This is a genomic window from Butyricimonas hominis, from assembly GCF_014287455.1.
Classification (GTDB): domain Bacteria; phylum Bacteroidota; class Bacteroidia; order Bacteroidales; family Marinifilaceae; genus Butyricimonas; species Butyricimonas muris.
Map to the genome: position 1 here is coordinate 1 of NZ_JACOOH010000010.1, position 57164 is coordinate 57164.

Consider the following 57164-nt stretch of genomic DNA (forward strand, 5'->3'; position numbering starts at 1 on the left):
AGAAAATTGACATTACCAACGGAAAGCCGAATACATGGAGACATGTACGTTCGGTTTGGAGGCAGGTATGGGGAAACCTATCGCCGAAAGACGACAAGGCGTCCCATACCGAGCCTACTGTTGCTGCACTGTGAGAATGAGGGATATAAGATTCCACGTTTCTGCACGTTCGACTGTGTGCAACGGCTCAATAATCCCGGCAAGGACGGAAAGGAACTGCCTCGTGTCTCCGTGTTGCGCGGCGAGAAGTCCTTTCCGGTCATGCTGACCACGTTTACGTGTATCCACAAAGAGACAAAAGAGAAAATCAAGTATGAGGATTACAAGAAACTCTCCGATGATGAAAAAAAGGAGTACAATGTCTATCCGAATATGAAGGTGTTCCGGGTCTTCAATGTGGCGCAGACCAATTTGCAGGAAGCACGTCCGGAGCTGTGGAAAAAGTTGGAGGAGGAAAATGTGCGTCCGGCAATCGAGAGTGGCGAGCATTTCTGTTTCGCACCCGTCGATACGATGATAAAGGATAATCTTTGGATTTGTCCGATTACGCCGAAACATCAGGACAGTGCCTACTACTCAATCACGAAGAATGAAATCATCGTTCCAGAAAAGGATCAGTTCAAATCGGGGGAATCGTTCTATGGAACGCTTTTCCACGAGATGACGCACTCGACCGGTACGGAAAGTGTGCTCGACCGGTTCAAGCCGACTTCATTCGGTTCTCCGGAATATGCACGCGAGGAACTGGTAGCCGAACTCGGCAGTGCATTGGTAGCCCAACGTTATGGTATGACCAAGCATATCAAGGAAGACAGTTGCGCGTATCTCAAAGGGTGGCTCGATGAGTTGAAGGAATCGCCTCAATTCATCAAGACCACGCTGCTCGATGTGAAAAAAGCGGCCTCGCTTATTACGCAAAGAGTGGATAAGATTGCGCAGGAATTGGAGCAGCACATCGGCAAGGAACAAGAGGTTGCCACGAAAGAAAAGGTGTACTATTCATCGGTGGCTTATCTCCAGTCCACCGATGACACGAAACAACTTGACGAACTCAAGGACAAAGGGGACTATAAGGGATTGCTGACGCTCGCCAAGGAGTATTACGACGGCAACGGCATCAACGAGCAATACACGTATTCATCGCCTACGAACAACAAGGGTGACGACCTTCTTGTCGAGGATAAGAATTTTGCCGTAGTGTACAATGGAAGTGTCGGAGGGACATACGAAGTGATGTTGAAATTCACGGAGCAGGAAGTCCGTGATCATATCCGGCGTTACGGTGTCGATCTTGCCGGAGAGGCAATCAAAGAGGTTGCCAAGGATATGGTCGCAGAGCAGTTCTCCGCTATGGCACAGCAAAAGACACCGGCATTCGAGATGCCGAACGGTGACGTGCTGTATGTCGCATATAACCGGGAATCGGACACGCTGGATGTAGGACAGGCTGCCAATGCAGGTATTATTGTTCAACATCGGTTTCCGTATGACCACAATATCGAATTGGACACCAACCTGCAAAATGCAAATGAAAAGCTGAACGAGATGGAAGAATATCGGGAAGAGCTACAAGAGGCAGAATACAGCGGCGGAATGCGGCGTTAGAAGGCGATGTATAAGCGATGTGGAGCGGACTGTAAAAGTCTGCTCCACGTTTTTATGGCCTGCACCGATGCCATAGATACGATGCAGGCTGTTCATATTATTGGTTCAATAAGTAGTCAATCATTGACTGTAGGTCTGACAGGTCACAATATTGATTCCGTCCTGCCATTTGGTATAAAAATTCTGTGCCATATTGATTTTTATTGTTGATTATGTAAGTAATTTTTCCACTTTTCACCGTCAATAGTCAGCTTTTTCAATTCCCAATCGTATTCCACTTCCGGCATATTGGTATAAGGGAAATGAACAGTATAACCTATCTGTCCATAAGAGCAATGCAATGGTGTCACACATATTTCATAGCCGAAATAAGGTTGTGGGCTGCAGTATTTCCGCCAATTGAAACGACCAGCGGCAATATTGCCGCAAAGTCGTTTGAGAGTGCCGTTTATTGTCATTTCATACCTCCTTTACTTATAATTGTGAGTTGGTTCGGACGGTCTGGAAACCAATAGGCATCACTGTCTATATACACGCATCTGTCGCCATTCCAAGGCTTTCTGAAAGCCAATACCTCTTTGGGGCCGAATACCACTCCGTAATCATTCGTGAACGCCACCATATCGCCAACTGCCAAATCTTTGTCTGTTTCCATCACCTCTGAAAGCCGATTGAAAAACTCCATGCCTTCTGCCTCCCGTTCCGCTCTCCATTTCTGGAACTCCTCTTTGTGACTTCTCGGTGTGGGTATCGGTGATAATTCCGACGCAAAAACTTCTGCTTCCGAAGCACCGCTTGAAATCAGAATAATGCTGTCACTATCCACTTCTTCAGGTGCGGAAATCACTTTATACTCTCCGTCAGACTTGCCATTGTCGGGGTCATTCCAATAAAGGAGATTGCCGTTCTTGATGTAATCGTATTTACCCATTGTCTTTTGATTTATTGATTTTTTATTTTCCCTTTTATCGAAGCTATTTCGGCTTCCTTGTCGGGATTGATTTTTATGCTGAATCAACAGTGGAAAAAGGGCGAATAAGACAAATAAACAGCGGACTGATTCTACGGAATACCCAAATCTGCGATTTGCGGAAGGCTGTCGGAGAATCCGGATGCCGTTAGCGATAGCGGTACTTGGCAATTGACCGAACACTGTACCTTTGCATACAAAATCTCACCGAACAAGAATAGCCGATACTGCGATTGGAGGAATAGTGAATTACATAAAAAAGAGTGTCATTCCGCAGAACGACACTCTGGCTATTTATAACAGTTAATACAAAAGGGCTATTATCCCTCGGTGAAAAACAGCTCCACTTTCGTGTGTCGGTTGGCTTCAGCTGGTACATGGTCGGCTATTCCGCCTCTGCTCACCTTGATGATTCTTTCAACCGGGATACCGCGTCGTCCTAATTCCGCAACGATATAGTCTGCCCTCGATGTACTTAAAGAATTATTGAGAACCGGAGTTCCCGTTGAACTGTCTGCCGCACCTGTTACTCTTACGGACAATCCGTATTTGTTCGCCACACGAGCCAGTTCATCGAGATTAAGCATCTGCGAGGCATCCGTCAAATGAACCGTATTCAGGTTGAAAAAGAAATAAACAGGCGAGCCGATACATTCTCCGACTTGCATGAGTTTTATATCTTCTGAACCGTTTATAGCCAATTCTTCGGGTAAGCGGTCATTATTGACATATCGGGTATTTGTCGAATCAAGTGGGGAAATACCGTTCCAGTGTCGATTCCTCAATCTTGCCATAAGTGAGTTCAGCCCGCTGTAATTATTCGTGGGATAGCCTTGATACTTGCCAATGCTGTCTTCCGTTATAAGACTGCCGTATTTGTCGAGCAGCCCCTCAATCTCTAAAATCTTCTTCAATTCAATAAATGTCTGACGATTCCTGTCGTTCAAGTCTGCATAACGTTTGTTTTCTTTTGATAGGAAGTTGGCGTAATCCACGAGCCATTCGTTCTGACGGACATAAGGCGTTGCATCCACTGCACGTTTCCAGCCAATTTTTCCGAGGTGAAATGTGAAGCCGGCCGTCAGCGACAGCATGTGATCACCGAGACGGTTCGGGTGTCCGTAGCCGTCGAAGTTCTGAAAGGTGGTAGTGCCGGAGAGTTCCAACAGGGCACTTACCCGTCTGGAGATACGGTATTGTCCTTGCACCCCGTATGAGATAGCCAATGGGTTATGCCCATTCGTGGCATTATGCAGGAGTCCGATTCCGGCAAAAGGTGCGAGATTCCAATGCACTTGATCTTGCCGGGCATACCTGCGACCGAGTACATTCCATAGCAAATCCGCATGGATATGATGGTAGTCCTGAGTGGACAATGCACCATCCTTGAACTGTAAACCGCTGTAGTTGATACGCGCACCGACCGATGGCGTGAACCATTTGCCGACGGCAAGGCTGTACGAGGGTTTCAGGCGTCCGAAAAGATCTTCACAACCGAGTGGCGTGCCGAGAAATGCGGTCGCACCTCCGGCAATGCTGACAAACCAGTTGCCGGTACGGGACATCGGAAGAACCACTCCGTCGAGATAGACGGGTTGCATCGGTTGAAGTTCCTCCGTGATATTATAGAATGACGGAGGTTGGACAGTATCTCCCTGTATGGAGTGTACACCTGCGCGTGCCTGAAACGAGCAGAGCACAGCGAAAATAAGAATGAGTTGTTTCGTCATATTCCAATGATTTTATTCGTTATACTTTTGATTTATCGTAAGATGTGTGCCACTTACCGTTTGGGCTTTTTGCCGATGGCCGGACGCATCATACGGCTTGCCATCCTCATGCAGCGGAGTGCCCATGCACGGTTGTCCTCGTCCTCGTCACGCCCCCATTTCAGGTCGCTTTTACTACCTCCGCCGCCACGAGTTTCGGCAAACGTGGTGGCATCATCGACCATTCCGAGGAACAACATCGTTGCACAGTGCATTATGTCTGCGCCCTGTTCCGCGATGGATTGAACGAGTGAGCCGTCGAATAGCTGCCGTTCCGACACGTCCATTTGTGCCGATACATTCCGGTATTCACCGACCACACTTTCCAGCAATACGTCTTTGAGCAGGGTGTCCACTTTGGAGTGAACATCACGTGAATACTTGTAGGCTTCTTCCTTGAGTTCTTCGGTACGATCCTTAATGGCATCCATGTCCTCCTTGAGGTCGGTCAGTTGCCGGTCAGCGGCCTGTAACTTCTGTTGCTTGTCTGCCAGTTGTTTGTTGATGCCTACCAACTCTTTTTCCAATGTTTGAATCCGGATTGCCAACTCTGCCGCATTACCGCTATTCGCTTTCAAATCCAATTCGGCTGCCGACAGTAGAGCCTCTTTTTCCGCTTTTGACTTTTCAAGGTTATCGACCATTGTCGTAAGTCCTTTGACCCTGCGCTCTGCCAGACGGATGTCCGATTGAAGTTCGGAGAGAGCCTTCCGATGCCGATCGATATTTTCCTCGATGGTTGTACACTCCTCGGAGAGCATACGGCGATACTCTTCGGTTGTCCTGTGGCGTGCGCCCGTTTCGGATATGCTCGTTCCTCTCGACATTCCCCATTTCGTATTGACTTCAGCGAAAAAGTCGGTATGGAGCTGTTTCATCCTCGCACTATATTCAAACTTGTCCTTTCCGGCGAAAATCTCCTTGTACGCAAACCGTCCGTCTTTGATTGGCAGAAGCGTACAATGCACGTGTGGATTTAACTCGTCCAGATGTACAATGAATGCGGCGATATTCTGCTCGCCGTACTTGCCACTAACGAATGAGTACACGTCCTTTGCCCAACGTTCGATGTCGCCCTCCCTCCTGATGCGTGTATTGTCCGCACCGTTTTCAAAGTCCACCTGTTGTGTACCGAATGCGAGTTCGTGCATCCGTTCCCTTGAACCTCCGAAGATAATATTTACAACAGTGCGGAACTTCGGTTCAACCAGCCCCTCATTGGGGTCTTTGATTCCGCGATCACTTAATATGTCCGCAATCCGTTCCGGAATGCTACGGCTTTTGTCAATAGTGCGTATTTTCCCACCAGGTGCAATCTCGAAGTTCAGGTGTTCACGAGTCGGGTCGTAATTGCCTATCTCGACCGCTCTATTCCAGCCTTTCTCTGTCCATCTGCGCATATGCTCGTTGCTCTGAGCGGTTGTTACACCTTTCGATACTCGTACATCGAGTACCTGTTTAGCATTTGCCATACTCTTTTCATGTTAATATGTACAATCCGTCATGTCCCAGCTTGCTGCTTGTATGGACACCGCTCCCGCCGATGAATGTCGGTCGGGGTATTAGGCTACCCCTTCCCTTTGTTTCGTGGCATACGGGCAAGCCCGTGTGTCTCCTATAACCGGCAGGATACCTGTGACGGGACAGAGGCGGATTGTTCAAGGTTATACAATCTGTTTCCGGTTCCCGATTTAATCCGCTGGTTCCTGTGTCCTTGCCAAAAGCGATAAAAAGGGTTTGCGAAGCGATTTGAGGCGTTCTTTGTCATCGTCTGTGTCGAAGGTCGTTTCACACGCTTCGGTATAGAGAATCAGCTCCGCAAGCTCTTTGGATGCCTCGATGAAGGATACCCATTCTTCATCGAGGTCATGACGAAAGAACTCAATGAGCGGCGAGCTGTCATCGAATCTCGATTTGCGCAATACTCGTTGCAAGGCGGCGTGGGCAATACATCCCAAGGCGGTCTTACGAATCTCCTCTTCCTGTTTACTGGCGTGTGCCGATGCTGTGTCGATATGACTGTCCAGACAGTGACGGCTCTCGTATCCGGTCATTCCAGCCATCGCCTGACGGACGGCCTGACCGCAGATATTGCCGACATCCGCAGAGGTCATTTTGCCAACTATCCAATCGGATAATACCTCTTGCAGTTGTATGGCAAAGTCCGGCTGTCGCTGTACAACGGATGCAGCCGAAGACTGACCGGATTGCACTGGCATGGTGACGACTATGCTCTTTGCGAGCTTGGTGCGTTTCAATTGTCCGAACGCCTCCAACGTTTCCAAAAACGAGCGGACAGTGGCACGATGCCAATGCCACTCCGTCGCAAGGTCGGAAATGGTCACATGACACTGGCAAGGCTGAAGGTCGTAGTCCTGTTTCCTTAGAAAAGGGGAAATAAAACCTGCCAGCGATTTGTCCAGCAGGTCACTATAGGCTTCCGTCCGCGTCTTTCGTTCGCCGACTTTTTCTTTAAGGTAGTCGAACACCTTTACATCCGCCACTATGACGGCAGGGATTTCTTGCTTATTTTTCATTATCGTCCTGTTTTTGATGATTATTATTTTGCGGATGAACCGAGTTGCCGTTATCCGCATTATGCGGCAACCCTGCGTGATGATTATCGTAATACGATTCGGACAGTGTTTGAGAAGACTTCACCCATTCGGTACGTTTTTCCGCATCCTTGCATTCGGACATGACCCGAACAGAGGGATAGAACAGGGCAGCCAAAAGAAGAAAGGTAATAGTTACCGACAGCGTGTACAAATGCGGTACGAATCCGATGACCACTGTGACCACTGCAAGGATGACAAATGCACGAGGGCAATCCAGCAACTTGCGGAACCAGTTATCCGTTCGCTTAAACGAGAACATGGCGGCACAGACTCCGGTAGATAACAGGATGCCAAATTCGCCTATATGACCGCACGCATATACATAGTGAAAAAGTAACAGGCATATCAGCCAAATTTGCGCATAGAGTTTGCGAGCCTTGTCACTTCGTGCCATTGCCATGTAAAAGACTGCCATGCACCGTTTGTTGCTCTTGTACAATGTCAGCGACACCGCAAAGGGTATAGCATAGAAAATGAGTTGCAGAATATTCAATAACATAGGTAGTATGGTTTTTCGGGTATGTGAATGGGACGCACCATGAGCTCCAATTGTACAGTGCCATAAGTCGCCAACCGGATAATGGTTTCGGCATCTGCTGCAGAAAGGTACATCGCCGCCTTTTTGATGCGTTGTTTGAATTGGGGGTTCTGCTTGCGATAAGTTGCCAACGCTTTGTCCAGTTCATGCTCCGGAATATGCCATACTGTCCCTTCAGCATATTCACCTTGCGTTTTGAATGCACGCAACACCAGCGTGCGGGAAACGAGATAGTCAGTCCTGTCGGTTCTCGAAATGATATTCTCCTTGTAAAGATTGTCATCGGCAACCTCTATCCACGTCCGGTAGGCGTTGATGCAATAGACCATTTGTCTGTACAGCGTGTTCCTCATATAAAATTCATCAGCACATCGGCCTTGTCTTTTTTATACTTCAAGAATCCGCCTTTGGAATGGAGTTCCAAATCGAGACACAAATCTCCGTACATCTGTTCCAAAGAATCATAGATTGTGACGATGATGCTGTTTACCTTGCCCTCAGTATCCGTCTTGGCGTTCATCTTGAACATCTGCCCGAAAGCCGGATTCGAGTACGCGCAGGTGCTATGCCCGAATTTCTCGGAGCGCATAGGGATGTGGTGATAGAGCGTTATCAGCTCCATATCGTCCTCGAACATATCCATCACCTCGTCCAAATCATAAGGATTGTGCAACGGAAACGTAAGCAGTACATAGTCACCGTAGAACTGCGGTTCCTCCATAGTCGTCACATCGAGCAACTGGGGCAGTTGCAAGGGAACGAACGTCATAAAGTCATCATAGAAGTGTCGTAGCATAATCATATTGTTTTCGTGTTATATCGTTACAGGGTGTGTATGAATGCCTCCAACAGCATTCCTGGCAACTCGTCCAGTCGATTGTTTCCAGATTGCAGGATTTTACCTAAAACCTCGAAAGCGTCGGAGGTCTGCATAGCAAGCGTGTCAAGACGCCGTCTCTCCTCGGATGAAAGCAATGAAATACAAAAGCCGTCCATTGAAGAATAAGGCTGGAGGAGCATCCAGATATAGGCTTGCGCCTGTGCCGGTGTCCTGACTTTTTTATCGCGGATGTTGTCGATACAGGTCTGAACATTCTGAATCAACCTGCGGTTGGTGCGCATGGCCAAATAGACCATTGCGTCCTGATAGGTGATGTCGTTCCGCTCGGCAGCAAGGAATACCTGTGAGCAGCATCGCTCCGTATTATGTGTGATATCGGAAAGATCCACACCATCGAAATCGGGCAGACGTGAGAGGAAAGCACGGAATGCCGCATCCTCTTTTTCGATATAAATTGTCAGGTCGGCTATACAGTGGATGCCGTAATCAATTGTTTGTGTCAGTACGTCCCTATAGGTAGCAAGAACACGTTGCCGATTCCCCGGACAGACGGGGCGGCTGTCCAACGAGGTAAAGAACGGGCGGATTGCTTCAGCCTCACGATGCAGTTCTGCATCTTTCAGATGTAGTGAGACCTGTTCCTTGACCAGCAGCACATCCTTATAAGTACGGGACTTCGACAAAGCCAGTCGGGAAAATTCCATTCGGATGGAATCATGCGTCCGTTTGCAATCTTCAATATGGACTGAATGAAGCCGGGCGAGCGTGTCTCGTTCGAGATACCGGAAAACGGAATCCCTTATGGTTTGCCATTGCTTGAGGTGTTCGGCCAAGTCTTTAATGGAAAGGTTGTCCAGCTTACGTACATCGGACAGATATTCCCTGTATGTTCCGGCAGGGTTGGTTTTGACATTCGCCATACGTTTGCCATTTCCGCTATCGCACGATGTACACGTGAGTATGGCAATAGAAACGGCAATTGTTTTGGCTATAATCATGTGTAGTTTTAAGTTCGATTTTAATGTTTTCATACTATATTATTTCGTACTATTTTGCGCAAAACTATATATAATTTTCGATACTTCGTATCATTCAAATCGTATTTTGCGCATTTTTCAATATCGTACTTAATAGTATGATTTCCAATGAAAACAAGTGAAAGAAAAAGAATGATTCGAGGTCTGTTCTTGTTTTTTAATATAGTATGATTTGAACACTCAAATAAAACTCGTATCTTTGCACTTATTATCATCGGAATTGTATATTGACATGGCAAAAGTTGGTTATATATTCAAGGCAAACTCCTATGATGCGTTTGACGCAGACAAGGAATGGATGCTCCAGTACGGTTGTGTACAAGTGATAGAGGAATCGGTCAAACACGAGACGCTTAGACCGAAGTGGAAACAACTCATGTCGAATCTTGAAAGAGGGGACGAACTGGTGGTATCGAAATTCAGCAATGCCGTGCGCGGCTTGCGGGAACTGGCGGCCTTGATCGAGTTATGCCGGATTAAAGTGGTGCGCATCATCTCCATACATGATAAGATTGACACATGTAACGAACTGTTTGCCGATACGACACCTGCAGAAGTGTTGATGATGTTCGGGGCACTTCCAGAGGAAGTGGCCGTACTGCGAAAATCATCTGATAAGATTATGCGCCTGCAACAAAGTATCAATACGTCCATACTTACCAAAAAGAGTTTGAGTAAAGCGGAACGGGATAAGAAGATTGTGGACATGTATAACGATGGTTATTCAATCCGGGACATATGGAAAGAGAGCGGTGTCCGGAGCAAAAGTACAGTGTATGGCATACTCAATAAATACAGGGTACAACTTAACAGAAAACCCGGACGTGTACCGGGACTACGGAAATAGACAGGAGCAATGCAATATCTGAACGAAATAATACACATTGAAAATCAGTTGATTATTTGCATTATCCGCAGTTTTTTCGTACCTTTATATTGAGATGTATTAACTAAAATGAAAGAGTTATGGGAGATATTATAATTGTATTGTTAGTATTCTTTGTTGTTGGGAAACTCCTGAAAGGAGTGTTTGGTGGTTTCAGCAAGAGCAGCTTCCGGGATGACAAATAAGGCGGATAGTTGTATCAAGCCGATATTTTGTAATTTTGCAGGGTATTCATTAAAATCAAGAAGAAAATGACAAAAGCAGAAATTGTCGCTCAGATTTCACGGCAGAGCGGAATAGAGAAAGCGGTAGTACAGACTGTGGTAGAGGCATTCATGGAAAATGTAAAAGAGTCGATGATCGCAGGCAACGATGTATTCCTGCGCGGATTCGGCAGCTTTATCATAAAGCGTAGAGCTGAAAAAACGGCTCGGAATATTTCTAAGAACACAACAATCAAAATTCCCGCCCATAATATCCCTGCATTCAAGCCAGCCAAATCATTCGTGAATGCAGTAGAAGAGAACAAGTAATCGTGTTTACAAGAGAATTGCTATAATAGATAGATTGGCAATGAGTAAAACAAAAGCGGCTATTACGCCGCTTTATTCATGTAAGGCAGGAGATTATTTCTTGCCTTTTTTCTTCCCCTTCTTAACAGGTTCCTTGGGGGCTTCTTCCTTCTCGACGGTCGGATAGAACTTGACTGCCACCATCACGATGCGGTTGTGCTTCACACCGGCATTGTCGCTCCATTCTTCGGGTTTGAAATACCCCTCGACGGTAAGCATCGTGCCCTTGGTCAGTTGGTCGAACGACCCGGCGTTCTCGTTCTTGCGCCATGCCTCAAAGTTCATAAAGGCGGAAACGCGGTTGGATTCCTCGCCGTTCTTCTCCAGTCGGCTTACTGCCAAAGAAAAACGGGCTACACTGGCGTTGGCGAACTGACGGATTTCTGCATCTTTACCTACGAATCCCGTTACTGCGAAATTGTTTTCAATCTTTTTCATAATGAATTGCTTTTAGAAGTTTTTAATCAATTTTACGCTGCCTCAAAAAGTAGGTGCAGAAAAGGGATGCACCAAGGATAGCGTATCAATACTCTTTATTTTTACCGCAGGTAAAACCGCAAGGCTCGATAAAGGAAGATTGATGCGGCTACGCCATTGGTCAAGACTTCCGGAAGTCGTTCCCGGCTGCATACTATCTTTGCAACGGAAAAATGATGATGACTTCGCCGGAAAGCCATTCCGAAAAAGATCAGAGGACAGCAGCTTCGGGTTCTGTTACATGAAAGAGCATATCCGTCCGTTGACATCATGTAGTCTGTTTCGGCGGTAAGTCCGCAAGAAACGGCAGGATTGGAACTGTGGGCAGTTCGACTTGATTTGAGGCAGCAAAAAGAGGAACACCAACTCTCCAAAACGTTGCATGACTATGAGGGAATATCAACGAAGTCGCGACAAAAAGGCGTGGCAGCATATCGAGGTGGTTATCATGTCCCGACTGGATGAGATGAAAGGAGCAGAGGGGAAGAAAAAGGCAACACCTGTCTTATCGGCAAAGCGGCAGTCCGCTTTTCACGAATGACCGGTTTTACAAAAGGATATGGCGCAGCCAAAAAAGAAAGATAGGATTATACAAAAGGAAATGGCGGGGGGCTGAAATTGTCCGTTATCCATTTCAGCCTGTTCCCACCGTCATCAAAATTCAGCCATGATTACCCGGTTCTCAAAAATTTTAGCCTGATCGCTGGGACGTCTTTGGCAGACCCACAGATGATGTGCCCCGTAGCCGAATACGAAATAATCGTCAAGATGTGTTTCCGTTTTCAGACGTTCCATGCTGGCACGCAATTCCGCTTCGTCGATTGAAAAAAGGATTGTGTTGATGATGCGGAAGTAAATGTCCGTTGCTTCATCGCTGTAACGACAGAAGACATGTTCGATTGTAACTTTCATGTTCTTGGTTATTTAACTTCAACAATATTCTCAATTCTCCCGTAAAGTGAGGAACGCAAGGCTGTTTTGTCGATTGCGTAATATTCAGCAATATGTCCGTACTGTTTGATGTAATATCGCTTGAGAACATCCGAGAAATCGAAGTAATAGCCCATCAATGCGATGCCTTTCTGAAAACGGCAGCATCCTCTTACTTGTTCCGTTATCCAATTTTTGTCATCACGGGTCAATTTGCCTCCATTATTGAGGCACTCTCGTAACCTGTAAACCTTGCAGTCTTTCAGTGTCGCCAATTCCGGCACATCCCATTTGACGAATTTGAATGCTATTTGTCCCATAACTTCTCCCTTTTTAATCATAGATAATTACTTCATCACGGTATTCCGCTATCTCCTTACCATTGTTGAGACGGACGACTATTTTGTTGCCGTAATCTCCCACAACCGTTCCCTCTGTGTATCCTTTGTATGGAACGAGTAGGCTGCAATGTGCGCCAATAATTTCGGTTACTTCTTCTGATTCGTACATACGATTGCTGTTTTCTGTTGTCATTTGATTTTCTTTTTTATCCCTCATGTAGTATTTACTACTTTCGGGATTGATTGAAATTATGTCGCCTCATAAGGTGTCTTGGCTCTTTATGCAGGGTTTCACAAGCAAATACTACCTCTGATTGCAGAGTGTGGAGATTTGGTCGTGAACCGTCAGGCTCCGACCTTGCACAAAAGAAAGACAGGACATATACCTTTGCGACACAATTCTCATCAGACAGACCGAAAGTCGGTACGCAATGGTGCAACTCCCACAACGGGAGATCCGATAAAAGGGAATAAATAAAATAGGATTGCAGCGAAAAGAGAAAATACAGGCTGTGGGATTTTCTTCTCTTTTGGCTGCATAAAATATACCACTAAAAGAACTGAAGAAATAGTTTAGTTTAGGATATTAGTCATATATATGCTAAACTAAATAAAACTAAATATAGGCAGGTACATTTACCTGTCCGTATGTTTATGTCTTTATAAAAAAGCGTATCTTTGTAAAACGGATGTTCCTTGAAAGAAAATCGAGGTTTGCACTTTGAGGTTTGCGATGCTTGTCTGAAGACAAAGATTATGCAAGAAGGTTGGAAAAAGGACTTCGAGTGTGAACAACTGAAAGGAATGAAAAGTAGTGCAAGCAAAAAAAACGGGAAATCGTAAAAAATATGTTTTTGTTCCTATTTTGTTTCTTTGTTTTGAGAAACATCTATATAAGATGCTTGTTTATAGGGTATTATTGCGAATTAAAATAACATTTACCAGATTTCTAAAAACGGGATAAAGCTAAACGCTTTCTATAACCAGTATGTCACCGATAAATTACTTTATCAGCACGACAAATATAGTTAATTTTCAACGTTTCACAAACGTTTTTGGGGTGTCGTGGAACAAATTTATATAAAACTTGACACTCAACAAGATTTTAGGCAAAATACTCCGATGAGGCTATCAAATTTTTTCTCACTTACAATTTATCTACCAAAATTATCCTTTAAGCCAATAAATTTTGCTCCAAATTTGAAAAACTTCAGATTTATTCGTAGTATTACAAAAAATCAAGTTTATGAACTCTTGTGACTTAGAAAAATTAGTAAAGGAATTTAATAAAGCCAGTCAAGACTGCCTTAATAAAAATCATGACGACCTTGTCGTAAATTATTGCCTGTGTCAAGATTCTTTAGATGAAGCCATTAAAATTGCAGTATTATCCAGAGGGGAAAAAGGCAAAATGCATTCTCATCAACGTAGAATAGGATATGCTCGCCTTTATGAATATTATGAACATCTGTTACCCTATGCCAAAGAAATTCAAACATGTAACAGCTTTGATGAACTTTACAAAATATTAGATAGCTGTAAATTTGATGGAATAGGTTTACTTGCATTGTATGACATTGCTTTTCGTATAGCTGCCTTTATGGAAAAAGTTTCTTGTACAACAAATAGTATGTTACCGGACAGAGTTTACCTTCATGCCGGTAGTAAAAAAGGAGCAGAAATACTATTAGGTCGAAACGTGGAAAGAACTGAGCCTAAAAGCGCATTTCCACCTGCCCTCCAATCGTTAACTTGTGATGATATTGAATCTTTTTTATGTCGTAAGGGGAAAAAACTTTCATTATACAAGGAAGATTAACCATTAAAAATTATGGACACTGTGGTAGTGTAAATTGGCAGTGTCTATAATTTTTTATATAGTGTCTGAGGCTATCAAATTATTTACTTTCCCTTTTACCTACTACCCCGTTATCACCATACCCCCACCCACATAACCGCTATCAATAAACACGTTAATCTCCCGTATACCATACACTTGAAACTCTTACTACTCCTTATTATACCAACAACAAGACACACATTACCCGCCTCATCACCCTATTATACCATTCATTGACTTGTATCCCTATTACTCTTTCTTTTTTAGACACCCTCTATAAAAGTATCCACCCCCTTTATTTTCTTGTTACTATAATTCTTCTATTAGGCTCTATTAGACAAGCATTTTATTAGGGAATAACAATATCGTTGTAATACCTGTTATTCCCTGTACGGCTCTATTTGACATCTTATTTTGCTTAAAAATTTAATATAAAGCTACAAGTACAAATTTCATCCTCATTCTTAACGATTAAAATGGTAAAAAATCACTGTCATCATCTCTTGTTGGGAACGTAATAAACTTATTTTCAAAATATTTAATCAAAAACAAACCAATTGTTGCGATAGAATTTATTACAAAACACGCATAAAGAGGCTCTTTTACTATATAATCTTCTTTAGTTTTACCATGAAATTCTGTTTTTTCACTTCTTAATTCTTCTATGCTTTTGGAACATGTTAAAAGAGAACTACCAATAACCTTTATCTCATTTGGCATGTCAGATTTAGGAAATAATTGAAATGTTTTTAAAACTTTCTCTGCAAGAACGTATAAAGTTTCACTTCCCTTTAAAGAAGTCTTTACTCTTTCGTCTTTTAGTATTTCTTTAATAATACTTTCTAATGCAGAATTTGCCAACCCTATCGCAATATCAGGATGTTGTTCAACTTGTTTAAATGCTTTTTCAAAAATAGAACTAGCTGTTTTATAACTTGCCTTTATTTCATTTCTAAAAGTAGGAATAGCAGGTATATAATCAGGAGTTTCAATACCCAAGTCCATAGCTATTTTTAGCAATGTTTCCCCATCTATTTTATGTAGAGTTGCCCACAAATCAATATCATTACTATTATCTTTAGCCACAATAGAAAAATTTTCCCAACTACTATTCCAACTTTCCTCTACTTCATGCCACTTTTCTATATAAGCTCTTACTTCTTTATAAGTTTTATACTCTGCCCAAAGTACTTTTTCTATCTTTTTTACTAAAGACATCAAATATTTAGGTGATATATTTTCCATAAACCAATAAAATATTGCAATTAATATACTTTACAAATACACACTAACAATATCAGCCAAAGATATTCATAGTATTTGAATTATCCTAAACTTGCGGGCTCTCGTTTTAAACGATTCTAGCCACCCAATCACGCTACCGAATACTTTACACGCTTTTAGTTTTACACGAGCCGTACCGCTCTATTAGACGACTATTTTATACAATTCAACCTAATAATAATTGAAGGGGTAAAACAAGCGTGCAGTGTCACACGTTTTTCAATCATTATTAGGTTGACTCCTCAAACAGGGCATTATAGGGATTGTTATCCCCGGGGCGTCCAATTACATTACCCACCCCAATTTCTTCCCCGTGCGCTTCCAATAGAGGAGTTAATACGCCTCCAAAGCATCCCACACCTTCCTGTTTAGTTCACCCACCATGTCCTCGTCCTCGTGGTCACACTTTTTTAGCATAGCCAATACCTCCCGTTTTAGGCGTGCGGCTTTTCTGTCACCTTTAACACTGCACGAGTCTATCAATTTAATGATGTCATTTTTACGGCTATAATTCCTTAATAGCCAATCGAACAAGCCCATTTTTGTCATCTCGAACGCTGGCTTTTCCATACCAACTTTCATGATAGCCTCGTACCTTTGAAACCATTCCACCACTAACTCGCAGCACACGTCACTAGCCGAACCGTATAATTCTATGGCTTTAATTTTATGATCGAAATGGTGTTGTAACCACTGCCGCTTGAACCTCATCTCGTAGCGTAGAATATGTTTTCCCCGCAAATTGGGGGTTAGGAGCGGGTCATTATGCTTTTGGGCTTCCATAACCTTGTCATAGAAGTATAATTCACGATACGTTTGCTTGTAATACAATGACCCCCTAATGATGTTACGGTCAAAATTATTTAAAGAAGAAAGGTAAGGGAAATAATTTTTAGGCAAATTATTCATCACAAGGTTTGCAGCTATATCCACACGTGTAACAAAGGCATCCCTTAAAGGTAAACCAAGGGCTGCACCTATTTCATCTATGATGCTACCGGGTTCTTCACGTTCTAGTGTTACCAGATTACTTCCATAACGATATTTAGGAAGGCTACCTTCAATATGCACGAGAGAAGGGGTTATCGTGACCTGCAAATTCTTGTAAGTACCCACTACACGATACTCGTTACTACGCTTGATATCCACGTTTATTCTAGCCCCTACCTCTGCCATGAAGTCTACGCTATTATTTACTGCTGTTTGCTCTATTGTTAGACCTACTGTATCAATCATTATATTGAACTATTTTTAGTTGTTATAGAAATATATTATTTTCGAGCCGCCAATTGCCCGCCCATTTGCTTTATAAACTCGTCATTGGTTTCTTGCCGCCGGGTTGTCATCCATGCCAATATATCCTCACGCCGAAACACAAGTTTGCGTCCATTATTACCAGAACGGCAACACGGCATATCACCCCTAGCGGTTAATTTATAAACCGTGTTCTTTTTGTAGCCTGTAATTTCACAACACACGTCCACCCCAAACACCTCGGGGCATTCTATTACCCCTTTTTGAAGTCTATTAGCGCCCTGTACCTCGTTACACCGTTTAGGTGATACCACCTTAAGGGCATCTCTAATTGCTTCCCGTAACGCTCTAATTTGACCTAGTGCCAAATCTTCCCATTGAGTTTTTAAAAACTCGAAATCATCTAACGCCCAAGCGCTAGTTATTGCGTCTTGATGATTCCCGTCAATAAAACCGAGTCTTTCTATCGCCTTGTACAAGTAATCCACAGTCAACCCTGTTTTACCCTCTTTTATTAATAATTCTTCCTTGAAAAACAGGTCATCCAAGTACCCGGGGTCACGATTCAATTTGCCCCGGTTAAATTCATCCACCCGTTTTTCATAGGTTGAAATAAAGTAGGAGTCATTCCACCCTGTAATGGCTGTTTCAACCTCTTTCAACGCTTGTTGAAGCGCTTCTTTACCTCCACGTGCCAGATTTTCTACGTAACCTAGTAAATCTCTCTCGCGTAATTCTCGTTCTTCCCCCTTGAGCAATATTTTGATAACATCGCTCAAGGGCATACTAAAATCAGTATCCATTTATTTATGTTATTACAATAATTCTGCTACTTTATCAACCACACTTGTTTCAAAACTATCAAGATACACGTTTGTTGTTTCAAGATTAGTGTGCCCCAATACTTGACTAATTACTTCCCGGGATACACTCTGGTTTTGTAGTGTCATAGCCATAGTATGCCTACTCACGTAACTGGTTAAAGGAAGACGTTCAATACCCAATGTTTTACCTAACTTTTTCAAATTCTTATTATAGCGAACGTATCTTGAACGTATATGGTTATATAACTGTTCTCCACGATAATTTTTTGTTATCACGGGTACAAGATAATTTCCCACAAGAGGCGTGTTTGCTTTAAACCAATCTAAAATCTCTCTTAGTGTTTCCGTTACAGGAATCTTTATTGTCTTTACACCTCTTTGATTTTTTATTTTCTGCCGTTTATAAACAATATGTTCCCCTGTTTCCAATTTTTCTATATTCTGGGTTGTCAATGTTGCCATATCTATAAAACTAATACCAAAGCAATAATAGGAGAACAAAAACAATCGTCGGGTGTATTCCATCGTGTAGTCATCTTGGTAAGAATTTTTTGCAAGCGTCAAATCTTCCGACAATAAATACCTCTTGCGTGTTTCTTCCTCCAAACTACTTATTTCAAATCCCCCGTTACCAAAAGGATAGGTTATTCGAGAAGCTTCATTATCCTTTATTGCCTTGTTCAGTAAGGCTCGTAGGGTTTTCAAGTAATATTTTCGTGTATTACCACAACATCTATCTTTTTCCAAGGCAACATTGAAAGCGTTTACATACTTTAAATCAATTTCTTGAAACAATCGCTCGTTAATTTTTTTATCATATTTCCCCAACACGTGGAGAGTTCGTTCATAAGCTTTTGCGTTACCTATATGATTCGTTTCTTTCAAAATCCCGATATGCTTTAGGAAATAATCATACACTTTACCTCTTTTGGATACACCTAAAAATTGTTCTTCAAACTGGTTTAAAGTCCAATCAACCCGACCTTCCGTAAATTTTCGTAACAAGCTATCTTTCCTTTCCTCGTAGTGAGTAAGTAAAGCGTTATATTTTTCATAATTAGGAGTTGCACGTTTATCCTTTTTATAGCGTGCAGCTTCCTCGTTCCATTGGTCTTCCCTTGCATACATATCCAACGATATATATTTCAATTTTCTATTTTTTGTAATCCGTAGACAAACAGGATACAAACCATCACGCTTCACGTTACTCTTGTAGAGCAAAAATTTAAATGTTGCCATATTATTTATTGTATTAGCATTCGCACTATTTATTTTCTTTACGACAAAAGTTACAAATAAGTTGTTACACCTGTAAAAGTATTTGTTTGCAAACAAACAACAATGAAAAACCTAGACTTTTCTCCATAAAAATATAGATTAAAACATCTAATAATCAATTCAATAACACACAAACATCTCTTTACACAAAGAATTATACCCTATTTTACACACTTCAAAAAAGTCAAAATTTATTTACTTTTTCCATGTTACAAAATTTTGTCTTTTTACAGCGATGCCAATATTCCCAAACAATAAAAGTTCGATTAAACATTCATTAAACATTTCATCCAACTTAATACTACCAAAGGTCTTATTAAAGCGAATCAACACAAACACAAAATACAGATTTACAACTAAATACGACTTAATACAATTCATCTTTCTACAGCTGGGGGGCGTGTTGTCGCAGGTTCAAATCCTGTCATCCCGACAGAAAGCGGTTTAGTAAATTGAAAAACAATTTATTAAACCGCTTCCCCATTTTACAGCCGGGACAAGAACGGGACAAGATAATATTACATATATTTCTTTGCATACTTACAACTGATGCGAGAGAGCAAAAAAAAATGACAAATAACGAAAAAACACGAATTGACGAGATCGTTTCCTCCCCCCCCACAACTTTACACGGGGTCAGGCCTGAAGAGTTGGGATTTCCGCCACTGTAGACGCAGATTCGACTTTCGTTGTTGGCATAACTAAAAGTTTTAAGAATTAAAAAAAAGAGAGGCAGTCGCTACCAGCAACATCAACCAAAATTGATAAGTCTCGCGGTTTGCACCCGTACGCTGCCTCTATATTATAAGAATACTTCTTTGCATGAATACTTTGATTTAATGTTGTTGGTAGTGCATAGATAAGAAAAGAACCGGAACCTATTGCAATTTGTCTCTAAATTTACTCCATTTTTTACACAAAAATCCCGCCATTCTCATGGCGGGTTTCCCTCTAAAGTTGTAAAAGTTTCAGAGATGCTCTATGACCAGAGCCGTACGTTTAATATTATTACTCAAATCGAGTAACGCATTCAATAATATCTTTTTTTCATCTGCAGTAAACTGCACTTCTTTATTCCTAATCTTCAGACCATTTATACGCTGACTTAACCACGAGCGACTTTTACCAAAATAATGTCGGGCAACATAAGACCATGAAATAGATTCATATATCCCATCCAAATAGGCACGTAACGTGTCGTCATACACTTTCTCTGCCTGCTCACAGGCTTTAGCAGCACCATCAATAAATGCTTTGGCGAGAACCTTACGATCTTCTGTTGACTTCGAAGCAACAAATGCCTCCATCTCTTCACGAAACTCACGTTCCTCTTCCCCGGAAGAAAGAACCATAAACTTCGCTTTCATCTGCTCCAATTCATTGTTCAATTTTTCGTAATTTGCCATATCTTAAACATTTTAAATTGTAAAGTTTCTTTGGGACACCCCAAAAGGGTGTCCTGTTTTTAACCTTTCAACCGAAGTAAAACAATCAAACGATCTAAATGAAAGTCAATCGCTCTCTCCAGTTCTCCTTCTGACATATCTTTCAACAAGATATCCCAGTAAAGAGCATAGAACTTGAGATTTCTCATCTCATGTTCTATTCGAGCCTTTAGCTCTTGGTCTGAAAACATTCAAAGAAACTTTTACACTACAAATGTAGATAAACATTTGTTTATCACAAAACATTTGTCGAATTATTTTTATGAATTTGCTATTTTTTCTATCATAGCCAATAATACCGCACACCTCGAAAGCGTAAGATTATCAATCAATTCATTTCACTCCGCGCACTTTTAATAGCCCTTTTCAACGAAGACCGGACGACGAGTCCGTGAAAAGGACGAATCACAAAGAAATAGACTTTCCCCAACCGGTTATTATACTTCACGAGAGTATTCACGTAAACGCTCTTGCTGTCACCTACCCGAACCGAGATATACGCGTCCAGATGCTTATCTTTCATCAACATCACGGTTTCCCGTTCATCCTTTGCCAACATTTCAATAAAATGATACTTTCCACCATTACGTATACAATGTTTGAACTCTTCAAGACTATCTCCTTCCGCCCCTTTCAACCCGACAAATCTCACGAGGAAATTACGCAACTTGAAAAGAACATTCACCCACCCCGGCATATCCGTCCAAAAACGAACCATCAAATCATCGGGTGCAATTGAAATGTTTTCACTCGATATCACACGGAACGAGTCTTTATAATCCGCCGGAAAATATTTCACGGTAAGACTATCGGCTGGGATTTCACTCTTTTTTACTTTCATCATGTCATAATCATTTCACGAAAATACACATTCCCTCTCACAAAAATCACTCCTTATGAATAAATTCACGACTAAAAAATTGATTTTGTACCATTTTTCTCAAACCTTTACACTATTCAACTAAAAATGGTACCATGAAAAAGATCATATTCCTGATTGTTGTTCTATTCAACATCGAAAAGCTAGAGAAAAACAGCTGACATTGACAGATATCAGCTGTTCTAAATTCATCAACGCACCCTTATTCCACCGGGATATAAACCTCTGTCACCAAATCCTCCGGTTTCACGTGATCCGGATGATTCAAATACTTCTCGAAACCGGGAGTATTCCCCAGTTTGTATCCCCTTTCGGGTATCCATTTCAGATAGATAGTGTCATAAACAGCATGAAGATTCGAGTACGGTCCCCGGTAACGGAATATGGCATACTTTCCACCGGCGACCTCTTTCACCCCGACTTCTCCTTTCGGTTTCCCGACACGAGGCAACGCCAAGCATACATCCGTACGTAACTTATCCGGTTCCGTCACTTTCGGATCATCGTGATATATACAAAGATGCCCGACTTCCGGTGCGAAAAGATTCTCCTCCCGCACGTGATTCCACAAACGTTGCCACGCGGCGCTATAATCCAGATTAACATACGCTCCCGCCAGTCGCACGTAAATCACTTGCTGGGGTGCCAGTACTTTTTCCTCTATTTCCAACGGTAAATCCGGTCTTAATTCAATAGGTTTCATAATCGTGTAATTTTTATTTTTACGGTATTGATTCGGTGAAATACCATAAAACAGTCTGAAACTCTTTGATAACGACGAGGGAACGTCATACCCCACCCGGAAAGCAATATCCTGTACGGGTAATTCGGAATAGCGCAATAATCGAGCTGCAGTCTCGACACGCATCCTCGTGATGAAAGCCCCGATCGGTTCACCCAAAAAAGCCCGCACGATCCGGTGGAAATGCCAAGGTGAAAAACCGGACATCTCAGACAAGATTCCCAAGTCGATATTCTCACCCAAATGATTGTTGATATACTCCACGATCACGTTGATCCGTTTCACGTATTCCTCCTTTGTCGATAACTTTTGTTCCATAGTTTTTTGTATTTCAACGCAAAAATAACCACCAAAAACAAGACGGACTTTTCCCGGATTGCTAAATTACAAACGATAGCCGGATTCTTTAGAAATAAATAGGAAAACCCTCACCATTCATACTACAAGCTAAAAGGAACTTTCACTCATACAAGAAGTTGGTTGGGTGATACTTCTATCATACACCCATCACACTTCCATAAAACTCCTATCAGCATAGTCAAAGCATTGATTATAAACAGATTTTCCAAAAATTCTATTCTCAATCAAATGTATTTTATACCTTTTATAAATAAAAGGCACCCGTGGGAAATGATGCCTTTTACCCTCCAATTCGTTTAGTTTGTCTACAGTTCAGCGTGTTCGAACTTAAAATCAAGCCAATAAGTAGCCCGCTTTGCCGTAAACTTCAACACGCAATAAGTGGGGTCATCCTTTCCGCCGGGGAAATGCTGGATAAACCAATCCTGCCATAACGCGTCTTTCTCTGCCTTGTCGGTAACAACCTCGATATCTCCGGTCAGCACGACACTATTGATTTCCTTCTGGAAACATACTCCCGCTTTCGGGTTCACCTCAAAATGTTTTGTTTTCTCGGAATAGGTTCCCGTCGAGAACCAGATCGTGGTAATTCCCTCGTTTTTCACCTTGGACATGGGTACCGGACGGGGATAACCATTCTCGTCCACGGATGCCAGCACCACGCTATCACACTGTTCCAACAATAATTCCGCCTTACGTTTAAATTCTTCCATTTTCAATACATTTAAAAATTATACTTGCAAATATAAGAGAGGGAACACTCTAAGCTCTTGTAAAAAATCGACTTTTACCCGTCTAAATATGTAATCGGAATACCTTTCGGCAAAGAGGCAAACACGGAAGGCGGACTTCCGGACAATCGCTTGAATTCTTTTACCAGATGCGACTGATCATAATAACCACAATCTATCGCCACGGAGAAAAGATTGTCACGAGTTACTTGACGCAACACATCCATGGTGCGGCGAAATCTCACGATACGGGTATATTCTTTCGGGGTATACCCGGTCGCGTGCTTAAAACGACGTTCAAAATGCCGTTGACACAAACAAACTTGCTCCATGAGTTCCCGCACGGGAATTTTTCCATCCGCTTGATGCATCAACCCGACCGCCCGCGCCACCTGCTTATCCACCTCCCCGGAATAACGTAAACAAAACAACAAATATCTCTCGATTATCAGCAAACGTTCCTTCAAGGTGTTCTTCTCCCTCAAAATTGCAGCAAAACCAGCGTTAAACAAAACATCCAAATCCGGTAGAAACACCCGCTGATCGGTAAACTCACTCATGGGAATCTTCGTGAAAACGGTCAACCCACAGGGAGTAAACCTCACCCCGATCAAGTGTATCATCTCGGAACAAACCTGCAATTCGGAATACGCCCGCATGGGACCGACAAAATAAGCCTGCATACCTCCTATCTTCATCCCGTTTTGATCTGCCAAGTTAGCCGACTCATCCAGATTAAATATAAAATCAGTACACCCGTCCGGCAAAATTTTAATGCGCTCCTCCGGCTCTAACGTACCCTCCATCACCCAATACTTATCTATATAGGGTGCCAATATTTCATGAGGCTGATATTCTTTATACATCGGTTGGTCTATATATCGGTTTCTCCAAAAACAAATCTACACAAAAAAATCCGGACTATCCACATGATTCCACGCCAATACTGGGGAGAAATTCCACACGTGAGGCAATTAATTCCCCATATTCCACAATATCACGAATCGACACATTCGCTGTATATCAGCCATTTAAATATAATAAAATACAATGGCATACCAGTTGTTTTATTTAAGACATAGAATAAAACATCAAAAACAAAAAAACTATGAGAACGTTTATCTTTTTAACGATTAGTCTGTTTTCTATCGCTTTTCTGGGCAGTTGCGTGGAAAGTTCACAAAAATATAAATCAGCGTTAGCGAAAATTGATTCACTACAAGCCATCAGCAACACTCAAGGCGATGAAATGGAGAAATTACTGACCGATCTGAATGACATTTCAGCCGGAATGCAATCTATCCGGGAAGCGGAACATATTCTTGCTGTTGAAGCACAAAGCGACAGCAAGAGTAACAAGAGCAAAGCACAAATCACCGCTTTAAAGAACGACGTGCAAGCCTTGGCGGATGCTATTGAAGGTTACAAGACTCAAATAGCCAAGTTGGAAAAATCCAACAAAAGCCAATCGGCACAATTCAAGAAATTGATCGCCGGACTGAACGAAGAATTGGCTATCCGCGACCAAAAACTCAACGAACTCAACCAAGTTCTCGCCGCAAGAGAGAAAGAACTGGGTATCAAAACGAAACAAATTGCAGAATTGAATCAAAACGTGGAGAACCTGCAACAAGAATCAACCTCACAAAAAGAAACGATCTCTCAACAGGATCAAACGATGAACACCGTTCACTACTTGTTAGGTTCCAGAAAAAACCTGAGAGATGCCAACGTGATCACACGGCAAGGAATCTTTTGCCCGCCAATCGTATCCACCCAAGCACAAAACGCTGCATTCGTGGACGGTGATATGCGCGAGTTGACCACGATAGCGTTGAACTCCAAGAAAGCAAAAATCCTTTCCGTTCACCCAAGCGATTCATACGCCGTGGAAGAGGGAAACGACGGTATGCAAACCTTGAAAATCAGCAACCCGAGTGCATTCTGGAAACAAACCAAATACTTGGTAGTGATGATTAACGAGTAACTTCAAATTCACACACTCATATACACACAACACACACAGGCAAGGTGCTCCGGATTCTCCGGGGCATCTTTTTTTTATTTGCATCTTCTCGTATTTTTTCAGAACTTTGTACACGACACGAAAAGAAAAGACTATGAAAATGCTCCTTCTCATCTCATTATGCTTGTTTATGGAAAACGAACCAGATTTCGTGAAGCAACAAAAAAAATATCCCCGCGTGCGGAATGCTTACCAAGAAAAAGAAACTTTGTTAAGACAACGATTACAAGATGCAGGGTTATCGTTTGACAATATACATATCCTTATCACGGCTTATAAACAGGAAGAGAGCTTGACGGTCTACGCTAAAGCACCTAAAGACTCCGTGTACAAGAAAATCACGACCTATCGCATCTGCGCCCGCTCCGGTCGCTTAGGCCCTAAACGCCGCCAAGGTGATCTCCAAGTACCGGAAGGCTTCTATCACATCAGCCATTTCAACCCTGCCAGCAATTACCACCTTTCACTGATGATAAACTACCCGAACCGGTCGGACAGACTGAAGAGCAAAGCATCAAACCTCGGGGGAAGTATTTGCATTCACGGCAATTGTGTCACGATCGGATGTCTCCCGATGACCGATAATCATATTAAAGAGATATACCTGTACGCCGTGCAGGCACGTCAGAACGGGCAAAAGAATATCCCCGTCTATATATTCCCTTTCAAATTCTCGGACAAGAACGTGGTGCGATACAGGGAAACCTACAAAGCGTATCCCGACTTGCTTGACTTCTGGGACAATCTGCGTTCCGGACACGATCTGTTTATCAAAGACTTAAAAGAATTGAATGTTTCCGTCGACCGCCTTGGTAATTATCTATTCGCGAAATAGAATAACCTATCCTTAAAATCACTACCTTAGCGTGCAATTACAAAAAGGAGAAAGCAATATGCTATTTAACAAGAACGAACAAAAACTTTCCCCGGAAATCGAGGAAAAACTGAAATACTATCGTCGTCAGGGACACGTCATTCCTCCCCGGAAAATCATTAAAAATGCAGAACAGATAGAAGGTATCCGGGAGAGTGCCAAGATCAATACCGCCGTGCTTGACCACGTGGCGGCACATATCCACGAGGGAATGTCCACCGAAGACATCAACACGCTGGTCTACGATTTCACCGTGGCACACGGGGCTATCCCGGCACCGTTGAATTACGAGGGATTTCCCAAAAGCGTGTGCACCTCGATCAACGAGGAAGTTTGCCACGGCATCCCGAGCAAAGACGTAATTCTGCGCGACGGGGATATTATCAACGTCGATGTTTCCACCATCTATAACGGTTACTTTTCCGACGCCTCCCGTATGTTCATGATTGGCAACGTTTCGGAAGCCAAACAGCGCCTAGTGCAAGTCACGAAAGAATGTCTTGAAAGAGGAATCGAGGCTACCAAACCATGGGGATTCCTCGGTGACATCGGTGCCGTCATCCAAGCCCACGCCGAAAACAACGGTTATACCGTGGTACGGGAATTTTGCGGGCACGGGGTAGGACTGAAATTCCACGAGATACCCGAAGTGGAACACGTGGGACGCAAAGGCACGGGAATGCTCCTCGTACCCGGCATGATTTTTACCATTGAACCCATGATTAACATGGGAAAAGCGGATATATTCATAGACGAGGAGAACGATTGGACAGTCATTACCGAAGACGAACAACCGTCCGCCCAATGGGAAAATACCGTCTTGATCACCGAAACGGGAATAGAAATATTAACATGGTAAGCTCCTACACATGGCTTCCGAACAGATAGACTCCCCGCTCGTCGACTTACTCCGGCAATACAAGTTATTGCAACAGGAATACGAATGCGAGAAGGAGATGTTTTATCAACAAACCCAACGAGCCGGAATACCGAAACGTATCCGGCAAGGTGTGTGTTGGTACCCGGTAGCCCCCAGACGAAGCTACTACAACTCGTTAAACCAGTTGGTCGTTGAGATCAATCGTGACGAGAATGACGAAACGGAACACAATTTCGAATACGGTCGTCCGGTTTGCTTTTTCAAGTTTGACGATGCCGGGCAATTACGCTATTTCAATTTCTCGGCAACTATCAGCTACGTGCACGAGAACACGATGCTGGTCGCGTTGCCTCATCCCGATGCCTTGCTGGACGTACAAAACGCCCGCGAATTGGGCGTTCAATTGTATTTCGACGGTACTTCATACAAGACCATGTTTGCCGCGTTGACCGAAGTCATGGAAGCAAAGAACAACCGTTTGGCACACTTGCGGGAAGTACTTCTCGGCGGCATCACCCCGCAACAACGGGAAATTCTCCCGACACGCCTCATGTGGCTGAACCCTTCGCAGGAAAAAGCGGTCAATCGGGTACTCCGTGCCAAGGAAGTTGCAGTCGTACACGGTCCCCCCGGAACGGGCAAAACGACAACCCTAGTAGAAGCCGTGTACGAAACACTGCGTCGGGAAAACCAAGTACTGGTATGCGCCCAAAGCAACACGGCAGTAGACTGGATAGCCGAGAAGTTAGTAGACCGGGGGGTAAACGTCATGCGAATCGGTAACCCGACACGGGTAAACGACAAAATGCTCGCGTTCACGTACGAACGCCGGTTCGAATCACACCCCTCCTACCCGACGTTACGCTCCGTCCGAAGTGCCATACGGGAAGCAATAGCTCGAGTCAAACGCTTGAAAGGAAACAAAAAAGAATCGGAACGCTCCCGCTTAAATCGCCTGCGTGATCAAGCCATTGAACTGGAAATCAAAATCGACGCCCAACTCTTCGGGGAAGCCCGCGTGATAGCCTGCACTCTGGTAGGTTCCGCAAACAAGATATTGAACGGGAAAACATTTTCCACCCTTTTTATCGACGAGGCGGCACAAGCCCTCGAAGCCGCTTGCTGGATAGCTATCACCAAAGCCAACCGGGTCGTATTTGCCGGAGATCATTACCAACTCCCGCCCACGATCAAATGTATCGAGGCGGCACGAGGCGGATTAGACCGGACTTTGATACAAAAAATTTCCCGACGGAAACCGGAAACTGTTTCCATGCTCGAAATCCAATACCGGATGCACGAGGACATCATGCATTTCCCGTCAAAATGGTTCTACCGGGGACGCCTGCAAGCCGCTCCCGAGGTGAGCCACCGCAATATCCTCGAGTTCGACACCCCCGTCGAGTGGTTCGACACGGCACGACTCGAACTTTCGGAAGACCGTGTAAACGAAACCTTCGGGCGCATCAACAAGCCGGAGGCAGAATTATTGGTACAACAATTACAAGAGTATATCGAGAAAATCGGGATAGAACGAGTTTTAGACGAAAGAATTGACTTCGGACTAATCTCTCCATACCGGGTGCAAGTGCAATACATCCGCCAACTCATCAAGCACAACCGTTTCTTTCATCCCTTGAAAAGCCTTATTACCATTCACACCGTCGACGGTTTCCAAGGTCAAGAACGGGATGTCATTCTCATCAGCCTCGTCCGTGCCAACGAAGACGGCAATATCGGATTTCTCAATGACCTGCGTCGCATGAATGTCGCTATCACCCGGGCCCGCGTGAAACTTATCATACTCGGCGATGCCCCAACCCTCACCCGCCACGCTTTCTACAAAGCATTGTATGAATATATCGGGGAGAGAGGGAAAATAATCAATCTATAAATTGACACCCCAACTTCAATAATTCCAAACAAAAAGAGGGCCGTGGAAATCAGCCCTCTAATTCAACAACAACAACTAGACTCAACAAATCACTTGTTTTAAATTACTAACCCAAGTATCTATTCTTTTATCTGTCAACTCGGACTCGTTCGCCTCGTCCAACGGTAATCCCACGAAACGACCGTCCACGCACGCGCCAGAATCATCATAACTATACCCGTCAGCATCCACGCTACCGATAAACTCACATCCTGTCCCTTGAAGTTCATTGTAAATGATTCCGATTGCATCACAGAAAGAACCACCAAACGACATACCGTCCCCGCAACCGAATATCGCAACCATCTTGCCGGACAAATTCTTACCTTTCAACTTATCGAGAAAAACACCCCAATCATCCTGCAACTCACCGATTCCCCAAGTTGAACTACCCAACAACAAAACATCATATTTATCCACTTCGTCCACTTTCGTGTTACCCACGTTAAACACATTTGTTGTACCCAAGCGAGAAGCAATCGCTTTCGCAACTCCTTCTGTTGCCCCGGTCGTGGAGCCATAAAATATTCCTATCGTTTTCATCTTCATCTTTCTTTTTTGTTCATGACAAAGATACCCCCTTCCACAACCCCGTGAAATCCCTATAAATAGCTAAATTTTACCGGCACTATCCCTACATAGCGGTAGTTATCCGTTTTAAAGCAAAAGCAACCCGTATTCCCGAAGCACTTGCATTTCCTTACCATACCAAAACGGCAGGAAATCCTCGTGAATAGCCGTTTCGTAATCCCAACAAAAATCTTTCAGCAAATAAGGCTCTCCAACATCCGCACTTATCCGGGAAAAGATATCATGCAGAAAAACGGCAGTTTCTTTTTTTATCTTCAAATGAATATCCCGCGTAGTGTCATGGAGCGTCAACACGATTTTCCCCTTTTTCACGATCTCCGCACCGAACTCGACCTCTCCCCCGATCCAATACAAACGCCGAGGATATAAATTCTCCACAGATTCGCTCGCCTCCATTTGCTGTTCCACGAAACGAGGCGATACACTTGAAACAGGAATTTTAAAATCAAACCATTTCTGCAAGGGTAAATCAAACCCCACGCCTCGCATATAATTATATAAAGAACGACTCAAACCGTCACCCAACCGTTCATGATCACCTCCCTCCAAATCCTCGAAAGCCACATCATTGCGGGCAAACCCACCGAAAGGCGGTTCCGTCACCCGTGTACCGAAAAGCCCCGGTGCCTGTCCGACCGGGCTATGCGCCGTCATGGCAAAACGATGCCAGAAACCGGATTGAATCAACCCACGCTCAAACATCTGCCGCACGACTTCCAGCGAATCGACCGTTTCTCTCGCGGTCTCCGAGGGGAAACCGTACATCAAATAAGTATGCACCATAATTCCGGCTCGTGTAAAATGATCCGTCGTCCGTATCAATTGAGGCAATGTCACACCTTTATTGATCAATGCCAACACCCGTTCGGATGCCACTTCAACCCCGCCCGACACGGCGATACAGCCCGATGCCTTCAATAACCTGCATAAATCCGCCGTGAAAGCCCGCTCGAAACGGATATTCCCCCACCACACGACAGTCAAACGCCGCCTCAATATCTCCAATGCCATTTCCCGCAACAACATAGGAGGTGCCGCCTCGTCCACGAAATGAAAACCGCCCTCCCCCGTCTGTTCCGTCATTCTCTCCATCCTGTCCACGATAGTTTTCACCTCGTTCGGTTCGTAGCGTCGGATATAGTCCAACGTACCGTCGCAAAAGCTACACTTTCCCCAATAACACCCGTGAGCCAATGTCAATTTATTCCATCTCCCGTCACTCCATAACTTATGCATCGGGTTAATTATCTCGATCACGGAAATATACCGATCGAGCAACAACCCCGAATAATCGGGAATCCCGACTTCCCTTTGAGGAATAATCGCCGCCGCAACATCGTCGTGATACACCACACTCCCGTCCTGTAACATAAACGTACGCACCAACCCGCTCTCGTCCAACCCTCCCCGCACGTGTTCAATCAAACGTGAAATCGGCAACTCCCCGTCATCCAACAATAAATAATCGGTATACGCGAAGAAACGGGCATCTGTCAGCGAACGCAATTCCGTGTTGGCAAAACCGCCTCCCATGGCAACCGTCACCCCGGGATAATGCTTTTTAATCCATTCCCCGCATCGCAAAGCACTGTACAAATTCCCCGGAAAAGGAATAGTCACCGCCACGATATCCGGGTGATAAGCCTCCATTTTCTCGGTCAGCAATCCCGTGAGATATCTATCCGTGAAACTCAACGGCTTTGCCAGCTCGGCAGCCAACTCATCAAACGATGAAGCCGAACGTCCCAAATGCTCGGCATAACGGCTGAATCCGAAATTTCCGTCCACGGATTCTTTCAAGAAATCCGACAAGTCTTCCAGATATAGCGTCGCCAGATAGCGGGCTTTATCTTCCATCCCCATCATCCCGAATGCCCATTCCATATCCTCCGTCTGCCCGAATCTCCCCGCTCTCGGCAAAAAACTTTCTTCACATATCGAATAAGCCAACGTGCGGTTCTTCCCTTGTAAAAAAGCAATCACCGCATCAATCGTGCGGGTATACTCTTTCCTCAAAGCATAAATCCGCTTTCCATTGTTTGATAAAGACTGTTCCCCCGCCTTCTCGAAAAGTTCCGTCAATCCCCGGGAAGAAAATATACCCAAAATAACCTCCAGACTCAAATCAACCTGTGCGGTCGGGATTCCCCTCGTGTTCAGGAAACCTTTCAAGTACATCATCGAGGGATATGGCGTGTTCAATTGCGTGAACGGAGGTGTCACTAACAACACCGGGGAAGAATTATTCATAATCATCATTTTATACTTAAACAAATGTACGCTTTTTTTATTCTAAGCCAAAATTTAGGATGTATCACATTTTTTTTATAATTTGGCAAACAATAAAAATAACTAACAATTTTGACTATCATGAGTAAAAAAGAAAAAAGTATCGAACTACTAAACAGGGCGGTAGGCGATGAATTGCTTGCTGTACACCAGTACATGTATTTCCATTTCCGTTGCGATGATATGGGGTATGACTTATTATCCGGTCTTTTCAAACGTACCGCCATTCAAGAAATGATGCACGTGGAGCAACTTGCCGAGCGTATCCTGTTCTTGAAAGGGGAAGTTGAAATGAAAGTTTCCGGCGACGTGAAGAAAATCCACGAACCCAAAGAGATGCTGGAACTCGCTACCGCCATGGAAGTCGGCAGCGTGAACGATTATAACGCTTGGGCAAAAGAATGCGCTGAAAACGCTGATGCCGTATCAAAGAAATTATTTGAAGCTTTGGTAGCCGAGGAAGAAGTTCATCAAGACCAATACGAAACAGAATTGGACAACCTTGAGAAATTCGGGGCTAACTATTTGGCTTTACAATCCGTTGAACGCAGTAAAAGTGTGGCTACTGGGACTGCTCCCAAGGGAGAATAACTTATAAGAAAAAGCGACTCAGAACGGGTCGCTTTTCTTTATCTCCGGTTTTATCAGAATCCTCAAAGACTGATCGTAAGTAACGTAACTCCACATCCAGTTGATCAGAATAAAAAGACGGTTCTTCACCCCGACGATACTCATCAAGTGAACCAACAACCACAACAGCCAAGCGAAGAATCCCCGGAAACGCACCTTGGATAATTCCGCCACGGCATCGTTTCTCCCGATTGTAGCCATAGAACCTTTATTCTTGTATTTAAAAGGACGAAGAGGTTTGCCCTTGATCATACTTCGTAAATTATTTGCCAGCAAACCGGCTTGCTGTATCGAGGGTTGCACCACTTGAGGGTGTCCGTTGGGATAATCCGTGGTAACCATCAATGCCGTATCGCCCAACGCAAACACATCTGCCATTCCCTTTACCCGATTAAACTCATCCACTAGCAATCGATTTCCCCGCCCGTAAACTTCTCGCGGCAGTCCCAGCAAACTATTCGCCTTTACTCCGGCTACCCAAAAGACATTATTTGTCACGATCTGCTGCCCGTCAACAAAGGTCAACTTCTCCCCGTCATACTCCTTTACCAACTTTTTCAACAAAATCTCCACGTGCATACTTGACAGACTACGGGCAACCTCCAACGAGGACTTTTCCGAAAAAGCGTTCAACAAACGCTCACCCCCGTCTACCAAAAGAATCCTCATCTCATCCCAATTCAATTCCGGATAGTCTTTCGGGAGCATAAACTTCTTCATCTCCGCCAACGCCCCGGCAAGCTCGATACCGGTAGCCCCACCCCCAACAATAACGAATGTCAACCACCGTTTACGAGTATCATCATCCGCACTATTCAACGCTTTCTCGAAACTCTCGATCACCCGGTTACGATTGAACAAAGCATCCGACGTTGTTTTCAACTGCATCGTCCGATCCGCCAAAGTCGAGTCTCCAAAGAAATTTGTACCTGCACCCGTGGCTATCACCAGATAATCATAAGAAATCTTACCTATTGATGTTTCTATACAATTCTTTTCCGAAACCACTTTCTCTACCGTGCACATCCGAATGTGGAAATCATGACGATACTTGAATATCTTCCGGAAAGGAAAAGAAATCGCACTGGGCTCAATCCCCGAAGTAGCCACTTGGTACAATAAAGGCTGAAAAAGATGATAATTGTTTTTATCCAACAACACCACTTGAAAATCACGATCATTCAATTTACGAGCCAATTTCAACCCTCCGAAACCTCCACCCACGATCACAACCCGTTTCTTTGTTCCCTGATCCGGGATATTACTAATTGCATCCATAATTACAACTTATTTTCACAGTTGTACGAATAGATGCGAAGAAACGTTGCGTTATATTTTGGTTTATAAAGTTCATAAGATTTATAAACCTTATGAACTTTATAACTTATTAAAACCGGTAAGCCAATCCAATGGAAGGAGTAAATGCCGTGGATTTATACTTTCCACCAAACGTATCTATTACCCCCGGCGTAACCACATTTTCATAGGAATATTTCGCGTTCTTACTGAAACCTTGTATATACAAAAATGCCAAATCTATTTGCAAATTCTTATATGGTTCAAAAGTCAACCCGGCGGAAAAACCCAATTTATTCATTCCGGGAGTTTCCGGATTGTAAAAGTTTTTACGAATCGGACTTTGGTCATAATAAATTCCTGCTCGAAGATCCAATCGCTCTGTTGCTTTATAGCTCGCTCCAATTCGATAGGTCATCGTCGTTTTGTAATTTTTTTCCGCCTTGATCGGTTTAATTCCTAATTCAGCCTCGTTAAAATAAACATTTAAAGAATCATACGCGTTCCAACCTACCAATTGCAGATCCAACGCTAACTCCCAACGATCCGTGGGACGATAACTTACACCGAGTGTAGTGTTGGAAGGTAAAGGCAATTCCGCGTGAAAAGAACCTTGATCATATTTCGGGATCGAAATATTGGGTATATCAACACCCGCTCCTGCCAACATCTCACCATACTTGGAAAGTAACAACTCCATCTGTCCGAACATATTTTCAATATTCCGGTTGGAATAGGTTAATTCAGCATCTCCCTCTTTTACCCGCATCTTAATCTTTGAACGATAAGACAACCCTACCGTCACCTTATCACAAATATCATACATGATACCCACGTTAAAGCCTACCCTCATATGGGCGTTCCCCTCTAAACGAGCATAAGCCGGCGGTACAGTCGTATTTTTCATTAAACCTATCATATTTTGTATAGCCTCCTTTTCTGTTTCGGAAATAGGAAGATGAGGCAAAAGCGAACCTAATTTTTCTTCCATCGTATTCCCCAAGCCTTGAAAATCCTTCACACTCATTAATCCGCGGGAAAGATTCACGTTACCCCAAGCCAATTGCAAACCGACACCGACACTCAACTTATCCGTGATCTTATATGAAAGCGTGGGTTGTATTACATAGGACTTTAAACTAATATCCTGAATCAACGACGCACCTTCCCAATGCTTCGGCCATTTCAAGGAACTCCCGTAAGGAGTCGTCAAACTGATACCCGCTGCCAGATTATCATATATCTTAAATCCCGCGTAAGCGTATAATGGCGTACTCACCGGGTTATCCGTTTTAGCGGAATATCCCGCATTACTATATTTCGCTTTTGCCATCACGGCTGAAATTCCAAGTGAAAAATCCATATTTGTTTTCAAGAACACCAGCCCTGCCGGATTGAAATGCATACTCTCTGCCCCCAACTTCATCCCGACGCCCACGTGTCCCATTCCGGTCTGTTTCGTGCTCAACAAATTTACTTGATATCCCTCGGCAAAAACCGACAGGCTCAACATACAAGTCATTACCAATACGACTAATTTCTTCATACAATCTACTTTACATTATTACTCTACTATTCTTCTATAAAATAAAAGATAGTTATTTTTAAAATTAAAGGCACAAAAATAACATTCGCCTCCTCAAGTTGTTTCTACTTTACGGTATGCAATAAAAATTGGTTACCTTTGTACCCAAAATCTATATGCCATGATAACCTTTGAAATAGACACCGAATACATTGAATTAATAAAATTACTGAAAGCCACCCGCGTAGCCGAAAGCGGCGCGATGGCAAAGATTCTTGTCGAAAACGGAGAAGTCACTCGCAACGGTGAACCGGAATCCCGTAAACGGGCAAAAATAACGAAAGGCGAAATCATCACCGCCCTCGGACAAAGCATTAAAGTGATATAACAAAGAAGCCGACTGTAAAAACAGTCGACTCCCTCGATATACTCAAAACAATCATTTTTTATGTTTGTACCACTCTTTATTTTCTTCCCCGAACGATGACGCCCATTTCGAAAATTGCGGGTAAATCACATCAATTCTCTTTCCCTCGTCTTTACTCTTCAAATCTAACGATTCGTTAATAATATGTATCGCGAAAGGGAAATTATTATCCGAAACAAAATAAATTCCTTTCTCCGGATCAGACAAATCATGCCCGTAATGCAACAATTTCGTGTCCATCAAATCGGTCGGTTTGTAATTCGGCAAATGCACTTCGTGCCCCCGTCCCTCGTTCGTATTCACGATAATAAAAGGATTATAAGGAGGTAACTCCAGTTCATTCGTCTTCGTGGGCACATTCAATGTCATCTTTACCGTGAACGTTCTCTGATCCTCCGGGGCATTTATCACATCCAAAGCACTGTCAAATAAAATAATCGTGGCATCATTCGGTTGTGCACTCTCAAGTCCTTTCGCGTCCTTAGCGAAATGAGATTGCCCCGGGTAAGTGGTTTCAACACTCATACTACCAACTTTATACTTTCTAAACCCGTACTGATACCCGAAACCACTCTGCAATTGTGCCCCGACATTTTTCACTGTCCACGAGTCCTCTACCCGAACCAACAAATTACCTTTATTCAAAAAATGCTTTATACGATATTCAACCACCATATCATTCATATCATAATCGCCTTGATACGGCCAAATATCTTCATAAGCCAAAGTTCCCTCGTAAGTCATGGAATATACCACGCTCCCGTCATTCGGGAATTCATCATCCACATCCGGGACTCCATCATTATCTGTATCCGTCATATCCTTACCGTCCGGCATACTTCCGTCATTATATTCCACGTGGTCATCATCCGCGTCAATGGAAAAAATAAAATCACGATACACGGGTGATGAATTAAAATTCTGATCCTCAAGTCCCACGTAACGCACTTTTGTATTGGGATCACGCACGATAATCGTGTGGCTGCGTTGTTCTGTATTCAAACTTGTATTCGAGAACCCGATAGAACGTCCGCGTGCAACATCCACTACCGTATGATTATTAGCGTCGTATCCTCCCGCCAGAATAAACCACCCGATCGTCACTCCCGCCGGGAAAGTTTCACTCCACTCCTGCTTTACCTCATCCCAATATTTAAGCCGCACGTTATCTCCCAACTGCAAACCACCTTTTTCGGGGAATGTTGCATTCGGGAAAAGGATAATTCTCTGCACTTCTTCCGCTGTCTGTGGCGGGTTATTTGTCGGGTAATAATAATATCCGACCGTATTCGTACGGGTATTCCCGGAATTATTGATAACCACGATATCCACCGTTGCCCCATCCTTTATCACGTTCAAGTTCGCCTCACTATTTTTCACGATATAATCACTCACGTTTGAATCATCCATCTTCAACGTCGCATTCAACATGATTAAACCGTCTGCCGAAATATCCTTTTTTCCGCCCAGATTGGAAGGAACACCTTTATCATTCCAAGTCATACCATCTATCACTTTCATGCCTGCCGGATAAGTCGAATGCACGTACCCGTCCTCTCCCGCCCGGGATACCATACTTTTTCCTCTTGAAACCTCCAACGTCTTCACCATAGGCACGGCTATACTCGCCGAATATAAATAAATCTCATTCACGTAAGTTGGTACTTGAACCGTCTCCGAATACTCGCCATTTTCATCCGTGAACCCTCTGAATAACGGTTTCAGATTTTCTTTTTTCACCGTCCTCCCATTTATCGTATCCACGGGATACTCCGCATAGGCCTCAAAAAACACCTCGTACCCTTTCGGTATATCATACTTCACCCCTGCCGTCAATTTATTTGCCGTACGGAAATCAAAATAATCACCGGAACCTTCAGGAGCCTCTTTTTTCGACAAATCCTTATCAACGCATCCCGCCAATAAAAACAACGAGGCAATAATTCCCCAAACAAACGCCATTCTAAAATTCATAATCAATCCTATTTAGTCATATTTCAATACAAATATACGACATATTTCTCATTTTATATTTATCGCGACAAAGTATTTTTATTCAAACCATTAGACGTACACGATACACAACCAACACGACAGCTATCACGACGCCACCCCACACGATCCACACCCAACTCCCGATTCCACTCTTTTTGACCTCATCGACACTTGTATTTTGCTCCAGACCTCTTTTTTCACCGGTAGTCAACTTAACCTTCGTCGTATCCTGATCAGTGACTTTCTCTTTTAGACGGATTCTAGTGTCTATTTCTACAAATCTATCAGACGCTAAAGAACATGAGCCCGATGACCGAGGCGGAGATCATAGCCGCCCGAAAAAACATGGAAAGCTGGATAAACCCGTGAGCAGCTTCATGTTTCTGGTAAACGTGAAAGAAGCCCTCGGCTACACGCACGAGCAAACTCTCGACAGCAGCTATGCGCTGATCACCGGAATGTTGCAGGAATACGCCTACATGTGCAACGAACGCAACAAACTCCTGTACGGCGACGAGGAGGATGAAGACGAACCCTTCGAGTGGGTGGAACTCGTCGATTTCACCACAGGTAAGACAAAACGCTACAAGAAATACAAGGACGCGGGAAGCCGCATATAAAAAAAGTGACTGTTAAAAAAACTTGTTTTCAAACAGTCACTTTTTAAAGTCATGGAATAACGCCGTCTATTCTTTCGCCATATAAATAATCATATACCCGGATGTTTTCACAGCCAAGCCGAGCATAACCTTATCATTCCCCCAGTAAAATATTCCCTCACTTTCACCTATCTTTTTATACTTGCCACTCAAAAAACTCTCGACGTCTTCCACCGGAGTCGAAAGTTTCAAATTTACCGCGGCACTTTCCAGCTTTCCATTCTCAAACATATAGCCCATATAATCCTCGGCGTAATTTGAACCCTCGTAGAGCAAAGTTCCACCGGACTCCCTCTTAAAGTCCCTTCTTTCCTTTGCCTTTATTTGGGAAGCCGAGGCTCCAAAATCAAGTACAGGTTCCAGATACAACATCGGTTCATTGTCCGTTCTCTGCAATCTGGCAATGTATGTCTCACCCTCTTCTTCCATCTCCACGACAGCCCGATCCTTGTGCATCTCGATCACTTTCACGAAAGAGGCTTCTTTCCCATAAGTAACGGTAATCACGTCTCCTTCCAACGAGTAAGTTCCTTTACTCGTTCTGTTCATGTAATAATCATACTCCTCACAACCTCCACCACTTTTGAATTCCCAGTAACTTAACTCCGTGTCCAAGTCCGCAGGCTCAGTTTCTCCGTTTTCTTCAAACTCGTAAATACTCCATTTACCCACGAGCTCGCCCACGGATAAATCATCATCATCTTTGCTACACGCAACACATGCCAGCGCGAACACTACCATCCACATTAACTTTTTCATTCCGATTAAAATTTAATTACACCTTCCGTTTATTTGTATAAACGTTTCAAAGATATATTTTAAATTTCCCCTTCCAATAGAAAATACAAGAAACTATTCATATTTTATACTATTTCGCAGACATTTCAATCTCTTGTCGCTTTTTAAGTTAAAACAGTATTCTCGGACGAGAACCATGCTCGAGATATAAAAAACGCTTGACAGTTTATCACCATCAAGCGTTTTTCTGTACCCAGAACAAGACTCGAACTTGCACAGCCGTACGGCCACTAGTCCCTGAAACTAGCGTGTCTACCGATTCCACCACCTGGGCATTGTATCTAAGAACTTCGGACAAAAAACCTTGCAACTCCCTGCTGCAAGGCTTCTCTTTTTTGTTGTCCCACAAGGATTCGAACCTTGACTGACAGAACCAAAATCTGCTGTGCTACCATTACACAATGGGACAATCGTCATGTCAATTCAACAAGTATTTTGTTTTTTGACGCTGCAAATGTATAGCAATTTTTCATTTCACCAAAACAAAATGCGGAAAAATTAAAAGAAAATTGCTATTTTCGTGCGGTTGAAAAGGAACAAATTTAGGATATCCTTGATTACTAATAAGAAATATAAATTCAAAGAAGGAGAAGCATGTGCAACATTAAAAATCACCCCACGTTAAGTTACAGGTTGATCAATAATGTCACCGGATGGGTGGCGTTCGTGATAGCCAGTATCACTTACATTCTCACGGTAGAACCGACAGCCAGTTTATGGGACTGCGGCGAGTTCATCACAACGTCAGTCGGATTACAAGTAGGACACCCTCCCGGGGCACCTTTCTTTATGATTGTTTCGCGACTGTTCGCCATTTTTGCCCCGTCCCCGGAAACACAGGCTTACATGATCAATATCATGTCGGCGTTATGTTCGGGCTTCACGATACTGTTCCTGTTCTGGACAATCACGCATCTGGCCAAGAAAGTGGTGATTAAAAAAGATGAAGAATGTACCATGGGACAATTGTACGCTATCATGGGTGCGGGTCTGATCGGTGCGCTATGCTACACGTTCTCGGACACGTTCTGGTTCTCCGCCGTGGAAGGCGAGGTATATGCCATGTCGTCCCTGTTCACGGCTGTCGTGTTCTGGGCGATCCTGAAATGGGAGAACGTGGCGTTCCAACCGTACGCCAATCGCTGGCTGGTATTCATCGCTTACATGATCGGGCTTTCCATCGGGGTTCACTTGTTGAACTTGCTGGTAATTCCCGCCATCGTGTTTATCTACTATTTCAAGAAATACGAAACAACTAAATGGGGTGTGATCAAAGCTGCCGCTTTATCCTGCGTGATCCTCGGGACTATCCTGTGGGGTGTGATCCCGTACGTGATCATTATCGGCGGATGGTTCGAACTGCTGTTCGTCAACAGCATGGGGCTACCTTTCAACACGGGTGTAGCTGTCTACGCTATCCTTCTGATCGGCGGACTTGCTTACGGTATATATTACACGTTGAAACACAATCACACGATCGTCAACACGATCCTGACCTGTTTCGTGGTCATGTTGATCGGCTACTCCTCCTACGCCATGGTGGTTATCCGGTCGGTCAGCAACCCTCCCATCGACGAGAACAGCCCGGATAACGTGTTCGCGCTCCTTTCTTATATAAGCCGCGACCAGTACGGGCAGGAACCGTTGATCTACGGACCTTATTACAACGCCCCGGTCATTGCCGTGGAAGAAGGCGGTCCGATCTATTACCAGAACGAGAAAACCGGGAAATACGATGTCGTGGGACACAAGACCGAGGTGAAATACGATCCTCATTTTTGTACCATCCTGCCGCGTATGTACAGTACCGCGCGTGACCCGCAGTCCTACATCGAATGGGTGGGATTACCCGCCGGCCCCACGTACTCGGTAGACGGACAAAACCGTCAAAAACCGACTTTCGGGCAAAATTTGAAATTCATGTTCCGTTATCAGCTCGGGCACATGTACCTGAGGTATTTCATGTGGAACTTCTCCGGAAGACAAAATGATATCCAAGGACACGGTGATTTCCGTTACGGGAACTGGATCACGGGCATTCCTTTCGTCGACAATATGCTGGTCGGCGATCAAAGCATGATGCCCGACACGTTGAAGCACGACAAGGCAAACAACAAATATTACATGCTTCCTTTTATCCTCGGGTTACTGGGTATGTTCTACCAGTACCAGCGGGGAAAACAGGGAAAGAAAGACTTCTGGGTGGTTATGCTGCTCTTCTTCCTCACGGGTATCGCCATCGTGCTTTACTTGAACCAATATCCTTATCAACCGCGTGAACGGGATTACGCTTACGCCGGCTCATTCTACGCATTTGCCATCTGGGTAGGATTCGGGGTACTCTACCTTTGGGAACTTCTCCAAAAGAGAATGGATTCCCGCAAAGCTGCCATTGCGGTAACGGCAGTTTGCCTGTTCGCCGTACCGGTGAACATGGCGGCGCAAAACTGGGACGACCATGACCGCAGCGGACGTTACGCGGTGATCGCGCATGCCAAAAACTACTTAAGCACCTGCGCCCCGAACGCCATACTGTTCACTTACGGGGACAATGACACCTTCCCGTTGTGGTACGCCCAAGAGGTGGAAGGCTTCCGCCGGGACGTGCGCATCGTGAATTTGAGTTTACTTGCCGGGGACTGGTATATCGACCAGATGAAACGAAAAGCCTACGAATCACCGGGGGTACCAATCTCTTTCACGAAAGACCAATATCATTACGGAGTACGCGACTTCGTGGCTATCGAAGAGAGAACCGACAAGCCGTTCAGCATCGCCGAAGTAATGAATTTCGTCGGTCAGGACGGCGCGGAATACAAGACGAACCGCTATCAAGGCGAACCGTTGAATTATATCCCCACCCGGAGCCTGTATCTCCCCGTGGACAAAGAGAAAGTTCTCGCCAACGGAACCGTGCAACCGGAAGATGCAGACGAGATCGTGGACAGGGTGGAAATCAAGCTGACAGGCAACTCACTGAATAAATCCCAACTCATGGTACTCGACATTCTGGCTGCCAATAACTGGGAACGGCCTGTATATTTCGGTATCGGCATGGGACAGGACAGCTACATGGGCTTTGACAAATACTTCCAGCTGGAAGGTGCCGGCTACCGCGTGGTACCGATCAAGACGGAAAACAAGGATGCATATTACGAGTTCGGTCGCATCAACTCGAACGTGTTGTATGACAATTTGATGAATAAGTTTGTCTGGGGAAATATCAATGACCCGAAAGTAAATATCGACCATTTCCACGACAATACCATTGCCGTGATGAAATACCGGAATACTTTCTTGCGTCTTGCCCAGAAACTGGTGGAAGAAGCCGTAAACGAAAGTACGGTACTCGGCGACTCCACGATAAGTGAAATCGTAGACTCCTCGAAGATGCAGGAAGCCGTCAAGGTACTGGATAAATCACTGGAAGAAATTCCGCTTTACCAAGTTCCGGCAGATTATTTCTTGATCTATTATATCCCGATCTATTACACAGCGGGAGAAAACGAGAAAGCAAACGATCTGGCATGGGCTTTGGCACTGGATAACGCTCAAACGTTAAGATATATCCAATCTCTATCCGCCAACCGCAGGCAAATGCTTAACCGGGACGAACGGAACAGCATGCAGATACTGCAAATGTTGATCGGATGGGCAAGAAGCAGCGGCGAGGAAGATTTCGCGCAGGAAGTACAAACCATGGTGGAGAACACGCTGACCGGGAAACCGATCACCAGTAACCGGGTGAATAAAAACTTCCCGATAGACAGTAAAATGAATAAACAATAAAAAGGGGAAAATTCCCCTTTTTATCAGTCGAAAGTCTATAAAGTCCATAAGGTCTATAAGGTCACGGGTGTCCTTCGGACTATATCAACGGCAATAAAATTGCCGTTATAGTAAAGCGCCCGCAGGATCCATGGACTTTCGACCTTATGGACCTTACAGAGCTTACGAACTTTATTAACTTTATAAACTAAAAATACAATGATCACGATCGACCATATTAAAGAGCTGGCAGAGAGAGGTGAAGCATTGAGGAGGTATCTTTGACATAGATGGTAAAAAGGTACAACTCGCTGAAGAAGAATTAAGAACGCAAAATCCCTCCTTGTGGGATAACCCGAAAGAGGCGGAAGTCTTGATGAGAAAGGTACGCGAATTAAAATCATGGATAGAAGGATACGAACAAGTAACTTCTGCCGTGGGCGATTTACAGGTACTTTTCGATTTCGCCAAGGAAGGAGAAGCCACCGAAGAAGAAGTAGACGCCCAATACGAGGAAACCGTACGGATAGTGGAGGATATCGAGATGCGCAACATGCTGCGTAAAGAGGAAGACCATTTCGGTGCTATCATGAAAATCAATTCCGGAGCCGGGGGTACGGAGAGTATGGACTGGGCAAGCATGCTCTACCGGATGTATATCCGTTGGGGTGAACTGAACGGTTACAAGGTAAAACACGTGGATTACCAAGAAGGTGAAGAAGCGGGTATTAAATCCGCCACGCTCGAATTCGAGGGCGATTACGCTTACGGCTACCTGAAGTCGGAAAACGGCGTGCATCGTCTCGTGCGTCTGTCCCCCTACAACGCATCGAACAAGCGCATGACCTCCTTCGCCTCGGTATTTGTCTATCCCGCCGTGGACGACACCATCGAGGTCACGATCAACCCTGCCGACATCAGTTGGGACACATTCCGAAGCGGAGGTGCCGGGGGACAGAACGTGAACAAAGTGGAAACCGGAGTACGCCTGCGCCATGCCCCGACAGGCATCATGATCGAGAACACGGAATCCCGTTCGCAATTGCAGAACCGGGAGAACGCCATGCGATTGCTGAAAGCCCAGTTGTACGAACTGGAACTTCGGAAACGTCAGGAAGAAATGGACAAGATCGAGGGAACAAAAAAGAAAATCGAATGGGGGTCACAAATCCGCAGCTACGTGTTCGACGACCGACGGGTGAAAGACCACCGCACCAACTACCAGACATCAAACGTACAAGCCGTGATGGACGGTGAAATCAACGATTTTATCAAGGCTTACTTGATGATGTTCGGCGGCGGGGAAGAATAACATACTGATTCTGTGATTTAGCGATTCAATGATTTAGTGATTAAAAATCACAGAATCGAGAATCACGAAATCACAGAATCTATAAATTCTAAATTTTCATTATGGATTTCAGTAATTGCAAAATATTAATCGTCGGGGACGTGATGCTCGACAAATATTATTTCGGGAAAGTGGAACGCATTTCGCCGGAGGCTCCCGTGCCGATCGTGAATATCGTGACGGAAGAATCCCGATTGGGCGGAGCCTCGAACGTGGCAAACAACATCAGCAGTCTGGGCGGGCAAGCCACCTTGTGCGGAGCCGTGGGATACGACTTTTTCGGGAAGGAGATCGAGCGAATGGCGCACCGCAAGGGAATCCGCACGGAGTTCATCAAAACAGAGCAACCCACGATCACGAAAGCCCGCGTTATCGGCGGACGCCAACAAATCGTGCGCCTTGACTACGAGCAACGACTGGAAGTACCCGAGAAAACAAAAGAAGATTTTAAAGTTCATCTAGAAGAACTCATCCGTGAAAACCCAACTCTCGTGATCTCCGATTACGGGAAGGGCATGATTTCCGATGAAATTTGCACTTTTCTGATCTCGATCGCCAAACAGCACGGGACGCGCGTCATCGTGGACCCCAAGGGACAAAACTGGGCAAAATACGCCGGGGCGGATTTGATCACGCCAAACGTGAAGGAACTCGGGGACATCATCGGGCATCCTATCAGTAACGAGGACACCGGAATCGAGGCTTCGGCAAAGGAAATCATCCGGAAGTACGGGTTGAAAGCCTTGCTCGTGACTCGAAGCGAGAAAGGCATGAGCCTGATCTCCGGACAAGAAACAGTGCATATCCCGACACACTCGCAAGAAGTGTTCGACGTGAGCGGAGCCGGAGATACCGTGGTGGCAGCCTTAGCGTTAGCACTGACCGCGGGTAAAGATATCAAGGAATCTATCCGCATCGCCAATATCGCGGCAGGAATCGTGGTACAGAAGATCGGAACCGCCACGCTGACGGCAGAAGAGTTGAGAAAAGCGATGTAGAAAGAAAAGAGTTATAAAGTTCATAAGGTTTATAAAGTTCATAAAGTAATAAACCTTACGAACTTTATAAACCTTAAAAACTCTATGAACTATTTGATTTTAGAAACAAAGTATTTCAAGAAAGTCACATCATCCGTAAGTTCCGGATGAAAAGAGGTCACCAGCATATTTCTTTCTTCAGCGGCAACCACGTGACCGTCCAGTTCACACAATACTTTCACCCCGTCTTCCACCTTTGTTATATAAGGTGCGCGGATAAACACCAGCTCGATCTCTTTCGAGTCGACGGCGGGGATTACCTGTTTCGTGGAGAAACTATCAATCTGGCTACCGTAAGCATTGCGGCGCACGGAGATATCCATAACTCCCAAGTGAGTCACCGAATCGTTCACCAGATCTTTTGCCAACAAGATCATTCCGGCACAAGTTCCCCACACGGGAAGTCCCCCGACAATCTTCTCCCGCAGGGGGGCCATTAACCCCGTGCGATTGAGAATCTTACCCATGGTGGTACTCTCCCCTCCCGGCAAAATGATAGCGTCAATAACGTCCAATTGTTCCGGGTATTTCACGATCACGGGTTCATGTCCCAATGCTTGAATCTGACGCTCATGCTCGACGACAGCCCCCTGAAACCCTAAAATGCCTATCTTTTTCATTATTTTACCACCCTCTCTCGGCGTATTTATTTTCCAATTTGGATATTTCCAACCCGGACATCGGCTCGCCCAAGTTCTCTGACAATTCGGCCAATTTAACCGGATCGTTGTAATAAGTAGTTGCCAACACGATAGCTCTCGCTCTCTTGGCAGGATCTCCCGACTTGAAGATACCGGAGCCAACGAATACACCCTCGCAGCCCAATTGCATCATCAAAGCGGCATCGGCGGGAGTGGCGATTCCACCGGCAGCAAAGTTTACAACCGGCAATTTACCGTTCTCGTGCACGTATTTCACGAGGTCGAAAGGAGCACCCATTTCTTTAGCGAGCGTCATCAAAGCTTCTACCGGGGCAGATTGTACCTGATGAATATCATTGTTCAACTGACGCATATGTCTTACAGCCTCAACCACGTTTCCGGTTCCGGCTTCTCCCTTGGTACGGATCATGGAAGCACCTTCGCCGATGCGTCTTAAAGCCTCGCCCAAGTTGCGGCAACCGCAAACAAACGGTACTTGGAATTTAGTCTTGTCCACGTGATACAGATCATCCGCGGGAGTCAATACCTCGCTCTCGTCGATATAATCAATGCCGATGGCTTCCAATATTTGAGCCTCAACAAAGTGACCGATTCTCACTTTAGCCATTACAGGAATAGATACGGCGTTCTTAATCGCCTTAATCATTTGCGGATCTGACATTCTGGCAACACCGCCATCTTTACGAATATCCGACGGCACTCTTTCCAGTGCCATAACAGCACATGCCCCGGCAGCCTCTGCAATCTTCGCCTGTTCAACATTGGTTACGTCCATGATAACCCCACCTTTAAGCATCTGCGCCAAATTTTTGTTCAATTCATATTTTCCCATAAGGTTTTTCTTTAGAATGTTAAAACTATAAATAAACAATTGAAAATAAGTTTCTTGATAAAGAAAAGAATGCTTCCGCAAACGTTTTCTCCCGTTTTTAAAACCTTTTCCAAAACGGGGAACAAATATACAATTTTAGATGAAAAGAAAAGTTTTTTGAGGGACTTTTTCGGACAAATACATCTTTAGGATTGTTACAAATTATAATCTAATTAGTTACAATTTACAACAACACTCGGTTCATAACTTACAACCTGAAATATCCGGTTACAAGTAAGTCTTCAACCGCTTCGTGCGATACGTGTTTTTCAACTTTTTGATGGCTTTTGATTTGATCTGACGTACTCTTTCGCTGGTAAGTCCTACCCGATCCCCAATCTCTTCCAAAGACATTGGCAAATAACCACCCAGCCCGTAATACATACGCAAGATCGTGGCATCCCGCTCATCTAAAGTGGATAAATAACGATCTATCTCCGTCCGCAACGAATCAGCGTTCAACTCTCTCTCCGCCTCCGGTATCGAGTTCTCGCCGGTGATCATCACGTCGTATAAATTAGACGCGTCCTCGTCACTCGTCAACGGGGCATCCATTGACAGGGGACGACTGGCAATCCGCATACTGTCTTTCACTTCTTTTTCCGGAACGTCCATCTCCCGGGCAATCTCCTCGGCTGTCGGCTCCCGCTGAAATTCCTGTTCCAGACGGAAGAAAAATTTGTTCACCTTGTTTATACTACTGATTTTATTCAAGGGTAAACGTACCAAACGCGAGTTCTCGGCAATTGCCTGCAAAATAGACTGGCGAATCCACCACACGGCGTAAGAAATGAATTTGAATCCTTTCGTCTCATCAAAGCACTCTGCCGCTTTGATCAAACCCAGATTCCCTTCGTTGATCAAATCACCCAGACTCATACCGTTGTTCTGGTATTGCTTGGCCACGGAAACCACGAAACGAAGATTACTCTTCACCAGAAGCTCTCGTGCGGCTAGATCTCCGGCTCGTATTTTCTTGGCTAGCGCAACCTCCTCGTCCGGCGACAACACGTCGATCTTCCCAATCTCCTGCAAGTACTTTTCGATTGAAAAGGAATCCCTGCCAGTGATTTGTTTGCTGATTTTTAACTGTCTCATAGGTCTCTTTAGTAAATTGGCTTAAAGTTAATAATCTATTTCAATAAAACAAATATCAGAGTATATTTTTTCATGTCCCTTCTGCAAAAGTATACGACAAGATTCTAACTTTGTTGTGACAAACTTCGAATTAACCGAAGATAATTTTGCAATTTTCTTTGGCACAATCAAAAAAATACCTACTTTTGCAGTCCGAAGTGAGAAAATAATAACATAAGATAATATCACAATGAAACGTACATTTCAACCATCCAACAGAAAGAGAAGAAACAAACATGGTTTCAGAGAAAGAATGTCTACAGCTAACGGTAGAGCAGTATTAGCTAGAAGAAGAGCTAAAGGAAGAAAAAAATTGAGTGTTTCTGACGAGCGCAGACACAAACAATAATATAAAAAGCTGCTTATCAGCAGCTTTTTTTTATTTTAGCCATCTCCTCTCCAAGGTAACAAGATATATTCCTTACCCTTCCCCTCCACTATGATTACATCCTCTTCACTTGCCTGACGTAGCATATACACACGTGAGCGTTCATGCTTCGAAGATGCTACGTTCATGCTACGTTCATGGTATAGACAAGGGGTAACCAAGCCATGGCTCAAACAAGGAGAATATCCGTGAAACAAGGTAGCTATTTCCCGTCCTTTTCCCGCTCTATCGCCGATTTCATCGGGCTATTCCCGAATACATACGTTTTTTTTCTGTTTGTCCGCGAGCCGCAACCGCAGCAATCACCGCATCCCCCGTTCTTACGACCGGAACGGAATAACCGATAAATGCCCCTTCCCACGAAGAATAGCGCCACGGCAACAATTATATATGTAAGTATAATCTGCATCACTCCTTTAATTTTAGATTGACTCATTCATTTATATCAACAAGTCCAATGCCTGTTTCAACACGAAACAAACAACCCATGCCAACACGGTCGTGTAGCCCATGACGAAGAACGCCCATTTTGCCCCGATCTCTTTCCCTATCGCGATCAATGCCGCAAAACAAGGAGAATAGAGTAACACGAAAACAATAAACACGATAGCGATAACGGGCGTAAAACCATGTTCTTTCAGCCGCGTCACCAGTGCCGAACTTGCCGCCTCATCGTCCTCGTCGATATCCTCACCTTGATAGAGCACTGCCATCGTACTCACCACGATTTCCTTGGCAGCAACACCCGTCAACAAGCTCACCCCGGCTTTCCACTCGAAACCGAGAGGCGCCCAGATGGGTTCCATCACCCGACCGATACGACTGATATACGAACTTTCCTGACGTTTGATCACTTCTTCCCGGTGCAAACTTTCCAGCTTGGCTTCCTGCTCCGCCTTCAACATCTCGGCGTTACCGGTTCCCGAGGCTATTTCCACCTCGTACGCTGCCGCGACTTCCGCCTTCTGCTTGTCGTATTCCGCCGCCAATTCCTTGTCCACGGGGAAATAACCGAGAGCCCAAATCACGATGGAAGCAAGCATGATGATACCTCCCATCTTTTTCAGGTATTGCTCGCCTTTACTCCACATGTGGCGAATCGTAGTACGTAATGTAGGCATACGGTAAGGCGGCAACTCCATCACGAAAGGCACTTCCTGTTTGTGGAAAAGTACCCGTTTGAATAATTTCGCCATCACGATTGCCGCTAAAATACCTATCAAGTAGATACCGAACAACACCAATGCCGCGTACTCCTTGAAGAAAGCCCCGACTAACAGTATATATACCGGAAGACGGGCACTACAAGACATGAAAGGATTGATCAGTATCGTCAATATCCGGTCACTGCGATTCTCCAGCATACGCGTGGACATGATTGCCGGCACGTTACACCCGAATCCCATGATCATCGGGATAAAACTCTTCCCGTGAAGCCCGAGTTTATGCATGATTTTATCCATGATAAACGCCGCACGCGCCATATACCCCGTGTCTTCCATGAACGAGATAAACAGGAACAGGATCAAGATGTTCGGCAAAAACACGATCACACTACCGACACCGCCGATAATCCCGCTTACCAACAAATCCTTCAACGGTCCCGCGCTCATATTGTTTTCCACGAATGTACTCAAGGCGGCAACTCCCGTTTCGATCCACTCCATGGGATAACTGCCCAGACTGAAAGTGGCAAAAAAGGTCGTGAACAGGAATAACAGGAAGATCGGGAACCCGAATAATTTATGCGTCACGATAGCGTCGATATATTCTGTTTTACGCCGCCGGTTGACGGGACTTTCCCGGTAAGTTTCTTTCAGCGCCCCGGAGATGAAACCGTACTTCGTGTCAGTGACCACCGCTTCCACGCTCTCCCCGAACGTGGATTCGATTTTACACACATTCTCCTGAACGGTATTCATCAGTTTTTCCCGCGGCTTATCCTTCTCCGCGAAACGCGTGATTTCCTTATCTCCCTCGAGTAACATCAGTGCCATGAAACGAGGCGACATATTGCAGGTCAATTCTTTCTCATCCGCCAATTCCGAACGAATGGCAACGATACCGTCCTCGATCTCCTGCCCGTAATTGATATGAATATGCCGTACGGTTTCGCTTCTTCCCTCGTACACCTCGATAATCTCGTCCAAGAGTTGCTTGACTCCTTTTCCTTTCGAGCCGATCGTCGGCACCATAGGCATCCCGATCATCTTACCCATTTTCCGGTAATCGAATGTCGCTCCGGAACGCTCCAGTTCGTCGAACATATTTAAGGCAATCACGCCTTTCACGTCCATGTCTATCAACTGGGTAGACAGGTACAGGTTGCGTTCCAGATTGGACGCATCCACCACGTTGATAACCACGTCGGGAGCGTGATTCGTGATATATTCCCGCACGTATTTTTCTTCGTTCGAGTAGGCTGAAATGGAGTAAGTACCCGGCAGGTCGACCACGTTAAACTCGTACCCGTTGAAACGGAAAGTCGCTTTCTTCGCGTCCACGGTCACCCCGCCGTAATTCCCGACATGCTCCTGCGAGCCGCTCATGTAATTGAACAGGGTGGTTTTCCCGGCGTTCGGGTTGCCGACCAAGGCGACATGAATATGCTTGTCCCGCCCTTCCCAATGCTTGGCAAAGGCCTCCTCCGCATCTCTCGCGGATGCTGAAATCCCGACGATATTGCTGGCTTCTTCCAGTGAAACAATCTCGATAAACGCAGCTTCTTGTCGCCGCAAGGATATCTCGTACCCCATGATCGAGTATTCTATTGGATCATTCAAAGGAGCGTTTTTCACGGCTTTGACTACCTTACCCCGTATAAATCCCATTTCATTCAGACGCTTACGGAAAGCCCCGTATCCTTTCACTTTCGTTATCACGGCGCTCTCGCCGGTCTTCAATTCTGACAATAACATATTTGCATCTTTCTGGTTTCGCATAGCAAAGGTATTACTTTATTTTTATTTTTTCTAAATAAACACAGAAAAAAAAGTCCATAGACCTTACGACCTTATGGACCTTACTTTATTAACCCTACAAGTCTAAAAAAAGAAAACTTTTCTTTTTTAATTCGTATAATCAATAAATAGCTTATTTTTGTAATATGAAAGCAGAAGATAAAGACAACAGAGACGAGAAGAAATGGGGTAACGTGAACGAGTTTTTGGCAAAAAACGCTTCACAACTCAATATCATGGAAGAAGAAATAGACGTGGAGGTGCAACATCACTTTATGGCACTTCTTGAATTTTTGATGAAGGACAAGACGAAATTCAAGATGCTGATAGAAGAAGCTCCCCAGTTGACGGATGAATTGTACAACGAGTCCGTCAGTGAAGACAAGAAGAGAAAGATTCTGGCTGTACTGGCCACGATAAATGATATAGCGATATACCGGAAGATTGAGGCATTCCAGAAGGAAGACACCCCGTTGAAAAAATGGGCGACCGTGGCGTTGCAACAATCGCGTATGTTGATTCAATCTTCCCTGCTGGATGAATCTACCGTGTTTGTTTCCACGGGACTGGGCGGCCACGGGACTCTATTACGTTATTTCTGTGTTTATATTGCCAACGAGGGGGTGGTTATACAACCGTTCCAATGGGATATTGCCAAGAAAGAAACCGAACTGGTAGTGACCAAGGCTAAAGGAGAAATCGAGAGTTCCGAGCACTTCGATAAATACATCATGTTTACCCTTTTGTTGCCGATTGATGCCGGGTTGAAAGAAATATTCGAAACCATCATCAACGAGTGCAACACGTATGGTAATTTCCTGAAAGAAAACATTATCATTACAAACGTGAAGAAACTTACCCTCGAAGAGATCGACGGTATCGTGAACTCGAAAAACCCGAAACAGGATCGGAAAATCAGTCCAGCATCAGACTTATAAAAGGATGACAGGCTTTGAAACGAGAGGCTAACCCGGGAAAACGTTCCGGGTAATAACCGAATACCAATCGGGTTAACTCTTGCACGGTCAATTCGACGGGTGTTTCTTCGGCGACTTTCCGAGTACAAGCGCCCTCACCGACGATATATATTCCCGTGTTCTCCGGGATTTGTTCATCCGTCACTTTCAACACGAGATGCAGATCGGGATAACGGACAGCATACAACCGCAACACCTGTTCCACGTCCAAGATTCTCGCCATCCCCCGATGTTCGTCATTTTTCCCCGTCGGTAGCGAACGACAGAATATTTCGGCAGTATCCAAACGTGTCATTATCCCCCACAAGAGCGCCTGTTTTACTTCCCCGGAGTCATACAGCCAATCTTTTACCAAAACATGATTCCCCCGCGGCTCGGCAAATGCCATGCCGACAAGGTGATCTTCACGGTTATACGCCACGAGCAAAGCACCTTCGCTTATACGCAAATCCTCCATAATCGTGTTAAAATCCTCCCGGTCATGTTGAATACAACAGGGACGACGGAGCATGACATCTTCAAAATAACGAAACACTTCGTCTGTCAACAAAGCCTCGTCACGAAACGCCTCCACCCTGTAATGCCCCAACACGGGACGATCGAGAATCGTGTAATGTTCGGGTGAGAAATCAAAAATAGTGGCATATCCCATCTTCTCGTAATAGCCGTACAACCAATCGTTTGCCGGGATTAAAGTACTCACGGGGACATCCCGCATTCTCATCACGGCAAAGGCCTCCTGCAATAACTTTGTCATGATTCCCCGCGCACGGGCCAGAGGGTGGGTACAAGCGCCCGAAATATACCCCGTCTGCAACAAGGTTCCGGCGAAGGTCATCGGGTAAAGCGGCATTTGCAGCGCCGCAACAGCATCACCTTGCCTATCACGATATACAAGAGTGTTTTCGTCTTTGTATTTCTTGCTGAAATAGAAACGAATAAACTCTTCCGTATCGTCAAAACACAATCGCCACAAATCCATTACCTCTTGTTTCATGCCATTTTCAATTTTCGATTAATTGGGCATACCCTTTTTCCAACAAAATCACGGGACGATAAGATAACTTCGCCTTTCGTAAACCGACTAATCCCAAGTCTTCTTCCCGGTTCAAGTAAATATATTTTTCCGGAATATGCAAGGCAAATTCTTGATTCAATATATTATAAGCCCCGTCGATACGGCTGTCCGCTTTCTCGATATGCACGGCAAAAGTATCCCTATTCACGGGAGCGCCATAGGTAAAACCGACAATCTCGTCATCCACCCAAAGCGCACCGCCCGTCAGTTCCAACTCGTCAAAATGGCGTAACGCGGAGTTCAGTGCTTTTCGCTCGTTAATCAGGCTCTGCTCTTCATCACAACCGTGTTGCTCGCACCATTTCTCCTCCAGTTCGAGGCAATGCGGAATCATGTCCGCCGTCAAGGGAGTGTAACGATAATTGTACGTCCGCTTGAACTTGTTGACATGATTCCGCTTGGGCTGGAAATTCTTACCTTTCAATTCCGCCAATTCTTTCCTTAGATATATATAGTCAAAATAATCCCGATCCAGACGGTAGTCAAATCGTCCGGGGAACTCCCGGTTGAACCATTCTTCCATTTCCGGGAACACGCCATGTATCCGCAAGACATGCCCTTCAGCCTTTGCCTGATCTTTCAATATCCCGATGATTCCTTTCACGTCCCCCGTCCCGACGGGCATCGTGTACACGATACTTTCCTCGTCCAACGTGAAACGCACGATCAGGCAATTATCCACCACGGCATAGCAACTGTTAGTCAGGAACTGCCACGTGTACAAATTCACGAATGACAGGTTGCAATCCCGGTTCCCGCAGGCCAAAAAATACGACGTTATTAACTCTTTATCTTCAATTTTGATCGGTTTAAAATCTATCATATAATTCTATCTTGATTACAATACAAAGATACAATCTTTCATCTCATAGCACTTCTTTCATGTGTCTGAAATTAGACGTGATCGTATCCAAAATTTCCTTTGTCCGTCCGTTGATCATCAACTTGTACATGGATTGCGCAAATCCCAGCATCTGGCTCCACTCTACCTTGGGCGGCATGGCGAGAGCGTTCGGGTCGGTCATCACGTTCACCAGCACCGGGCCGTTTATTTTCATCGCTTTTTCCAGTGTCGATTGAACTTCCTCGGGATCGTTTACCGTGAATCCTTCCATGCCCATGGCTTTTGCCACGAGGGCGAAATCGGGATTCTCCATGTCCGTCTGCCAATCGGGTAACCCGGCAACTTCCATCTCCAATTTCACCATTCCCAACGAACGGTTATTGAACACGACGATTTTCACGGGCAATTTATATTGTACAATCGTGGAAAGATCTCCTAGCAACATAGACAATCCGCCGTCCCCGCACAATGCCCATACCTGTCTGTCAGGATACGCCAGCGAAGCCCCGATAGCTTGGGGAACGGCATTTGCCATGGAACCGTGGTTAAACGAACCCAACATTTTCCGTTGTCCCGTCCCGTGCAGATAGCGGGCTCCCCAAACACAAGTCATCCCGGTATCCACGGCAAAGATCGCGTCTTTCGACGCTAACTTGTCCACGACAGACATCACGTATTCCGGGTGAATCCGATCTTTCTCGCCGTGTACTTCCACGTAAGCATTCAAATTCTCCTTTACCCGTTCGTACCCTTTCAATTGTTTTTTCAAGAAATCATCGTCTTCTTTTTGCTTGATCCGAGGCAGCAAAGCCTGCAATGTTGCTCTCACGTCGCCGCAAAGTCCCATGTCAACCTTCGCCCGTCGTCCCAATCGTTCCGGTTTTATATCAATCTGAACGATCGTGTTATTCTCCGGCATAAAAGGCGCATAGGGAAAATCCGTACCGAGCATCACGAGAACCTCCGCCTCGTGCATACTGTCATAACCGGAAGGCATACCTAATAACCCGGTCATACCAACCTCGTTCGGATTATCGTACTGTATTTCCATTTTGCTTTTGAAAGAATAAGCCACGGGAGCGTTCAACCGATATGACAATTCCACCACCTCGGCATGAGCATCTTTCGCTCCCATCCCGCAAAATAGAGTTATTTTCGTTTTATTGTTCAACAAGGCTGCCAGCTCGTCCAATTCCTTGTCGGAAGGACGGATAGACGGTTGAGTCGGGAAAGGGTGCAAAGATGAAAAAATATCTACCGAATCTTTCGCCGTCACATCTCCCGGAATACCGACCACGGCAACACCGTGCCGGGATAACGCCGTTTGCATTGCCGCCTGCAACATACGGGGCAATTGAGCCGGTGTAGCTGCCACTTGATTATAATAACTGCAATCATCAAATAATTTTATCGTATCGGTTTCTTGAAAATACCGGGAACCGAATTCCTCGGTCGCCATTGTCGATGCCAACGCCAGCACCGGAGCCCCGGAACGATGAGCGTCATACAGACCGTTGATCAGATGCACGTGTCCCGGTCCGCTACTCCCGGCGCAACAAGCCAACTGCCCGTGAAGCTGCGCCTCGGCTCCTGCCGCATAAGCCCCGACTTCCTCGTGTCGCACGTGTATCCATTGAATTTTACCATTACGCCGCACGGCGTCATTTATTTCATTCAAACTATCGCCTGTCACGGCATAAATACGTTTCACTCCGACTTCTACCAGTATTTCGACCAATTGTTCTGCTACTTTTTTCGCCATATCCTGTAGTTTTAATATTGTTTTCTAATCTCTACAGGTAAACGTAAAATGAGTTTGTAAAGTTATAAAGTTTGTAAAGTTTATAAAGTAGAAAACCATAAGGTCTACAAGGTCGCGGGAGTTCCCCGGAAAAATTTATCAGCAGCTTTGCTACCGTGAACAAAACACCCGCGGGGTCAACGACCTTATAAACTAATTTATTTTCGGCGCCAAGAACGCCCCTACCCGCGATATATTTGCCACACCGCGACATTCACGGATTATTACACGGATGCCGTCTGTTTCCGTATCCGGGAAGCGCAAAAGACGCTTGTACCCGATCGTGGTGCCCTCCGCGACGGGTTTCCATTCCCCGTTTACGCGGACTTCCACGGTGAAGGCTTCTACCCGCTGCCCTTTGCTGATATCTTCCTGCAACATAACAGTGTTGACCACGGCACCTTTATTTAAGGCATATTCTTTCTGCTCACCCGGTTTTGCTGTCCACGGACGAGCCCAACGAGAGGTATAATCTTTCGAGAATGTCTTTTCTATATATTCACCGAACTCTTTCAGGCGAGCCGCGTCATTCTCGTGAATCACACCCCGTTTATCCGGCGGTACATTCAATAACAAAGAAGAATTACATCCCACGGAATGGAAATAAATGTCCACCAATTCCTTCAATGACTTTACTTTATTATCTTCATAATCATGATAGAACCAACCGGGACGGATAGACACATCGACCTCGGACGGATACCAAAAAAGCTCAGTAGCACGGGCAAGTACATGCCTGCTCCCCAGATCACTGGTATAGGAATCCAAATGCAACCGCTCGTTTCTCACGCGGGCATTTGGGAACACCTCCGGCACCAATGCCGAGGCACTCCACTCCGTATCTCTCCCCCGACCTCTTTCGTTCCCTACCCAACGGACATCGTCACCGCAAATTGCCGTGACAGCATTGGGTTGCAATTTATTGATTGTCTTCATGATCGCTTCCCAGTTATATGCTTGTTTCTTCCCGTTCGGTCCCTCGCCGTTTGCCCCGTCGAGCCATACTTCGTCCACCTTGCCATAGTCGGACAACAACTCGGTCAATTGTTGTATAAAAAACTCGTTGTATCTCACGGAATCGCCATAGCAGGAAGCATTCCGGTCCCACGGGGAAACGTACACGCCGAATTTCATCCCATTCCGCT

Annotated in this window: 58 protein-coding genes, 2 tRNA genes and 1 pseudogene (1 of these 61 running past the window's edge); 19 read left to right on the plus strand and 42 right to left on the minus strand. The window is 44.7% G+C overall.

The genetic code is table 11. The features are described from left to right. Nucleotides 1-42 precede the first annotated feature (42 nt). Nucleotides 43-1605, plus strand: coding sequence for a zincin-like metallopeptidase domain-containing protein (locus tag H8S64_RS19495; protein WP_186978374.1), 1563 nt, complete (start codon nucleotides 43-45; stop codon nucleotides 1603-1605). Between the two features lie 200 nt (nucleotides 1606-1805). Here H8S64_RS19495 and H8S64_RS19500 read toward each other — a convergent pair whose 3' ends face one another. The 9 genes from H8S64_RS19500 to H8S64_RS19540 form a co-directional block, all read right to left on the minus strand. Beyond that, entirely contained in the window at nucleotides 1806-2063 is a 258-nt protein-coding gene (locus H8S64_RS19500) for a hypothetical protein (RefSeq protein ID WP_186978375.1), read from the minus strand. After that, nucleotides 2060-2536 (minus strand): hypothetical protein, encoded by a 477-nt coding sequence (locus H8S64_RS19505; RefSeq protein WP_186978376.1) that lies wholly within the window; start codon nucleotides 2534-2536, stop codon nucleotides 2060-2062. Before H8S64_RS19505 ends, H8S64_RS19500 begins: the two co-directional genes overlap by 4 nt. Before the next feature lie 359 nt (nucleotides 2537-2895). Then, nucleotides 2896-4305, minus strand: a complete 1410-nt coding sequence (locus tag H8S64_RS19510; RefSeq protein ID WP_186978377.1) for an OmpA family protein — start codon at nucleotides 4303-4305, stop codon at nucleotides 2896-2898. Between the two features lie 53 nt (nucleotides 4306-4358). Then, on the minus strand, nucleotides 4359-5816 hold the full coding sequence (gene mobV, locus H8S64_RS19515) for a MobV family relaxase (RefSeq protein ID WP_186978378.1): 1458 nt from the start codon (nucleotides 5814-5816) through the stop codon (nucleotides 4359-4361). Between the two features lie 219 nt (nucleotides 5817-6035). Continuing rightward, nucleotides 6036-6881: a MarR family transcriptional regulator gene (locus tag H8S64_RS19520; protein WP_186978379.1), complete on the minus strand. Its 846-nt coding sequence runs from the start codon at nucleotides 6879-6881 to the stop codon at nucleotides 6036-6038. After that, complete coding sequence (locus H8S64_RS19525; RefSeq protein WP_186978380.1) at nucleotides 6871-7461, minus strand: hypothetical protein; 591 nt, start codon at nucleotides 7459-7461, stop codon at nucleotides 6871-6873. Before H8S64_RS19525 ends, H8S64_RS19520 begins: the two co-directional genes overlap by 11 nt. After that, nucleotides 7452-7853: a hypothetical protein gene (locus tag H8S64_RS19530; protein ID WP_117703379.1), complete on the minus strand. Its 402-nt coding sequence runs from the start codon at nucleotides 7851-7853 to the stop codon at nucleotides 7452-7454. Before H8S64_RS19530 ends, H8S64_RS19525 begins: the two co-directional genes overlap by 10 nt. Beyond that, entirely contained in the window at nucleotides 7850-8296 is a 447-nt protein-coding gene (locus tag H8S64_RS19535; protein ID WP_181979437.1) for a hypothetical protein, read from the minus strand. Before H8S64_RS19535 ends, H8S64_RS19530 begins: the two co-directional genes overlap by 4 nt. Before the next feature lie 26 nt (nucleotides 8297-8322). Beyond that, nucleotides 8323-9372, minus strand: a complete 1050-nt coding sequence (locus H8S64_RS19540; protein ID WP_186978381.1) for a hypothetical protein — start codon at nucleotides 9370-9372, stop codon at nucleotides 8323-8325. Between the two features lie 238 nt (nucleotides 9373-9610). Here H8S64_RS19540 and H8S64_RS19545 point away from each other — a divergent pair, with 238 nt between their 5' ends. Together H8S64_RS19545 and H8S64_RS19550 are read left to right on the plus strand one after the other, a co-directional pair. Next, on the plus strand, nucleotides 9611-10225 hold the full coding sequence (locus tag H8S64_RS19545; RefSeq protein ID WP_117703375.1) for a recombinase family protein: 615 nt from the start codon (nucleotides 9611-9613) through the stop codon (nucleotides 10223-10225). A gap of 278 nt (nucleotides 10226-10503) precedes the next feature. Beyond that, the gene (locus H8S64_RS19550) at nucleotides 10504-10797 is read left to right on the plus strand and encodes an HU family DNA-binding protein (RefSeq protein WP_366483022.1); all 294 of its coding nucleotides are present in this window, start codon (nucleotides 10504-10506) and stop codon (nucleotides 10795-10797) included. A 93-nt stretch (nucleotides 10798-10890) separates the two neighbouring features. Here the strand turns inward: H8S64_RS19550 and H8S64_RS19555 are convergent, their stop codons facing one another. Next, on the minus strand, nucleotides 10891-11274 hold the full coding sequence (locus H8S64_RS19555) for a single-stranded DNA-binding protein (protein ID WP_186978383.1): 384 nt from the start codon (nucleotides 11272-11274) through the stop codon (nucleotides 10891-10893). Between the two features lie 142 nt (nucleotides 11275-11416). Here H8S64_RS19555 and H8S64_RS19560 point away from each other — a divergent pair, with 142 nt between their 5' ends. Both H8S64_RS19560 and H8S64_RS19565 read left to right on the plus strand, forming a co-directional pair. Then, on the plus strand, nucleotides 11417-11605 hold the full coding sequence (locus H8S64_RS19560; RefSeq protein WP_186978384.1) for a hypothetical protein: 189 nt from the start codon (nucleotides 11417-11419) through the stop codon (nucleotides 11603-11605). A 96-nt stretch (nucleotides 11606-11701) separates the two neighbouring features. Further along, entirely contained in the window at nucleotides 11702-11854 is a 153-nt protein-coding gene (locus H8S64_RS19565; RefSeq protein WP_186978385.1) for a hypothetical protein, read from the plus strand. Nucleotides 11855-11967: 113 nt separating this feature from the next. On the opposite strand, the gene H8S64_RS19570 is transcribed toward H8S64_RS19565, so the two are convergent. The 3 genes from H8S64_RS19570 to H8S64_RS19580 are packed head-to-tail and all read right to left on the minus strand — an operon-like array spanning nucleotide 11968 to nucleotide 12753. Further along, nucleotides 11968-12225: a DUF8466 domain-containing protein gene (locus H8S64_RS19570; RefSeq protein WP_117703371.1), complete on the minus strand. Its 258-nt coding sequence runs from the start codon at nucleotides 12223-12225 to the stop codon at nucleotides 11968-11970. Between the two features lie 8 nt (nucleotides 12226-12233). Further along, the gene (locus H8S64_RS19575) at nucleotides 12234-12563 is read right to left on the minus strand and encodes a molybdenum ABC transporter ATP-binding protein (protein WP_186978498.1); all 330 of its coding nucleotides are present in this window, start codon (nucleotides 12561-12563) and stop codon (nucleotides 12234-12236) included. Nucleotides 12564-12576: 13 nt separating this feature from the next. Then, entirely contained in the window at nucleotides 12577-12753 is a 177-nt protein-coding gene (locus H8S64_RS19580; protein ID WP_117703491.1) for a ribonuclease P, read from the minus strand. A 527-nt stretch (nucleotides 12754-13280) separates the two neighbouring features. Between H8S64_RS19580 and H8S64_RS19585 the strand changes: the two genes are divergently transcribed. Both H8S64_RS19585 and H8S64_RS19590 read left to right on the plus strand, forming a co-directional pair. Next, nucleotides 13281-13427, plus strand: a complete 147-nt coding sequence (locus H8S64_RS19585) for a hypothetical protein (protein ID WP_186978386.1) — start codon at nucleotides 13281-13283, stop codon at nucleotides 13425-13427. Nucleotides 13428-13830: 403 nt separating this feature from the next. After that, nucleotides 13831-14403 carry a hypothetical protein gene (locus H8S64_RS19590; RefSeq protein ID WP_186978387.1) on the plus strand — a complete coding sequence of 191 codons (573 nt, stop codon included), beginning with the start codon at nucleotides 13831-13833 and terminating at the stop codon, nucleotides 14401-14403. A 492-nt stretch (nucleotides 14404-14895) separates the two neighbouring features. On the opposite strand, the gene H8S64_RS19595 is transcribed toward H8S64_RS19590, so the two are convergent. From H8S64_RS19595 to H8S64_RS19640, 10 genes are all read right to left on the minus strand, one after another. Further along, on the minus strand, nucleotides 14896-15669 hold the full coding sequence (locus H8S64_RS19595) for an abortive infection family protein (RefSeq protein WP_186978388.1): 774 nt from the start codon (nucleotides 15667-15669) through the stop codon (nucleotides 14896-14898). A 372-nt stretch (nucleotides 15670-16041) separates the two neighbouring features. Then, nucleotides 16042-16944 (minus strand): phage/plasmid replication domain-containing protein, encoded by a 903-nt coding sequence (locus tag H8S64_RS19600; RefSeq protein WP_186978389.1) that lies wholly within the window; start codon nucleotides 16942-16944, stop codon nucleotides 16042-16044. A gap of 35 nt (nucleotides 16945-16979) precedes the next feature. Next, entirely contained in the window at nucleotides 16980-17765 is a 786-nt protein-coding gene (locus H8S64_RS19605; RefSeq protein WP_255469637.1) for a helix-turn-helix transcriptional regulator, read from the minus strand. 12 nt (nucleotides 17766-17777) lie between these two features. Then, on the minus strand, nucleotides 17778-19025 hold the full coding sequence (locus H8S64_RS19610; RefSeq protein ID WP_186978390.1) for a site-specific integrase: 1248 nt from the start codon (nucleotides 19023-19025) through the stop codon (nucleotides 17778-17780). A 1007-nt stretch (nucleotides 19026-20032) separates the two neighbouring features. Then, on the minus strand, nucleotides 20033-20470 hold the full coding sequence (locus tag H8S64_RS19615; protein ID WP_186978391.1) for a DUF5053 domain-containing protein: 438 nt from the start codon (nucleotides 20468-20470) through the stop codon (nucleotides 20033-20035). A 59-nt stretch (nucleotides 20471-20529) separates the two neighbouring features. Continuing rightward, on the minus strand, nucleotides 20530-20658 hold the full coding sequence (locus H8S64_RS19620; protein ID WP_255302084.1) for a hypothetical protein: 129 nt from the start codon (nucleotides 20656-20658) through the stop codon (nucleotides 20530-20532). 179 nt (nucleotides 20659-20837) lie between these two features. Beyond that, nucleotides 20838-21353 carry a DUF2867 domain-containing protein gene (locus tag H8S64_RS19625; RefSeq protein ID WP_186978392.1) on the minus strand — a complete coding sequence of 172 codons (516 nt, stop codon included), beginning with the start codon at nucleotides 21351-21353 and terminating at the stop codon, nucleotides 20838-20840. Nucleotides 21354-21591: 238 nt separating this feature from the next. Next, complete coding sequence (locus H8S64_RS19630) at nucleotides 21592-22449, minus strand: AraC family transcriptional regulator (protein ID WP_186978393.1); 858 nt, start codon at nucleotides 22447-22449, stop codon at nucleotides 21592-21594. A gap of 347 nt (nucleotides 22450-22796) precedes the next feature. Continuing rightward, entirely contained in the window at nucleotides 22797-23204 is a 408-nt protein-coding gene (locus H8S64_RS19635) for a pyridoxamine 5'-phosphate oxidase family protein (RefSeq protein WP_186978394.1), read from the minus strand. Between the two features lie 74 nt (nucleotides 23205-23278). Beyond that, nucleotides 23279-24088, minus strand: coding sequence for an AraC family transcriptional regulator (locus H8S64_RS19640; RefSeq protein WP_186978395.1), 810 nt, complete (start codon nucleotides 24086-24088; stop codon nucleotides 23279-23281). A gap of 242 nt (nucleotides 24089-24330) precedes the next feature. On the opposite strand from H8S64_RS19640, the gene H8S64_RS19645 reads away from it, so the two are divergent. The 4 genes from H8S64_RS19645 (at nucleotide 24331) to H8S64_RS19660 (ending at nucleotide 28896) form a co-directional block, all read left to right on the plus strand. Then, nucleotides 24331-25209 (plus strand): Cbp1 family collagen-binding glycoprotein adhesin, encoded by an 879-nt coding sequence (locus H8S64_RS19645; protein ID WP_099293794.1) that lies wholly within the window; start codon nucleotides 24331-24333, stop codon nucleotides 25207-25209. Nucleotides 25210-25378: 169 nt separating this feature from the next. After that, nucleotides 25379-26083 carry a L,D-transpeptidase family protein gene (locus H8S64_RS19650; RefSeq protein ID WP_218014309.1) on the plus strand — a complete coding sequence of 235 codons (705 nt, stop codon included), beginning with the start codon at nucleotides 25379-25381 and terminating at the stop codon, nucleotides 26081-26083. A gap of 58 nt (nucleotides 26084-26141) precedes the next feature. Continuing rightward, nucleotides 26142-26981 (plus strand): type I methionyl aminopeptidase, encoded by an 840-nt coding sequence (gene map, locus H8S64_RS19655; RefSeq protein ID WP_186978397.1) that lies wholly within the window; start codon nucleotides 26142-26144, stop codon nucleotides 26979-26981. A gap of 10 nt (nucleotides 26982-26991) precedes the next feature. Continuing rightward, nucleotides 26992-28896, plus strand: coding sequence for an AAA domain-containing protein (locus tag H8S64_RS19660; RefSeq protein WP_186978398.1), 1905 nt, complete (start codon nucleotides 26992-26994; stop codon nucleotides 28894-28896). Between the two features lie 81 nt (nucleotides 28897-28977). On the opposite strand, the gene fldA is transcribed toward H8S64_RS19660, so the two are convergent. Both fldA and H8S64_RS19670 read right to left on the minus strand, forming a co-directional pair. After that, a complete protein-coding gene (fldA, locus tag H8S64_RS19665) occupies nucleotides 28978-29478 on the minus strand; it encodes a flavodoxin FldA (protein ID WP_186978399.1) in 501 nt (166 codons plus the stop codon). Between the two features lie 114 nt (nucleotides 29479-29592). Next, nucleotides 29593-31776 carry a B12-binding domain-containing radical SAM protein gene (locus H8S64_RS19670; protein ID WP_186978400.1) on the minus strand — a complete coding sequence of 728 codons (2184 nt, stop codon included), beginning with the start codon at nucleotides 31774-31776 and terminating at the stop codon, nucleotides 29593-29595. Between the two features lie 120 nt (nucleotides 31777-31896). Between H8S64_RS19670 and H8S64_RS19675 the strand changes: the two genes are divergently transcribed. After that, the gene (locus tag H8S64_RS19675) at nucleotides 31897-32406 is read left to right on the plus strand and encodes a bacterioferritin (RefSeq protein ID WP_099293800.1); all 510 of its coding nucleotides are present in this window, start codon (nucleotides 31897-31899) and stop codon (nucleotides 32404-32406) included. 18 nt (nucleotides 32407-32424) lie between these two features. Here the strand turns inward: H8S64_RS19675 and H8S64_RS19680 are convergent, their stop codons facing one another. Both H8S64_RS19680 and H8S64_RS19685 read right to left on the minus strand, forming a co-directional pair. Next, the gene (locus H8S64_RS19680; protein WP_186978401.1) at nucleotides 32425-33723 is read right to left on the minus strand and encodes an NAD(P)/FAD-dependent oxidoreductase; all 1299 of its coding nucleotides are present in this window, start codon (nucleotides 33721-33723) and stop codon (nucleotides 32425-32427) included. 109 nt (nucleotides 33724-33832) lie between these two features. Continuing rightward, a complete protein-coding gene (locus H8S64_RS19685; RefSeq protein WP_186978402.1) occupies nucleotides 33833-35287 on the minus strand; it encodes an OmpP1/FadL family transporter in 1455 nt (484 codons plus the stop codon). A gap of 160 nt (nucleotides 35288-35447) precedes the next feature. On the opposite strand from H8S64_RS19685, the gene H8S64_RS19690 reads away from it, so the two are divergent. After that, nucleotides 35448-35654 (plus strand): RNA-binding S4 domain-containing protein, encoded by a 207-nt coding sequence (locus tag H8S64_RS19690; RefSeq protein WP_099293806.1) that lies wholly within the window; start codon nucleotides 35448-35450, stop codon nucleotides 35652-35654. A gap of 51 nt (nucleotides 35655-35705) precedes the next feature. On the opposite strand, the gene H8S64_RS19695 is transcribed toward H8S64_RS19690, so the two are convergent. Then, on the minus strand, nucleotides 35706-37667 hold the full coding sequence (locus tag H8S64_RS19695; RefSeq protein ID WP_186978403.1) for an LruC domain-containing protein: 1962 nt from the start codon (nucleotides 37665-37667) through the stop codon (nucleotides 35706-35708). Between the two features lie 82 nt (nucleotides 37668-37749). Further along, nucleotides 37750-37899: a hypothetical protein gene (locus H8S64_RS19700; RefSeq protein ID WP_186978404.1), complete on the minus strand. Its 150-nt coding sequence runs from the start codon at nucleotides 37897-37899 to the stop codon at nucleotides 37750-37752. A 52-nt stretch (nucleotides 37900-37951) separates the two neighbouring features. Here H8S64_RS19700 and H8S64_RS19705 point away from each other — a divergent pair, with 52 nt between their 5' ends. Further along, nucleotides 37952-38308 (plus strand): hypothetical protein, encoded by a 357-nt coding sequence (locus H8S64_RS19705; protein ID WP_255469638.1) that lies wholly within the window; start codon nucleotides 37952-37954, stop codon nucleotides 38306-38308. A gap of 66 nt (nucleotides 38309-38374) precedes the next feature. Here the strand turns inward: H8S64_RS19705 and H8S64_RS19710 are convergent, their stop codons facing one another. The 3 genes from H8S64_RS19710 to H8S64_RS19720 form a co-directional block, all read right to left on the minus strand. Then, a complete protein-coding gene (locus H8S64_RS19710; RefSeq protein ID WP_186978405.1) occupies nucleotides 38375-39106 on the minus strand; it encodes a lipocalin-like domain-containing protein in 732 nt (243 codons plus the stop codon). 229 nt (nucleotides 39107-39335) lie between these two features. Further along, nucleotides 39336-39419 (minus strand) — tRNA-Leu (locus tag H8S64_RS19715). Between the two features lie 64 nt (nucleotides 39420-39483). Further along, a tRNA-Gln gene (locus H8S64_RS19720) sits at nucleotides 39484-39554 on the minus strand. Between the two features lie 185 nt (nucleotides 39555-39739). Here H8S64_RS19720 and H8S64_RS19725 point away from each other — a divergent pair. The 3 genes from H8S64_RS19725 to rfaE1 all read left to right on the plus strand — a co-directional run bounded on the left by H8S64_RS19725 (nucleotide 39740) and on the right by rfaE1 (nucleotide 45262). After that, a complete protein-coding gene (locus H8S64_RS19725) occupies nucleotides 39740-42934 on the plus strand; it encodes a glycosyltransferase family 117 protein (protein ID WP_186978406.1) in 3195 nt (1064 codons plus the stop codon). 198 nt (nucleotides 42935-43132) lie between these two features. Continuing rightward, nucleotides 43133-44225, plus strand: a protein-coding gene (gene prfB, locus H8S64_RS19730; protein WP_186978407.1) for a peptide chain release factor 2 whose coding sequence is annotated in 2 segments (ribosomal slippage) — nucleotides 43133-43195 and nucleotides 43197-44225 — 1092 coding nt in all. Because the reading frame shifts where the segments join, the coding sequence is not laid out codon by codon here. A 101-nt stretch (nucleotides 44226-44326) separates the two neighbouring features. Further along, nucleotides 44327-45262, plus strand: coding sequence for a D-glycero-beta-D-manno-heptose-7-phosphate kinase (rfaE1, locus tag H8S64_RS19735; RefSeq protein WP_186978408.1), 936 nt, complete (start codon nucleotides 44327-44329; stop codon nucleotides 45260-45262). Between the two features lie 89 nt (nucleotides 45263-45351). Here the strand turns inward: rfaE1 and pdxT are convergent, their stop codons facing one another. The 3 genes from pdxT to H8S64_RS19750 form a co-directional block, all read right to left on the minus strand. After that, complete coding sequence (pdxT, locus tag H8S64_RS19740) at nucleotides 45352-45921, minus strand: pyridoxal 5'-phosphate synthase glutaminase subunit PdxT (protein ID WP_099293816.1); 570 nt, start codon at nucleotides 45919-45921, stop codon at nucleotides 45352-45354. A gap of 4 nt (nucleotides 45922-45925) precedes the next feature. Further along, nucleotides 45926-46795: a pyridoxal 5'-phosphate synthase lyase subunit PdxS gene (gene pdxS / locus H8S64_RS19745; RefSeq protein ID WP_099293818.1), complete on the minus strand. Its 870-nt coding sequence runs from the start codon at nucleotides 46793-46795 to the stop codon at nucleotides 45926-45928. 267 nt (nucleotides 46796-47062) lie between these two features. Continuing rightward, nucleotides 47063-47932 (minus strand): sigma-70 family RNA polymerase sigma factor, encoded by an 870-nt coding sequence (locus H8S64_RS19750; RefSeq protein WP_099293819.1) that lies wholly within the window; start codon nucleotides 47930-47932, stop codon nucleotides 47063-47065. A gap of 229 nt (nucleotides 47933-48161) precedes the next feature. Here H8S64_RS19750 and rpmH point away from each other — a divergent pair, with 229 nt between their 5' ends. Further along, nucleotides 48162-48320 (plus strand): 50S ribosomal protein L34, encoded by a 159-nt coding sequence (gene rpmH, locus H8S64_RS19755; protein ID WP_099293820.1) that lies wholly within the window; start codon nucleotides 48162-48164, stop codon nucleotides 48318-48320. Nucleotides 48321-48355: 35 nt separating this feature from the next. Here the strand turns inward: rpmH and H8S64_RS22640 are convergent, their stop codons facing one another. From H8S64_RS22640 to feoB, 3 genes are all read right to left on the minus strand, one after another. Next, nucleotides 48356-48487, minus strand: coding sequence for a hypothetical protein (locus H8S64_RS22640; RefSeq protein ID WP_255302085.1), 132 nt, complete (start codon nucleotides 48485-48487; stop codon nucleotides 48356-48358). A gap of 74 nt (nucleotides 48488-48561) precedes the next feature. After that, nucleotides 48562-48768, minus strand: coding sequence for a FeoB-associated Cys-rich membrane protein (locus tag H8S64_RS19760; RefSeq protein ID WP_186978501.1), 207 nt, complete (start codon nucleotides 48766-48768; stop codon nucleotides 48562-48564). Nucleotides 48769-48799: 31 nt separating this feature from the next. Then, nucleotides 48800-51277, minus strand: coding sequence for a ferrous iron transport protein B (gene feoB, locus H8S64_RS19765; RefSeq protein ID WP_186978502.1), 2478 nt, complete (start codon nucleotides 51275-51277; stop codon nucleotides 48800-48802). A 188-nt stretch (nucleotides 51278-51465) separates the two neighbouring features. On the opposite strand from feoB, the gene H8S64_RS19770 reads away from it, so the two are divergent. After that, nucleotides 51466-52257, plus strand: coding sequence for a hypothetical protein (locus H8S64_RS19770; protein WP_099293822.1), 792 nt, complete (start codon nucleotides 51466-51468; stop codon nucleotides 52255-52257). Here the strand turns inward: H8S64_RS19770 and H8S64_RS19775 are convergent. The 4 genes and pseudogenes from H8S64_RS19775 to H8S64_RS19790 form a co-directional block, all read right to left on the minus strand. Continuing rightward, nucleotides 52235-53293 (minus strand): GNAT family N-acetyltransferase, encoded by a 1059-nt coding sequence (locus H8S64_RS19775; RefSeq protein WP_186978409.1) that lies wholly within the window; start codon nucleotides 53291-53293, stop codon nucleotides 52235-52237. The two genes, H8S64_RS19770 and H8S64_RS19775, sit on opposite strands and share 23 nt — an antisense overlap. A 7-nt stretch (nucleotides 53294-53300) precedes the next feature. Continuing rightward, on the minus strand, nucleotides 53301-54197 hold the full coding sequence (locus H8S64_RS19780) for a DUF2156 domain-containing protein (protein ID WP_186978410.1): 897 nt from the start codon (nucleotides 54195-54197) through the stop codon (nucleotides 53301-53303). 43 nt (nucleotides 54198-54240) lie between these two features. Next, nucleotides 54241-55980, minus strand: coding sequence for a thiamine pyrophosphate-dependent enzyme (locus H8S64_RS19785; RefSeq protein WP_099293825.1), 1740 nt, complete (start codon nucleotides 55978-55980; stop codon nucleotides 54241-54243). A 207-nt stretch (nucleotides 55981-56187) separates the two neighbouring features. After that, a pseudogene (locus H8S64_RS19790) lies at nucleotides 56188-57164 on the minus strand (alpha-L-fucosidase); its annotated part runs 457 nt beyond the window's last position; the annotation flags it as partial.

Excerpts from the sequence above, each read along its gene's own strand:
- H8S64_RS19495 (WP_186978374.1), top strand. The coding sequence starts at position 43 with ATGTACGTTCGGTTTGGAGGCAGGTATGGGGAAACCTATCGCCGAAAG.
- H8S64_RS19500 (WP_186978375.1), bottom strand. The coding sequence starts at position 2,063 with ATGACAATAAACGGCACTCTCAAACGACTTTGCGGCAATATTGCCGCT.
- H8S64_RS19505 (WP_186978376.1), bottom strand. The coding sequence starts at position 2,536 with ATGGGTAAATACGATTACATCAAGAACGGCAATCTCCTTTATTGGAAT.
- H8S64_RS19510 (WP_186978377.1), bottom strand. The coding sequence starts at position 4,305 with ATGACGAAACAACTCATTCTTATTTTCGCTGTGCTCTGCTCGTTTCAG.
- mobV (WP_186978378.1), bottom strand. The coding sequence starts at position 5,816 with ATGGCAAATGCTAAACAGGTACTCGATGTACGAGTATCGAAAGGTGTA.
- H8S64_RS19520 (WP_186978379.1), bottom strand. The coding sequence starts at position 6,881 with ATGAAAAATAAGCAAGAAATCCCTGCCGTCATAGTGGCGGATGTAAAG.
- H8S64_RS19525 (WP_186978380.1), bottom strand. The coding sequence starts at position 7,461 with ATGTTATTGAATATTCTGCAACTCATTTTCTATGCTATACCCTTTGCG.
- H8S64_RS19530 (WP_117703379.1), bottom strand. The coding sequence starts at position 7,853 with ATGAGGAACACGCTGTACAGACAAATGGTCTATTGCATCAACGCCTAC.
- H8S64_RS19535 (WP_181979437.1), bottom strand. The coding sequence starts at position 8,296 with ATGCTACGACACTTCTATGATGACTTTATGACGTTCGTTCCCTTGCAA.
- H8S64_RS19540 (WP_186978381.1), bottom strand. The coding sequence starts at position 9,372 with ATGAAAACATTAAAATCGAACTTAAAACTACACATGATTATAGCCAAA.
- H8S64_RS19545 (WP_117703375.1), top strand. The coding sequence starts at position 9,611 with ATGGCAAAAGTTGGTTATATATTCAAGGCAAACTCCTATGATGCGTTT.
- H8S64_RS19555 (WP_186978383.1), bottom strand. The coding sequence starts at position 11,274 with ATGAAAAAGATTGAAAACAATTTCGCAGTAACGGGATTCGTAGGTAAA.
- H8S64_RS19560 (WP_186978384.1), top strand. The coding sequence starts at position 11,417 with ATGCGGCTACGCCATTGGTCAAGACTTCCGGAAGTCGTTCCCGGCTGC.
- H8S64_RS19565 (WP_186978385.1), top strand. The coding sequence starts at position 11,702 with ATGAGGGAATATCAACGAAGTCGCGACAAAAAGGCGTGGCAGCATATC.
- H8S64_RS19570 (WP_117703371.1), bottom strand. The coding sequence starts at position 12,225 with ATGAAAGTTACAATCGAACATGTCTTCTGTCGTTACAGCGATGAAGCA.
- H8S64_RS19575 (WP_186978498.1), bottom strand. The coding sequence starts at position 12,563 with ATGGGACAAATAGCATTCAAATTCGTCAAATGGGATGTGCCGGAATTG.
- H8S64_RS19580 (WP_117703491.1), bottom strand. The coding sequence starts at position 12,753 with ATGTACGAATCAGAAGAAGTAACCGAAATTATTGGCGCACATTGCAGC.
- H8S64_RS19590 (WP_186978387.1), top strand. The coding sequence starts at position 13,831 with ATGAACTCTTGTGACTTAGAAAAATTAGTAAAGGAATTTAATAAAGCC.
- H8S64_RS19595 (WP_186978388.1), bottom strand. The coding sequence starts at position 15,669 with ATGGAAAATATATCACCTAAATATTTGATGTCTTTAGTAAAAAAGATA.
- H8S64_RS19600 (WP_186978389.1), bottom strand. The coding sequence starts at position 16,944 with ATGATTGATACAGTAGGTCTAACAATAGAGCAAACAGCAGTAAATAAT.
- H8S64_RS19605 (WP_255469637.1), bottom strand. The coding sequence starts at position 17,765 with ATGGATACTGATTTTAGTATGCCCTTGAGCGATGTTATCAAAATATTG.
- H8S64_RS19610 (WP_186978390.1), bottom strand. The coding sequence starts at position 19,025 with ATGGCAACATTTAAATTTTTGCTCTACAAGAGTAACGTGAAGCGTGAT.
- H8S64_RS19615 (WP_186978391.1), bottom strand. The coding sequence starts at position 20,470 with ATGGCAAATTACGAAAAATTGAACAATGAATTGGAGCAGATGAAAGCG.
- H8S64_RS19620 (WP_255302084.1), bottom strand. The coding sequence starts at position 20,658 with ATGAGAAATCTCAAGTTCTATGCTCTTTACTGGGATATCTTGTTGAAA.
- H8S64_RS19625 (WP_186978392.1), bottom strand. The coding sequence starts at position 21,353 with ATGATGAAAGTAAAAAAGAGTGAAATCCCAGCCGATAGTCTTACCGTG.
- H8S64_RS19630 (WP_186978393.1), bottom strand. The coding sequence starts at position 22,449 with ATGGAACAAAAGTTATCGACAAAGGAGGAATACGTGAAACGGATCAAC.
- H8S64_RS19635 (WP_186978394.1), bottom strand. The coding sequence starts at position 23,204 with ATGGAAGAATTTAAACGTAAGGCGGAATTATTGTTGGAACAGTGTGAT.
- H8S64_RS19640 (WP_186978395.1), bottom strand. The coding sequence starts at position 24,088 with ATGTATAAAGAATATCAGCCTCATGAAATATTGGCACCCTATATAGAT.
- H8S64_RS19645 (WP_099293794.1), top strand. The coding sequence starts at position 24,331 with ATGAGAACGTTTATCTTTTTAACGATTAGTCTGTTTTCTATCGCTTTT.
- H8S64_RS19650 (WP_218014309.1), top strand. The coding sequence starts at position 25,379 with ATGGAAAACGAACCAGATTTCGTGAAGCAACAAAAAAAATATCCCCGC.
- map (WP_186978397.1), top strand. The coding sequence starts at position 26,142 with ATGCTATTTAACAAGAACGAACAAAAACTTTCCCCGGAAATCGAGGAA.
- H8S64_RS19660 (WP_186978398.1), top strand. The coding sequence starts at position 26,992 with ATGGCTTCCGAACAGATAGACTCCCCGCTCGTCGACTTACTCCGGCAA.
- fldA (WP_186978399.1), bottom strand. The coding sequence starts at position 29,478 with ATGAAAACGATAGGAATATTTTATGGCTCCACGACCGGGGCAACAGAA.
- H8S64_RS19670 (WP_186978400.1), bottom strand. The coding sequence starts at position 31,776 with ATGAATAATTCTTCCCCGGTGTTGTTAGTGACACCTCCGTTCACGCAA.
- H8S64_RS19675 (WP_099293800.1), top strand. The coding sequence starts at position 31,897 with ATGAGTAAAAAAGAAAAAAGTATCGAACTACTAAACAGGGCGGTAGGC.
- H8S64_RS19680 (WP_186978401.1), bottom strand. The coding sequence starts at position 33,723 with ATGGATGCAATTAGTAATATCCCGGATCAGGGAACAAAGAAACGGGTT.
- H8S64_RS19685 (WP_186978402.1), bottom strand. The coding sequence starts at position 35,287 with ATGAAGAAATTAGTCGTATTGGTAATGACTTGTATGTTGAGCCTGTCG.
- H8S64_RS19690 (WP_099293806.1), top strand. The coding sequence starts at position 35,448 with ATGATAACCTTTGAAATAGACACCGAATACATTGAATTAATAAAATTA.
- H8S64_RS19695 (WP_186978403.1), bottom strand. The coding sequence starts at position 37,667 with ATGAATTTTAGAATGGCGTTTGTTTGGGGAATTATTGCCTCGTTGTTT.
- H8S64_RS19710 (WP_186978405.1), bottom strand. The coding sequence starts at position 39,106 with ATGAAAAAGTTAATGTGGATGGTAGTGTTCGCGCTGGCATGTGTTGCG.
- H8S64_RS19725 (WP_186978406.1), top strand. The coding sequence starts at position 39,740 with ATGTGCAACATTAAAAATCACCCCACGTTAAGTTACAGGTTGATCAAT.
- rfaE1 (WP_186978408.1), top strand. The coding sequence starts at position 44,327 with ATGGATTTCAGTAATTGCAAAATATTAATCGTCGGGGACGTGATGCTC.
- pdxT (WP_099293816.1), bottom strand. The coding sequence starts at position 45,921 with ATGAAAAAGATAGGCATTTTAGGGTTTCAGGGGGCTGTCGTCGAGCAT.
- pdxS (WP_099293818.1), bottom strand. The coding sequence starts at position 46,795 with ATGGGAAAATATGAATTGAACAAAAATTTGGCGCAGATGCTTAAAGGT.
- H8S64_RS19750 (WP_099293819.1), bottom strand. The coding sequence starts at position 47,932 with ATGAGACAGTTAAAAATCAGCAAACAAATCACTGGCAGGGATTCCTTT.
- rpmH (WP_099293820.1), top strand. The coding sequence starts at position 48,162 with ATGAAACGTACATTTCAACCATCCAACAGAAAGAGAAGAAACAAACAT.
- H8S64_RS22640 (WP_255302085.1), bottom strand. The coding sequence starts at position 48,487 with ATGAACGTAGCATCTTCGAAGCATGAACGCTCACGTGTGTATATGCTA.
- H8S64_RS19760 (WP_186978501.1), bottom strand. The coding sequence starts at position 48,768 with ATGCAGATTATACTTACATATATAATTGTTGCCGTGGCGCTATTCTTC.
- feoB (WP_186978502.1), bottom strand. The coding sequence starts at position 51,277 with ATGTTATTGTCAGAATTGAAGACCGGCGAGAGCGCCGTGATAACGAAA.
- H8S64_RS19770 (WP_099293822.1), top strand. The coding sequence starts at position 51,466 with ATGAAAGCAGAAGATAAAGACAACAGAGACGAGAAGAAATGGGGTAAC.
- H8S64_RS19775 (WP_186978409.1), bottom strand. The coding sequence starts at position 53,293 with ATGAAACAAGAGGTAATGGATTTGTGGCGATTGTGTTTTGACGATACG.
- H8S64_RS19780 (WP_186978410.1), bottom strand. The coding sequence starts at position 54,197 with ATGATAGATTTTAAACCGATCAAAATTGAAGATAAAGAGTTAATAACG.
- H8S64_RS19785 (WP_099293825.1), bottom strand. The coding sequence starts at position 55,980 with ATGGCGAAAAAAGTAGCAGAACAATTGGTCGAAATACTGGTAGAAGTC.